Genomic DNA, 42,120 nt, shown 5'->3' with positions numbered 1-42,120 from the left:
TTTGCTCAGCTTTTACTTAGCCCACTAGGTTACAAACTTCGCGCCGCGATTAAATAGCCCCTAGTTTGAACAAACTTTAATCCGCAAAGTTCAACAGCCCCTAACTAAAGCGAATAGTTTGCTTTTCGTGATCTGAAAGTATGCGCTTCATGTAGGCGTCTATGTCATTTTTTTGTGCGGGTAAACTTACACTAAATTGTCGCTCGTTATTGCTATGAATAATAAGCTCATCGTTCTTACTTTCTATATGTTCAATGTTGCCAATAACAAGCCATTGCGGGCCAAATTTTTTATCAAAGAAACCTGCCAAGCTAAATAACATTAAGTGCTGTGCATCGCGCTGAATAAAATTATCAAGCGTATTGCGCTTTTTAAAGGCGGGTGTCAGCCTGTAACAACACGAACAAAACACAAATAACCATAATCCTATTACGGCAGAAAACCAAATATGATCAGTTAGCGATGTAAACAACACCAAAGCGCCTAAAATAATGCCAATACCAAGCACTACAATGGCAATTTTTTTATTAATGTTATCCATTTAGCTCCCTTTTATTTAGCGTTTTTATCATCTGCTTTTTCGGTAGGCTCTGGCCAATCGTTAAAAAACACCTGCAAATAACGACTCTTTGCCAAGTACCACATTACCCAAAACACAATCACCATTTGCACAGCTAAAAATAATGAAAACCTGTAATGACTATGTGCAGCTTGTATTGTTAACCAGCTTAAGTCGGTTATTGCACACACAAGTAACGGCCAGCGCATGTAGCGCCACACCATCGCTAAACGCGCACTTTGTTGATGAGAGTCGCGCGGTCGTCTTAAGCAAAATAAAAAAGTGGGCACTATCGCAATAGCGCCAATCGAAATTGCGATAAAAAAATCGTTTTTAGATTTAAAAAATAGCGACATTAAATCAAGCTCAGGGCGACGACTCAGCGCCGCTATAACCCAAATAAAATACGCACGTAGTAACACCAATAAACTTAGATGAAATGCAATCGGCGTACGGTAGCTTCCGTATTTATCCCAGTACTCGGGTCCATATCGGCTCATTTTACTACCCTAAGCATTGTACTTATCAAACAGTGCAATTAAGTCATCTTCGCTAAGTATGTCTATGCCTAAATCTTGTGCTTTAGTTAATTTAGAGCCGGCTTTTTCGCCCGCCACCAATGCATCTGTTTTAGCCGACACACTACCGGCTACTTTTGCACCTAACTGTTGTAAGCGTGCTTTAGCATCGCTTCGGTTTAAAGTATTAAGAGTGCCAGTTAATACATAGGTTAGCCCAGCTAAGGGTTGCTCATCCTCTGAAGGCGGCGTTAGCGCTGGCCAATTAATGCCTTGTTCAATTAAAGCATTAACTACATCTACATTATGTTGCCCATCAAAAAAGCCACGAACATGAGTTGCTACAATAACCCCTACATCGCTCACTTGTGTAAGGCTTTCAATACTGGCTTGGGTTACCTTTTCAAGTGTTAAAAAATGATTTGCTAAGTTTTGCGCTGTGGCCTCGCCAACCTCACGAATACCCAGCGAATATAAAAACTTTGCAAGCGTAGTTGTCTTTGCAGCTTCAAGCGCATCGACTAAGTTTTTAGCCGACTTAGGACCCATACGCTCAAGTGACTCAAAGTGACCTTGTTTTAATATAAATAAATCTGCGGGGGTTTTTACCAACTCTCTATCAACCAGCTGATCAACTATTTTGTCGCCTAAGCCATCTATATCAAGCGCTTTGCGTGATGCGAAATGCTTTATCGCTTGTTTACGCTGAGCTTGGCACACTAAGCCACCGGTACAACGAGCCACGGCCTCGCCTTCTACTTTTTCAACGTGTGAGTCACAAATGGGGCAACTGGCAGGAAATACAATGTCGCGTGCATCATCTGGGCGGCGCTCAAGTACTACTTGTGTAATTTGCGGAATAACATCGCCGGCGCGGCGTATAATTACTGTATCGCCTACCTTTACGCCTAAACGGGCTATTTCATCGCCATTGTGCAGCGTTGCGTTTGATACCGTAACACCGCCTACAAATACAGGCTCTAAACGCGCTACCGGCGTTATTGCGCCTGTGCGACCAACCTGAAATTCTACATCAAGTAACTGGGTTATTTCTTCTTGCGCAGGAAACTTATAAGCAATTGCCCAGCGCGGTGCACGTGCAACAAACCCTAAACGCTCTTGTAAGGCTTTTTGGTTTATTTTAATTACTACGCCATCAATTTCATATTTAAGCTCGCTTCTGCGCGTTAAAATATCACTGTAGTAATCTAAAGCCGCTTGCGTACCTTCAACTAACTTTGTTTCTGGGCACAGCGGTAAACCCCAATCGGTTAATTTTGCCAATTGTTGGTAGTGATCCTCAGGGATTGTGCCATCGGCCACCAGCCCAGTGCTATACGCATAAAACATTAGCGGGCGCTTAGCGGTGATTTTTGAATCAAGTTGGCGTAGGCTACCTGCGGCTGCATTTCGAGGATTTACAAATACTTTTTCGCCACGTTTTTCGGCTTCGCTGTTTAGTTTTTCAAACCCAGCGCTATCCATAAATACTTCGCCACGTACTTCAAGCTCTGCGGGGTAATCGCCACGCAGCTTAAGGGGCACGTTACGGATTGTTTTTACATTTTGTGTAATATTCTCGCCAGTAAAACCATCGCCACGAGTTGCGGCCTGCACAAGCACGCCGTCACGGTAAATAATCGACACAGCCAAGCCATCTAACTTAGGCTCACAACAAAAAGTGAGCTCATCTTGGCTCATTAAACGCTCTTTAATACGGCGGTTAAAGGCGCTAAATTCTTCTTCACTAAAGGCGTTATCAAGCGATAGCATAGGCACTTGGTGAGCAACTTGTTCAAATTTACTCAGCGCAGCGCCTCCTACCTTTTGAGTGGGTGAGTCTGGCGTTAAAAATTCTGGGTTTTCTCTTTCAAGGGCGCTTAACTCGCGCAATAGTCTATCGTATTCTGCATCAGGAATACTGGGTGTATCAAGGACATAATAATTGTAGTTGTGTTGCTCTAACGTACTACGAAGATGATTAATTTGCTCACTAATGCTGCTAGACATTTAAACCTCAAAAAACATAAAAAAAGCCACTTTTAGGTAAGTGGCTTAATAAAAATAATGTGTGCGTATAAATTACGCAGAAAATGCACGAACCTGCTCAACATATTGACGAACGCGCTCAACGGTCATTTCTTCACGCTCGGCATCTAAAATTTGTGCACCAAATTCATCGGCAATTTTCTTAGCTGCGCTATGTAACATATTAAAAGCAGCTAGCCCGTCGCCTTCACAAGGTAAAGTCATAAATAAGCTAACCCCTGCGGTGCTAAACTGTTCCATATTATCAATATCAAACGTACCTGGGTTATACATATTTACTAATCTAAATAACACTGGACCTTGCCCTGCAGGGTCTATGTGGCGATTAAAAAAGCCTTCTTCTGAATATTTAAATCCTAAGGTATTTACTGCAGGCAATAACTTACTGCCTTGCATGCTTAGTCCCTCAGGCATTTGAATATGCACAATAACAAAGTCAGACACATCTGCTGGCGCTTCTTTTTCGCTCTCTGGCTCTGGTTCTAGCTCTGGCTCTTGAACTACTTGCAGGTCGTCTTCAATGGGTGTTTGCGCCACGCTAGTATCTATTTGCGGCTCGTTTGCATCAAAGTTTAGCTCACCAAATTGCGGCTCATCTCGCTGGGCAACAACCGGCTCTTTAGGTTCAACTGGTGTATGCGAAGGTGTATCTTGCATTGGTTCAACCCGCTCTGAAGGCGCTACCTCTGGGCTGTCTTTTTTTCTAACTGACCATAAACCATGTACTAATAAGCCACCTATGACAAGTACACTGATCACAATTAAAACCAATCTTAGTTCTTCGGCCATCCCCTCACCTTTTATTATTTGTTATGCCTAAACCCGTGTATTAATTAACACTAATACGCTTAAATAAACTGTTATGTATGTGCAAGTTGCACTGCTTGTTCTATATCTACTGCTACCATGCGTGATACGCCTGGCTCTGCCATGGTAACGCCAGTTAAACGCCCTGCCATTTCCATCGCAATTTTATTATGACTAATATAAATAAACTGCACCGATTGTGACATTTCTTCAACCAAACGGCAAAAACGTACCACGTTAGCATCATCAAGCGGCGCATCTACTTCATCCAGCATACAGAATGGAGCTGGATTGAGCCTGAATATAGAAAACACCAATGATAATGCGCTCAGCGCTTTTTCTCCACCACTTAACAGATGAATTGTCGAATTTTTCTTACCTGGTGGCTGTGCCATTATACTAACACCACTTTCGAGTAAATCGTCACTGGTTAATTCTAAATACGCGCTACCACCACCAAATACTTTTGGAAATAGCTCGGCAAAGTCGTTGTTCACTTGATCGAAGGTAGCTTTAAAGCGTGTTTTGGTTTCGCTGTCAATTTTACGAATCGCCCCTTCAAGCGTATTTAGCGCTTTGGTTAAATCCTCAAGTTGATTATTCAGATAATCACTGCGCTCTTTAGCTTTTTCAAACTCATCTATTGCGGCTAAATTAACTGGACCTAGCTTATCTAATTGATGCACAAGCCCACTGATCTGATTTTGCGCTGCATTTAAACTCAGTGAATCAGGTAGTGTATCTAAAACACTTTTTAAACTTTGCTTTAATTCTTCAAGCGGCTCAAGTGCTGCCTGCGCTTTTATAATTAGGCTTTGCTCTTCAATGCTTAGCTTTTGATGTTGTTCTTGCAAACCTGTCAGCTCACCTTGAGAGTGCTTAAGGCTGGCTTGTTTACTTATAAGTGTTTGCTTTGCCTCGTTAAGCTTTTTTTGTAACGCAACCAAGCTAGCTTCGCCCTGCTGATGTTTTATTAAAAGCTGTGCTATTTGCTCAGTGAGCTCTTGCTCGGGTATTAGCAACGCTTCCATTTGCGCTTGCAGCTCTTGCGCTTCTTCTTGCGCACTCATGAGCTCTTGCTCAGCATGATTAAGCTTTGTTTGACTAAGCTGCCACTCACTGTGTGCTTTTTGCTCTTTTAACGTGGCCTGATGCGCTTGTGTTTTATATTGCTCAAGTGTAGCTGCAGCTTGGCTGTATGCAGTATTACTGCGTGTGCAAGCAGCGTCGGCGCTTGCCAGTTCGTCAGCTAAGTTATGTTGCTGTTGCTGTAACACTTCAAGCGCACTGTTGTGTTCATCGAGCGTTTTTAATAATTGTGATTGCTCAGTGGTTAATGCACGCTTTTGTTGCTGGTACTTTTCTAGTTGCTGTAAAAATTGTGCTACTTGCTCTTTTAACATGTCGCTGCGCGTAGTGGCCACGGCAATGTTTTGTGCTAATTGATGAATTGCATTTTTAAGTACTGCTAACTCATCACTCAGCTTTTGCTGCTGTGTTTTTAGCGCATTAAGATTCTCAAAATCCCGTGCGAGGGTATTTTCGGCCTCTACTAAGCTCGCTGTTTTTTGCTTTAACTGTGTGTGTTTTAAAAGTTGTGAGTTTTCGGCGTTTTTGTCTGCGCTACGGTGCCAGTTTCGAGCATGTAAAGCACCGCTTTTATCCATAACCGCAATATAAAACGTATCATTTAACGCAGCGAGTTCAGCGTTTTCGCTGTACGCAATACGGGTCAATAAATCGGGATAAACACCCTCAGTAATTAACGCCGCAACGCTATTGACTGGTATTTCACTTTTATGCGGCCACACACTATTGTTGCTTTGCACATCAGCTACGTTTAGGTGCTCAAGCGTTTGCAGTGCCTGTTCAACTATATGTTCAAACCCTGGTTTTACCTGTAATTGATTAAATAAAGTGTGCTGCTTATTGTCATCTTCAATCCCTAAACTGCTTTTAAGCCCAGCAATGCGAGCTTTTAGTTCATTAACGTGCTGTAAGCTTTGCTGATGCTGTTGCTCAGCGTCATTTACTAAATCGGTTTGCTCTTTAAGCGCTGCGGTGCAGTGTGTTTGCGCCGTTTGCTTACTGGCAAGCTCTTGAGTAAGGGTTTGTTTGTATTTTTGTTGCTCGGCTAGTTGCTGCTCTAATTGGCTACTTTTAATATCATCAATTTGGTTATTTAGTTGGCTTAGCTGTGTGTTTACATGGGTTACGGCTTGCTCTGTTTGCTTAACACTACTTTGCTGCGCCTGTACTTTATTATTAAGCGCGTGCTGTTGTTGATTAAGGCTTTGCCACACGGCTGTGTGCTTATTTTTTTCATCAGCTAAATCTGCAAGTGTAAGGGTAAGCTCTTCAACTTGTTCGCTGCACTCTAAACTGTACTCGCTTATCTCTTGGTGGCTCACTGCTAACTGCTCACACACATTTTGCTGCTGTGTTTTTAGCGCTTCACTTTGCAGCTTTCTCTGCTCAAGCTTAGCCACACTTTGTTTAAGTGTTTGCGTTTGCTGTTTAATATTAATGTGTTGTTGTTCGGCGCGGGTCAACTCTGTGTGGGTAACGTGTTGCTGATGCTGCGCATCGTTAAGCGCATCTTGCTCTGCATTTACTTGAGCCTCTAGGCTTGCAAGCACATCGTCGTGGCCTGAGTGGGCCGTTTTAAAAAAGGCGATTTGCTCATTAAGCTTTTTAATTTGCTCACTTTTTTCAAGCTGTTGTTGATGCAGCTTTTGCCATTTTAATACAGCCACTTGGCCTTTTAAGGTACGCTCTTGCGCTTTTAAATCTCGGTATTTTTTCGCATCAACCGACTGCACAGCCAGTTTATCTAGTTGCGCTTGTAACTCTTTGCGCACATCAAGTAAACGCTCAAGGTTTTCGCGGGTACTTTTAATTCGGGTTTGCGTTTCGCGGCGGCGTTCTTTGTATTTAGACACGCCCGCGGCTTCTTCTAAAAATACGCGCAGCTCTTGAGGTTTGCTCTCGATTAAACGCGAGATCATCCCTTGCTCTATAATTGCGTAACTACGCGGGCCAAGCCCGGTGCCTAAAAATATATCGGTAATATCGCGCTTACGACATTTGCTCCCATTTAAAAAGTACAGCGATTGGCCATCGCGTGTTACTAAACGCTTAATCGCTATTTGGTTTCTGTGGGCAAATGTATTAGGTAAATCACCTTGGGTATTATCAAAAATAAGCTCTACTGAGGCTTGCGAGATAGGTTTACGATTAGTTGAGCCATTAAAAATAACATCGGTCATGGCATCGCCACGTAAGTTTTTAGCTGAGCTTTCACCAAGCACCCATCGCACAGCGTCAATTACGTTTGATTTGCCGCAGCCGTTAGGCCCAACAACACACGTCATTTGATCAGGGAATGGAATTTTAGTGGGCTCTACAAACGATTTAAAGCCCGCTAATTTAATAGTGCTTAAGCGCATCTTATTGTTATTACCGATTATTATTGTTATTACTTACAAACAATTTAACTCATAAACAGTTAAAAAGTTAAGCTTGGCGTTTAAAGTTATCTAAAATAATACCTGTGGCCATTGCTACATTAAGTGACTCTGCCTCACCAAAAGCCGGTATGGTTATTTTGTCGCTTACTAATTTTGCACACTGCTCGCGTATGCCATGCGACTCACTGCCCATAAGCAATACACCCTTTGCGCTAAGGTCCGTTGTATGTACGCTTTGCCCATCTAAAAATGCCCCATAAATAGGCATATTTAATGTTTGTAAGTATTCAGGTAGCTCTACTTGGCTTACCGATACTCTGACAAACGAACCCATGGTAGCGCTAATTGTTTTAGGGTTGTAAGCATCGGCGCTGTCGGTACTTGTTACTATATGTTTAATGCCATACCAATCAGCAACTCTGATAATAGTGCCTAAATTCCCCGGATCAGAAACCCCATCAAGCGCCAATATTAAGCCGGTATTATTAGGTAAATCAGCCTTTGGCATATCAACCACTGCAATGGCCGCGTTATTACTCACTAAGGTACTGACTTTAGTCAGCGACTCTTCTTCTGCTGGCGTAAAATCTACATGTGGAAACTGGTTTTGGTGAGTATTTATAAACGCCTGTGTTGCAAATATATCAACCGCCTTTAATGGGCCGTTTAACAACTCAAGTACGTTTTTTTCACCTTGTACAAGGTATTGATTATATTGCTTTCGGTACTTTTTTTGGCCAAGTTGGCGAATAAGCTTGAGTTGGTTTTTTGAAATCATAACAGCCCCATAAAATTATCGCCCTAGTATACCAGAGATGATTTAAAGTGCAGCACCACATATATTAAAAGCAGCGCCATTATAGGCTGTAAGGCTTTTAAAGATTGAGCTTTGCACCAAATTTAGGTAAATTAACAAAAAAACAACATGGATATAATTTTAATGGAATCAATACACCCTACTCCCCCAGAAACCACCCCTGCAGTAAATGAACCTGCTGCCCCTATTTTTAGCGGTAAAGTACAGTTTAGCGGTAAAGGCGGTGAGTTTTTTGGTATTTGGATAGTCAATATTTTACTGAGCGTACTTACTTTAGGTATTTACTCGGCTTGGGCAAAAGTACGCACAATGCGATATTTTTATGGCCACACCCGCATTGACGGACACAGCTTTGACTACTTAGCCACCCCGATGCAAATTTTAAAAGGCCGTATTTTAGCGGTTATTGTATTTTTAATTTACTCCTTTGGTAGCAGCTTTTTTCCTCTTGTAGGCTTACTATTTGCGGTTGCTTTTATTTTTTTAATGCCGTGGATTATTAACCAAGGCCTGCGCTTTAATATGCGTATGACCCGTCATCGAAATGTACGCTTTGCATTTAAAGGCGATTACGGCGAAGCCTTCATTAACTTTATTCTTTTACCTATTGCCAGTATTTTTACCCTTTATTTATTAATGCCGTATGTTTTAAAACGTATCGACACGTACATACATAGCAATATTAGCTACGGTGACACGCCATTAACCGTAAACCTTAAAGGTGAAACCTACTACTTAACCGCCCTTATTTGCTTTGTGGTGAGCTCTATCACTATGGTGATATTTATGGCTGTATTAGGCTTATTTGGGCTTGATTTAATGAATGTAGAAAACCAACAAGCTGCACAAGATCCAGCCAAAATGGGCATTATGTTTGGTGGATTAATGATTGCTTACGTATTTATGATTGCGATAGTAACCGCTGTGTGGGCTGCGGCTATTCGTAACCATATTTTTGATAACAGTCAATTTGAAGACGTAGCATCATTTAAATCAGAGCTTAAGCCTATTCCTTTTGCCATATTACTATTAACCAATATGCTGGCCATTGTGTTTTCTTTAGGGCTTGCCTACCCGTGGACCAAAGTGCGTACATCGAGAATGCTTGCCGAGGTTACAACCGTTAATATTTACCCTAGTGCGCTAAATTTAGTGGATACCGCGCAACAAGAGCAGTCATCGTTTGCTGAAGAAGCAGCCAATGTATTTGATATTGACCTATCGCTAACCTAAGAGCTTATTATGCACGTACAGGGACATTACTTCCCCAAAGCATCAAGCAATTACCAGCAAGGTGTCGCTAACATTAGCGACACCTGTGTTGAGATTAGCTACGATGACCAGCTTATTTCAAGCCATGCAATAAGCGATATAACACTCACTTCTGGTCTAGCTGGGCTTGCTGATGAACTAAATTTTAATGATGGCAGCCGCTTTATTCCTACTGATGTAAATTATCGCTGGCCTTTTAAAGCAAATAAGCATGACCTACTAGAGCGCCTTGAAAAAAGTAAATGGGCTATTATCGCGGCCATTATTTTTACACCGCTTTTTATGTGGCTAATGCTTTATAAAGTTGTGCCCGCTATTGCTGTTTATAGTGTTGATACCCTGCCGCGCAGTGTAGTAGAGCAAATGGGTGAACAAAGCTTTACCCTAATTGAAAAGCTCGCGCTTGATGACAGTGAGCTGCCTAATGAGCAACAAACTAAAGTACAACAACATTTTAATACCATGCTTAATGCGCTCTCGCTTGAGCCATCGGTTTATAGGTTATCGTTTTATAAATCAGAGGCCTTTGGAGCGAATGCGTTTGCAATGCCCCACGGGCGTATTGTCGTAACCGATGAGTTAGCAAATTTATTAGCCGATAAACCCAACGCACTAAAAGCCGTATTACTTCACGAAATTGGCCACGTAGTCCACCAGCATAGCGTACGCATGACCGCGCAATCGGCAGCCAGTACCATTGTACTTGCGGTTATATTTGGTGATTTAGAAGGCATAGCAGAAGTGGTACTTGGTACGGGGGCATCTTTTGCACAGCAAGGGTTTTCTCGTGATATGGAGCGCGAGGCAGATAACTATGCGCTCATTCAACTTGAACATTTAGGGTATTCAAGCAACGACTTTGCCGACGCCATTGAAGCATTACAAGGTGCGCACACCAGCGAAAACGAACACCTTGAAAAGGTAAATAATTTACTCGAATATTTATCTAGCCACCCAAGTGCACAAGAGCGAATAGACAATGCGAGGAAATAACCCCGGTTATATACAAATTGCTCGCTATATTGTGGGGCTGAGTTGGATATACCACGGCTTTTTTCCAAAGCTTTATCATATTGCCCCGCTTGAAAAACTAATGACTGGTAGTGCGGGTTTTTCAGCAGAAGTGTCTGACTTAATTACACGTTCTGCGGGTATTGGCGAAATTATATTTGGAGTGTGCTTATTAGTGTTTTATAAAAATAAGCACATCGTTATTTTAAATATTTTAGCGCTTGTAGGGCTTTTGTTAGCGGTTGTAGTAATGCAGCCACCATTACTCATTGAAGCATTTAACCCAGTAACCACTAACCTGCCGCTTATTGGGTTAAGTTTTATTTGGTTAAAAGAAATTACTAAATAATCGGTATCTTTAAAATAAAAAAGGTATGCCTGCGCATACCTTTTTTGTAGTGCTTAACTTATAGCGTTAATACTTATTTTTATGTGTCCACAGGTGCAATAATTCACTGGCAATTGTTGCTGCAGCAATCGCGGTAAGCTCACTTTGGTCGTACGAAGGTGATACTTCTACCACATCCATACCCACCATATTTATGCCTTTTAGTGCGCGCAGTATTTTAAGCACTTTATCTGATGTTAAACCACCGCATACAGGTGTGCCTGTACCTGGCGCAAATGCTGGGTCTAAACAATCTATATCAAACGTTAAGTAAACGGGTAAGTCGCCTACTCGCTCACGTATTTGCGCTGCTATTTCATTAGCGTGCAAATCATTAGCTTGCATTGCATCAATCACTGCAAACTCATGCTTTGATTGGTCAAAGTCGGTGCGAATACCAATTTGGATACTGTGCTCTACATCAATCAGCCCTTCCATGGGTGCATGATAAAACATAGTGCCGTGATCAAAGCGCGAGCCATTGCTGTATGTATCAGTGTGCGCATCAAAATGAACCAGTGCCATTTTGCCATGTATCTTTGCATGCGCGCGCAATAGCGGAAGCGTTACAAAGTGATCGCCACCAAGGCCTAACAGCGTTGCCCCTTGGCGAAGTATTTGTTCTGCAGCCATTTCTAGCTGTGCCGTAAAATACTCAGGATCGCCTACCGGATAAGTAAAGTCCCCCGCATCAGCAACCGTTAAACGCTCAAACAAAGGAAATGTCCACGGGTATTTAGTGTCTTCCCAGGCTAAATGTACCGACGCACGGCGAATGGCATCGGGCCCTAAGCGTGCACCGGGGCGGCCCGATGTTGCTAAATCAAAGGGTAAGCCTAGTACAACGACATCTGCATCAATGGCATTAATGTTTTGCACCATAGGACGACGTAAAAACGTCATCCCGTTTGAATACAATGAGTGGTCAACATGACCAAACAAGCTAGACATTGCTTATAACTCTTCTAAATAAGTGTAGCCATTAAGGCCGCTTTGCAACTCGTCTAAAACGCTTTGCTGTTCATTTTTATCTATTTTTGCAGACACTAACTGCGCGTACGAGTGTTGAAAACTCTCAACATCTAAATGTACATAGCGCATCATATCGGCTACGGTATCGCCTTGGTTTATCTCACTAATACTGGCAACGCCTTGCTCATCCATATTGATAATAGCGCTGTGCGTATCGCCAAATAAATTGTGCATATCACCTAAAATTTCTTGGTACGCACCCACTAAGAAAAAGCCCATTAAGTAAGGTTTATCAGCACTGTACTCAGGCACGGGTAATGTGCTTTCAATGCCTTGGCCATCAACATAGTGCTCAAGTGCGCCGTCTGAATCACAGGTTATATCAAGTAATACAGCGCGTTTTTTTGGAGCTTCGGTTAAGCCACTTAATGGCAATACCGGAAACACTTGATCAATCCCCCACGCATCAGGAAGCGATTGAAAAAGCGAAAAGTTTACAAAAAACTTATCGGCTAAACGTGCGTTCAACTCGTCAATAATCGGGCGATGGAAACGGTTTTTGTTATCCATGTGTTTGTTAAGCTCATAACAAATACGTAAGTTAACTTGCTCTGCCCACGCACGCTGCGTTAAATCTAAAAGCCCAAGTGCAAACTGGTTATGCGCCTCTGCTAAATCCCCTTGGCTGTCGTGGTAAATTTCAATCAGTGCGCGGTCATCCGTTAAATCGGTTAACTGCACAAAAGATGCCCACATATTATTTAATAAAAGCGGTGCATCTGCTGCTGGCGCTTTTAGCTGTTCTGGTACGTAGCTTTCAGTGCCTATCACGTTTGATATAAGTACTGCATGGTGCGCCGTTAGTGCACGTCCCGACTCAGAAATAATCGTCGGCATGGGCTGCGCGTATTGCTTACATGTATCACCTATGGTGTACACAATATTATTTGCATACTCAGCTAAGCTGTAGTTCATTGAGTTATGCGATTGGCTGCGGGTACCATCGTAATCAATAGCTAAACCGCCCCCTACATCTAAGCACTCAATGCTTGCACCTAATTTGCGTAGTTCACAGTAAAAACGCGCGGCTTCGCTCACACCTAAACGCACATCACGAATGTTTGCCATTTGCGAGCCTAAGTGAAAATGCACAAGTTGCATTAAATCAAGTTGGCCAGCCTCTTTTAAACGATTCACTACATGCAGTACTTGCGACGCTGATAAACCAAATTTAGATTTTTCACCGCCACTTGCTTGCCACTTACCTTTGCCTTGCGATGCTAAACGAACGCGAATACCAATACGTGGTTTAACATTTAGCGCTTTTGCTTGGCTAAGTACCATGTCGAGCTCAGAGAGTTTTTCAAGCACTATGTAAACTTTGTGGCCTAGCTTTTCGCCAATCAGTGCTAAGCGCACATACTCTTTGTCTTTGTAGCCATTACATACAATTACTGCACTGGTTTTTTCTGCCATTGCCAAAACAGTTAATAGCTCTGGTTTGCTGCCCGCCTCAAGGCCTAATTGTTTTTTTTCTAATTCGGCTTGGCTTGCTACTATTTCTTCAACCACTTCGCGTTGTTGGTTTACTTTAATTGGGTAAACTAATAGGTAATCTTTTGGGTAACCATAGTTTTCAATCGCGGTATTAAACGCGCCACATAAACTGTGCACACGATGATGTAAAATTTGTGGAAAGCGCACTAAAGCCGGTAAGCTTAAGCCTTTTTCTTGAAGTTGTTTTGCAATATCTGTAAGTGCAATAGTTTGATCTGGGGCGTGAGCCTTTGGCGCAACATACACATCACCTTGATCATTAATACCAAAAAAACCTTGGCTCCAATGACGAACATTGTAACTCGTGCGAGCTTGTTCTAGTGATGTTGTCTCTTTCATTTATCTTTCTCTTGTATTTAATGAATGCCGGTTCGGCTAGTTGCGCGCATTAAAAGAAAAATAGACTTTTAAGTCCAACAAGTATTTTTACTCGTAACGAGTGATTTTTAGTGTTGAGAGAAAAAACCCCTACACCTTAGCTTTTACAGCTAACCGCCTTTAGTAAAGCAAGCTGGTTATGCGGCTAAAAAAATAAGTACAGCTGTTCTTTTTTAAGATAAAATAGAACAACTGTACTTATTTGGTATAAACATGAAACAAATTTATTTTAATCAAAACAAGCCACCTAAATTTTCTAAAATAACAAAGGCTGCCACTTTTGGTTTGACCAAAACATTTCCTAAACTCAGTGCCCGCCTTGCCATGAAGGTATTTTGTAATCCGCATAGCCGACGCCAATACGAATTTAGAACATGTATACAGCCAATTAATATTAAACTTACTACCGAGCTTGGCGCTGTAAACCTGTACTATTTTAGCCAAGCCGAAAACACTAAAACGGTATTTTTATCTCATGGCTGGGCCGATAGCACTAATCGGTTTACTGCTTTAATAGATGAATTGCTTGAAAAAGGCTTTAATGTTTACTCAATTGATCACATAGGCCATGGCTATTCGCACGGCAATACCTCGCACTTATACGGGTATATGCAGGGGCTAACAGCGGCTTTTGAGTACTTTAATGGGCAAAATATTACAATTAATAGAGTCGTTACACACTCTATGGGCGGTGTTGCTTTGTTAAACTTAGCGCCTCATTATTTAGAGAATAAAAAAATTGTGATGATCTCTGCCCCTGCACAAATATTTGAAGCCATGTTTGCTAAGGTCAGGCAAGTGGGTATTTCTGAGCTCATGCTAGAAAATATGCTTAATAAGGTGTCGGATAAATATGGTATTAGCTGGCAAAACCTTCACCCTGACCATTCTAAAAATAAAATTAACGAAAACATGCTGTTTATTCATGATAAAAATGACTCAGTGGCAAGCTTTGAGGCAATAAAATTATTAACTGAGAACACACCCGCAGCACTTGTGGCCACACAAGAGCTGGGGCACGTGCGCATTTTAAAAAGCCAATACGTGTACGACCAAATAACACGCTTTATGGATTAACGATGAAAAAAAGTGAGAGCACTAAACGCAATATTTTGCACAAAGGAATGGCCTATGCGGCTGCACATGGTTTATATAGCTTGTCGATAGGAAAAATAGCGGCAGTGACTAACATGTCGCGTACTGGGGTGATCTCACACTTTGCCAATAAAGAAGATATGCAAGTGGCTATTTTGGCCTACACCGAAGAAGAGTTTAGAAAACAGGTTGTTGATATATCTGTTGATGAAGATGCGTTAATTCATTTAAATAATTTTCAGCAACGCTGGCTTGAGTGGCTCAATTTTTTAGATACGGTATCGCCTGGTAAGCAGGCAAGTTGCCCGCTCATTAAAGCGTCGGTAGAGTTTAAAGCAAGCCCCAACTGTTTGGTAAGAAAGTTTATGCAAGACCAACACTTAAAAATGATTAACTACCTCACTAAACTTGCAGTTAACTGCCAAGCACAAGGCTACTTTTGCCAAGACAAAGAGCCGAGCATTTTTGCGTATGAGTTTTATGGCTTATATACTGGGCATGTTGTACAAACAAGCTTAATAGATAATCCAGCTTTAACGCTTACTTATAAAAAAGTAGTTGGCAATTTAATTGCGCGATATATGCGTTAACAGTGGCATGTAAGGCGTTTTTTACCTTTAATATGGCGTACTTTTTAAGCGCTTTTAGGTGCAAAAATAATAATAGCCATGCCCAGTAAGGCAACCGCCCCGCCCACTACATCCCACATTGTAAGCTTTACGCCATCAACAGCCCATAACCACAGTAAAGCCACGCATATGTACACACCGCCATACGCGGCATACACACGTCCAGCGGCTGCGGGGTGTAACGTTAGCAACCACGCGAATAGTGCTAAACTGATTGCTGCAGGTATTAAAAGGAATATGGATTTATCTTCTTTAAGCCAAAGATAAGGTAAGTAACAGCCAATAATTTCTGCCAGTGCGGTAATAATAAATAGCGCGATAGTTTTTACTTCAAACATAAAACCTGATGTGATTTAAATAACGAGAGCATAATAAAGCTAAGTAACTGCAAACTAGTTACTTAGCTAAAATAGTGCGAATTCTGGGTAAGAAATTTTTACCCATATTTAAGTAAAACAGATTACTCAGCTAGGGCCACGTCGGCCAGCTTCATTGTACTTTCGAACGATTTAGTACCGGCTATAAATAAACCATTGTGGCAAAATACAGCGTCGTCTAAGCCTGTTTCAGCTTGGAACTCTTCATCAGATAAACCAGCCCACGCTTTAGGCAGTGACTTTCTGTCTTCAAACGAGCCGGGCTCTACTGGTACAGTTTGAATAATCCATTGGCCGTTTTGCGAAGGGTAAACCATAAATAAAGCGTCGCTTGATAAATGGTGTACTGTTTTTTTCCATGGTGTGTATTTTTCTAAAATAATCACGCGGGGATCTTTTGCCTCTTTTATTGCTTTTGCAACAATATCTTTGGCGTTAATGCTTCCTTTTGCTGAGGCAATAAAACGGGTTAATAGACGCGCTGCAAACTCAACGGCTTCATCAAAGCATTCATCAAAGTTGCCTTCCTCTTCCCATGTTGGATTAAACATAGAAAGCGTTTGGCTAAGCGTTATGCCCTCAACCACACCTTTAACGTAGCCACAATCTATGGCATCAATTGTAGAGACTAAACCAGCGTCAACTCTATCAGCCACCGCTTGGTTATTATCACACAGCGCTAAACCATACTTTTTCCAAATTAAGCCAAATGACGAGTATGGCGTGCCATTTTCGCGCTCGCCTGCGCCGCCGCGTTGGTGGTGATCAAAGCGTCCTGTGTCAGGGTTGTATTCGCCACCTACATCAACAACAATATCGGCACTTTCTATTACTGCTTTATCGCGGGTTCGTACCAAGTTAAAGGCAGGCAATACATGCTTAAGTACCGCAATACTAAACACGTCATCGGCATGGAAATTACCACTGTGGGTTACTACTGTTAAATCGCTCATTGGTTTTGGGCTACTTTTAAAAAAGATAAAATTCTCACTTATGAAGTGCTAAATAAAGGTTTATACCCGTTTGCTTAATCAAGTAATTTATTTTGAAGCAAAAAAGCTTGTTTATAGCCAGGTTTTGCCTCTTAAAATCATTAAGTATTACTGTGCACAGGTATTAAATATACGTGGCGAATTTTATACGAAGATAGCAGTGAAAAACAGTGAAGTATTTTTTGCGCCTACAGAGTCAGCTATAGGCACACAGGAGTAAATAGCTTATTTATTCTGGCTCAGGGCTCAGGGCAAGCTCCATAAATACACTTTGTGGGTTATCTTGATACGAGCCAAAGCTTGCACAGCGCGCAAAACCTAAATCTTCATATAAACTAATTGATTCGGTTTGCTTTGGGCCTGTTTCTAATCGGATAAGTGGAATTTTTGTTTCGCCGGCGTAATGCAGTAGGTTTTGCATTATGCGTCTTGAAAAACCTCTACCACGGTAACTTGGTTTTACGTATAAACGCCTTATTTCGCCATATAGCGCGCCGTCATTTTGCTTAACAATAGCGCCACAGGCAATAATGCCATCTTCGTTTTTTAAACCAATTGCATAAACGTTGTCTTTGCTTAATTCTTCTAATTTGAGAGATTGGGCTGTAGCCACGGGGTATAAGGAGTTTATCAGTCTATCTATATCTGCAAACACATTAACTACATCAGGATCCTTAGGGGTTAATTCGACTAACTGCATCTCTTGTCGTCCATTTTATTATTTTGAATCGTTATAGTGACTTCATAATATATACTTAATACGCGTGTTCCTAGTGTTGTTTAAACAAAATGTTTTAATAAGGTAAAAATAGCTTTATTAAAACGTTAGCTTAATTTACAAAAACGACGCACAGCCTGCTAAGCACTTAGGCTTTGCTTTTTTAATTGATGGGCATGCCACTTAATATAATTACTGGCATTCATAGGTTTTGCGACTAAATAGCCTTGTATGCAATCTGCATTGAGCAAGTTTAGTAACTCAAATTGCGCCTCTTGCTCTACACCTTCAGCAACAACGGTAATGTCTAAACTTTTGCCTAGGCTTATAATCGTATTAACAATATTAAAGCCTTTGCCTTTATCTAAAATCTTATCGATAAAGCTTTTATCAATTTTTATTTCCTGTACGGGGAAAGCATTTAAATGAGCTAAACAGGAATACCCTGTACCAAAGTCGTCAATAGAAAACACAAAACCTTGTTCTTGTAGCTCCGTCATTTGCTTTATTGTGCTGTCAATATCGCCCGATAGCATGGTTTCGGTGATCTCAAGTTTAATATGCTGCGGTTTTATGTTGAACTCTTTAATTGTAGAGCAGAGCTCACGGGTAAGCTGCGCAGAATTAAACTGTATATGACTAATATTTATAGATACGCTAAAGTGCTCATCTATCATGTTTTTTTCATTAAGTTGATTAATAAGGCTGCATATATTGCGAAGCACTATGTTTTGCAGTTTTTGAATCAGCCCATATTGCTCTGCAATAGGAATAAACTGATTAGGCGCAATAACCCCTTTATTAGGGTGTATCCACCTTATCAGGGCTTCTGCACCTACTACCTTTCCTTGCATACTAATTTGCGGCTGAAAATACGCACAAAATTCGTTATTAGCGATTGCTCTTACAATATCCGTTTCTAATTCGGCTTGGTTTTCGAGTAAAGTTTGCAGTTTAGGGTCATAAAAGCTGCAGCTATTGCCACCTTTTGCCTTAGAGCGGTACATAGCTGTATCTGCAAATTTTAATATGTTATCGGTGGCTGTGTGCTCTTCGTTAATTAAGCAAATACCTATACTGCAGCTAACTTGAAATGCCAGCTCCCCTATTGCAAACTTATCATTAAACACGCCTTGTACTTTTTTAGCGACTATTTCAGATTCAATACAGGCTTGGTGATTATGCTCGCCAATGTATTCGAGTAAAATAATAAATTCATCACCGCCCACTCTAGCTAAAGTATCAGATGATCGTATTACGCCACCTAAGCGTTTTGCTAATTCTATTAATACTTGATCTCCGGCGCCGTGGCCTAATGAATCGTTTATTCTTTTAAAGTTATCAACATCTAAAAACAGCAATGCGCCCGTTTTTTTGGTGCGTTTAATACGCTCCACACACTTTGCTAGGCTGTCGCTGAGCATTCGTCTATTAGGGAGCCCTGTTAGTGGATCAAAAAACGCAAGCCGTTGAACTTCTTGCTCGGCTTTTTTGCGAAGGGTTACATCTCTTGCCATCCACACTACGTGCTTAAGTTCTGGTTTTTCTGGCTGGTAGTTAGTAAGTGCAGCCGCTCTTCCTTCAAAGGTTATGTGGCCTTTGGGCACGGCTAAATCGTACTCAAATATTTGCATTTCATTGGTGCGAATGGTTTTTTTAATAATCCCCATGATCATGTCGGCATCTTTTTCTGGGAACAAGTCTTGCACATTTTGACCAATTAAATCGGTGGGCGATTCAAGTAATAAGTCACTCGAGGTACCGTAAATATCGGTATAGACGCCCTCTTCGTTCAAAATCAAAATAAGATCGGGCATCACTTGCGTAAATGCTTTAAATTTTTCATTACTTTTTTGCAGATCTGCCACTAGCTGCCTAGCTTTGAGCGACTCTGCGTTTTTTTCTAGTGCTATGCTAGAAAAGTGTACAAAATAGTCAATGAGTTCTAAATCTTGCTGTGTAGGTGCTTTAGGGGTGCCGTGGTAAATAGCAAAAGTGCCTAATATTTCATTGGTGGTTGAAATAACCGGGGTTGACCAACAAGAATATAAACCGTACCTGTGCGCTAAATCTTTGTAATCTTCCCACAAGGGCGAAAGGTCAATATTTTGCGCAATAACTCGCTCATTTTTATAGGCTGCGGTGCCACAAGACCCTACATTAGGGCCTATAAACACACCATTAATGGCCTTTAAATATTCATCGTCAATATTTGGGGCAGCACGATGAAATAACTGATTACCTGTTAAAGACAGTATTGAGCATCTTGCAGAGCTGTCTTCAATAACTTGCTCTATAGCTAAACAAATATCTTGTAAAACATCGTCTAAGGCAATGCCTAACGCGATTTTAGATAATATATCCTGCTGGTGAGATAACAATTGTTTTAGTTTTGCAGTATTCATACTTCACCATGCATCTAGGTACTTTTATGTTGCTACGCACTTTAAAAAAGTGCAGTGCATCAACAAATTCCTGCTCTTAGTTCATATATTTAAAATGAGTATAGTTAATAAACTTACAGCGCGAGTTTTATTATTACGATTATGGAAATTGTTTTTTAATAAAATAGGTAAAAAACAACTTTAGTATGCGTTAAGCCTACATTATTTTGCAACAAAAAATAAACATCCATAACAAAAACAATCCAGCCAACACACTCTAAAACTTTTTAAAAATTTTGCAGGTTTAACACTTTGTTACTTAAAAAGGCTGTTCAAAATTATCAGTCTAATTATACTGCATGCAGATATGAGTCTTTTTTGAGGTTACTGTGCAGATCATACAAGGTATGGAATATTTTTTTTCAGGCTTTAAATTAATTAGCCAAAAAGGCCTTAAGCGCTTTGTGCTTATTCCACTTTTACTTAATATTTTATTGTTTGGTAGTTCATTATTCTTTTTATTTGGTTGGTTAAGCGACAGCTTTAATTATATAAACAACATGTTACCTGAGTGGCTAAGCTGGCTTGAATGGTTAATGTGGCCCATTGCCGTGCTTGTGGTGCTATTTAGCTACAGCATGCTATTTACGGTAATAACTAACTTTATTGCGGCCCCTTTTAACGGACTACTCAGCGAAAAAGTAGAGCTTTATTTAACGGGACAAAAAATAAATGACGACGGTTTTGCTGATTTAGTAAAAGACATTCCACGCATGGTAGGCAGAGAGTGGACAAAGCTTTGCTATTACTTACCCCGCGCTATTGGCTTTTTTATTTTGCTGTGGATTTTACCCGTTATTGGACAAGTGTTATGGGTTTTATTTACATGTTGGATGTATGCTGTGCAATACAAAGATTTTGCCTTCGATAACCATAAAGTAGGCTTTAAACAAATGAAAGACGATTTAAAGTCTAAACAAGGTTTATCTTATGGTTTTGGCTTTGCTGTTATGCTGCTCACTGCAATCCCATTTATTAACCTAATTGTTATGCCCGTTGCTGTGTGTGGCGCTACTCGTTTGTGGGTAGATAATTACCGCTCTAAATACCGAGCGGGCTAAATAACACTGCGGCAAATAATAAAAGCACCTTTTGGTGCTTTTATTTTATCTATCTCAACTTAAGTGCAGTGTAGTTTAGTCTTGCGCGCCTTGGCAGTGCTGCATTTTTTTCATCTTGTAAAGTAAACGCTGTGATCACTATCGAGAATAACTGCTTTTTAAAAGTAATGTTAATGACTTCGCCTATTTTAGTTTTATAAGTGTGTTGCTGATTAAACAGTTTAAGTTCACCGTTTGCTAATTGCTCAACATACAAATAGGGGGTGTGCAAAGGCAGTTTTAACCTTATAACATTTAAACTGCTTTGCTCCTGTACAGCAATCCACGCCCCATCTCTATAAAGCGTATTAAAACGCGTTATGCCCTCGGGCTGTAGTACAGAGTCGTTTTGTATTAAACACGTGCTGCACCCGTTTACACGCCTTTGCTGCCAATTTACTGGCTTGTTATTATAATAAAGCGCATCAGTTAGTAACCATTCACTACTATGGCTACTACTGGCTTTATTAATAGCGCCTTGGCTACAGGCAGCAACTAAAAAAATAATAGCTCCTTGTAAAAGTGCAGCTTTTATAAATCGGTAGCTCATTTAGCGCTCTTTAATTGCTTTAATTAGGTTAATTATAGCCTCGCTTGGCGCTGCTTCTTTTATATAGCTAGGCAATGAAGTAGAAACAGCTTGAGCACGCTGCTGTTGATACAGCTTATGGCTCATTGTATTTGCCACACCAAATCGGTTACCTGCACTTTGTGAGTAAAACTGTAAGTTAATCATGCTCCACTCATCGGTATCCGTTAATACAGTAATTTGCGAGTCTTGGTTTGCATCAAAGTTAGTTAATGTATCGCCTAAAATTGCATTACAATTATAATCGACCGCCTCAGAGCCAGGCCTATTTAATCCTGCGCTTTCATCAATAGCACTTTCATTTATATTTGCAGCGCTGCCGTTTGAATAATCAATGATAAAATCATCCGTTGATCCTGTTTGATTGTTGGTATTTGGCACAAGGTCGCAGTTAATGTTGTTGGTATAAAACCGGTCGTAATAACGATCACCTTCGTTATTACCTATGCTTGCAAGCCCCGTTAATTGATATAGATAATTCATAGAGCTTAAATGATTTGGCTTAAAGTTCACTTCTTCGTCGCCGCCATGATAAAGCCCTAAATTATGCCCCAACTCATGAAAAATAGTAGACGCTTGGTAATTGTTCGTCACATTTTGTGATGTTTGATCATCAACCGATAATCCCCATCCGCCCATAGTCAGCATTAGGTCATTACCATTTATTTCAGCAATACCTGAGCCACTAATGCTGCCATCTTCGTTACCACTGTTTGCCATTAATAAATAATGAAAAATTGGGCGGCGCGTTGTATCGGCATATTCCATTTTATAGGCAAATAAATTAGCGGTACCTTGGTCATATTCAAAGGGCGTGTAGCTGTTAAACGGTACGGTTGTACCGCCTCCTAAATCAAAGTTAGCGGTGGAAATACCCGTGCTTTGGTCAAACAAATCGCCTACATCAAAATGCACTGTGTAACCGTTACTTGCAAATACGCTCACTACTTTTTCTAATGCTGTACGCTGTGGCGTAATACCTATATCGGTACTGTCCATATAATCAATTTCTATAAATATATCTTTTTGATTTACCCGTGCGCCCCATTCATATAAAGGCAGCCCGCCAAACGTTGCGCCTTCTTGCTCACTGCAATCAGGGATCCCATCTAAATCTGTATCGGTATCACAGCTAATATCATTTTGACCTGCCGGCGTATTAAACACAGAGTAAACCCAATCACTTGCTTGATTAGTATCTGTTGCATTAAGCGCACGTTTTAAGCTTGACCCTTGTTCGGCCTGCATTTGTGGTGCGTTATCGCCTTGCCATTGAGTGGTACTAACCGGTTGCTGGGTAGAATTACCAAATTTAACAAAGTCGATTGTTTGTGTGGCGGCGCTATCTAATAACTCTGCAAAGCCATTTATATACCAGTATGGGCGTAGCGCATCGCTTTGGTTACCCACCAGCACAATTTTAGGGTTATTAAGTGCCGCACTTGCTAAAAACTCATCACCAAAACGACTTTGCAGTAAAATATAACTGCCGTTTTCTAATACTTTGTTGGGTAATGTAAATACTTGTTCTGCGCTCACTGAGCTATCAAGCATATTAATTGCGCGCGTTTTTAATGAATAGTTTTGTAAATTAACAGCCTCTCCAGTGCCGTTATAAATCTCTACCCAGGGCGTATCATTAGTAAATTGCACCGATATGAGTTCGGTTATTTTTAAATCTTGGGTTGAGGTGGTAAATTCACTCACTTGGCCTGCTGTCGCAGCAGTACCAGAAAAATTAACTAATTGATCATTTACACGCACTTTGTAAAGCGTGTTTTCTGAAAAATCAGCGCTTAAGTTAACGTTTTTAAAATAGTCACTCGTCTCATCAGGCGCACCAGATACGCTCTCTACATTAAGTGCAACGCAGCTTGCAAAATCATCACTTGATACCTGAACACTGCCTTCACAGCTCCCCGCGCTACTATTTACGGTTAACGAACTGCTCAGCATCACATCTGAAAACGTAATGCTAATGGGGGTGTCAACCAATACCGGTTCTTCTGCCCCATTAGGCGTTATTTCTGTCACCGTTGCAGCGCTGGTATCAATAATTGTCGTATTAAGTAAAAAGTTGGTGCTGTCTTCACCATCACTAGCAGTCAGTGTGTAGCTTTTTGCAGAAATACTATTTACAGGCGGTGTATAGCTAAAACGCAGCGCTTGGGCATCAATAACACTCACCTGCGCCCCTTCTAGGTCATTTGGAAAAGTAATTTGTACCGTATCGCCATCGGCATCATTTACCGTCAAATTAAATTCAGCACTTAAATTATATTGCACCTCAACGGTTACATCGTCTGCCACAGGCGGATTGTTAGGCGGCACCACAATCACCGTTTTTTGGGCGCTATTAGTTGCATCGTCGTTATCTCTAACGGTGGCTAAAAAGGTAATATTGGTATTTTGAGCAACCGTTGGAGCATTAAACGTAATGCTGGAGTCGGTTTGCGTAAATTCGACCACGGGGCCGTTTGTTTGCTGCCAGCTTAGCTCGCTAATGATGCCATCGCTGTCCTGCGCTGTAGCTGTTATTGTCACTGACTCATTTTGCATTGCCTCGTCAGGCCCAGCTAAGGTAACACTAGGTGCGCTATTTAATTGCGTAATAAGTACCGTCGCACTGCTTTGTACAGTGCCCCCAGCATTGTCGGTTACAGTAACACTAAAACCAAGCGTTTCACTTTCACTTACATTTGGGGCGGTAAAGCTTAATTCACCTTCAGTTTGGCTAAATTCGATGGAGGAGCCAGCAGATTGTACCCACACTATGGTGCTAATTGTGCCATCTATGTCTTGTGCATTAGCAATTAAACTCACTTGGGTATTAGCCAGTGCACTGCTTGGGCCTGTAATATTAACTGTGGGAGGGGTGTTTTGAACCGTGATAGTACCAGAAAACACTTGCTCTGTAGTTGCGCCGTCATTATCGGTTACTAGCACCGAAAAACTAAAATCAGTGTCGCTCTCTACACTGGGGGCCGTTGCTGTGAGTATGTTGCCATTGGCAGTAAAGGTAAATTCAGGCCCCGACAGCTGCTTCCATTGATAACTAGACACCTGCCCGTCACTATCGCTTGCCTGAGCCGTAATAGTAAAGGTTTGGTTAGCAACAATAACGCTGCTGCTTACATCAACACTCACAGTAGGGGCGGTATTGCCAGTTGAGCCACTATCGGTGGCGTCACTATCGCTGCCACCGCCGCCGCAACCGGCTATTAAAAGTGATAAAAAAAGTAATCCTAGCCATTTATAAACATTATTTAATACCACTTTTATGCCTCTATGATTTAGCTATACAAATTTTGGGGCACCTTAACAACGTTTAAATGAACGGTGATTTCCTCACGATCATGATACAAATGCTTAGCTTGCAACTCATAGGTTATACCGTACTTAGTAAGCTCTTCTTTGATCATCGTTAGGCATTCATAAACACTATCAAAGCGTTTTTTCATAGGCAGCTTTAAATTAAATATCAGCTCTTTGGCGTATGCGTTTACTGCCCAGTCAATCATTAGATTAGTCACTTTGGTTGGTTTTTCCACCATATCGCACACTAACCAGTTAATATTTCTTTTTTCTGGGCGGTATTTAAAACCATCGGCTCTAAAGTGTTTAACTTGGCCTGTTTCCATCAAACTATCGTTCATTGGGCCATTATCTATTGCGCTAACAAACATGCCTCTGCGTACTAATTGATAGGTCCAACCGCCTGGGCAAGCGCCTAAATCAACCCCTCGCATGCCTGGTTGTACTCGCGCTTCTCGCTCTTTTTCAGGGATAAAAACATTAAAGGCTTCGTCAAGTTTTAACGTTGAGCGGCTCGGTCCGTCACTGGGCATACGTAAACGTAAAATGCCCATAAAAAACGGCGAATTATTATAACTATACGAATACCCTACATATGCGGCATTGTTTGCTAAAAATAGTACATGCATTACCGGGCGGTTTGCCTTTGGCTCACGTAATACCGTGTTTTGTTTTTCGAGTGCTTTTTTTAACGGCGTTGATATTTTTTTACAAAAGGTAAGCAGCTCTTTGCCTTCGTTAGTATCGGGGGTTTCTACGCGCAACTCACTACACAAAGGAAAATCCTTTGCGGCTTCTTTTAATGCAGTGACCCTATCTTCTACCGGCATATTTTCGATTAACGTGCCAGCAAACCACTGGCGCGCAAATACCATATTTTTAAAGTCGACCTTTTTGATTATTTCGTCGCTGTGTTGCGCTTCAAAACATTCATAAATCACGTAGCCGGTATTTGGTTTGGCTTTTACATAGCCGGCAAAACCTTGCTCGGCAGCATGAAACGTTATTTCAGCAGCCGCATCGTTTTCAAAACCACTACGACAATAAATCACAACACTAGACATATTAACCCTTAAACTCTTTAAAACTTAAATCGTGCAACTTGCACTAAAATAACAACCCAACCAATTATAAAACATAACCCACCTAATGGGGTTATTGGGCCTAACCACTTCATGCCGCTTAGGGCTAGTAAATATAAACTGCCACTAAAAAGCAGTGTACCGGCAATAAAAAAACCTCCCGCCACGGTTAAATTAATACCCCACTTAATAAGAATCGCCACGGCTATAAGCGCTAAACCATGCACCATTTGATACTCAGCTGCGGTTTTAAATACCCCGAGTGAATACTCAGTTAAACGGCTTTTTAAGCCATGCGCTGCAAACGCCCCTAACATAACCGACAGCATGCAAAAAAAGCTGCCTGTGAGTAAAAATAATTTAATCATAATTGCTCCACTCTATTGGCTATAAACTTACTTGCTTCAAGCGCTGCAGTTTCACGATTTTGCAGCTCGCTCACACCACTTTTTTTGCGTGGTTTGAGTGAATGATCGCCATCGCTAAGCCACACATAACTTGGCTGTTTTGGCATAGAAAGTGTTTTAAGCTCTTCACGGGTGCCAAAGGTATCTCGCTCGCCTTGTAAGACTAAAAACGGGCAAGGTATGTCTGCAAAATGATCGGTGCGTAGCTTATCTAGCTTACCGGGCGGATGAAACGGATAGCCAAACGCTAATACACCTACAATCGGTTGTGTAGAGCTACAGGCAAGCATAGACGCCATACGCCCGCCCATCGACTTGCCGCCAATAAATAACGGTAAATTAGGTTGCGCATTTGTTAGTACTTGCTCGTAATAAGCTAACAGTTTAGGGGCTCGCTCTGGCGGTCTACGTTTTTGTGCTTGTTTAGCAATTTGCATGTATTCAAAATCAAATAAACCTACATCAATACCCTGCGCACTAATGAGTTTAGCCATATGCTGCATAAAATCAGAATCTGATCCAGCTCCGGCACCATGCGCAAATATAAACTGTGCAATAGCCGGCTGCGTTGCGCTTTTAAACCATTCAATCATTATTAATACTCTTGTTCTTGTTCAACTAAGCTCAGCATCCAATCTTTAAACGAGACTATTTTACCCAGCTCTGTTTGCGACTCTCTAATCACTAAGTAATACGCGTTTTTACTCTCTAAGCTGTGGCTAAATGGGATCACTAAACGGCCCGCGTCAATATCGGGTTTAGCAAGCACACTATTGCCTATTGCTACGCCTTGGCCGTGCACCGCGGCTTGGAGCACCATTGATGAGTGGCTAAATATAGGGCCTTGATTCACTTGTACATTACGTACACCCGCCGTTTTCATCCAGGTTTTCCAGTTACGGCGCGTGGTATCGTGCAACAAAGTGTGCTGAGCTAAGTCACTCGGTTGATTAAGCGGTTTATGCCCGCTTAATAACAGTGGGCTACATAAAGGCACTAAATACTCGGTGTGCAATTTGTAAGTTTGAACCCCACTCCAGTGCCCTCGGCCGTAGTAAATGGCAATATCTACATCATCGGTTAACGAGTTTTCGTCTTGGTCTTGCGCTTTTATACGCACATCTATTTCGGGGTGGAGTTCGTTAAATAAACTTAATCGAGGTACCAACCACTGAATTGCAAAACTCGGGGTCAAACTTACGGTAAGTGAGCCTTTTGCACCGCGAGCAAGTAGCTTTTCGGTGGCATCTATCAGCTGGGTAAAAATCTCTTTAATATCTAAAAAATAGCCTTGGCCTTCTTCGGTTAATAATAACGAGCGATTTTTACGTAAAAACAATTTTAAGCCTAAATGCTCTTCAAGGGTTTTAATTTGATGGCTCACTGCCGCTTGCGTTACATACAGCTCTTCTGCTGCTTTAGTAAAGCTTAAATGGCGTGCCGCGGCTTCAAAAGCTTTAAGTGCGTTTAATGGGGGGACTCGTCTTGACATAGTAACCAAGCTTAGAATTAGTTTTTCTTATGCGTAAGATTATATACAGCATCGTTGTGTGTGTATATTAATGGAATAAAAAAAGCGACCTAAGTCGCTTTTTAAACATTACCTAAATAGGTGTTAAATTATAAATCGCTTGCGCTTGTATCAAGTGGTGCAAAGCTTTTAATTAAGTCATCTACTGCTTTCATTTGCGATAAATACCCTTCAAGCTTGCTAAGTGCTAATGCACATGGGCCATCACACTTTGCTTCATTAGGGTTAGGGTGCGCTTCAATAAATAGGCCCGCAATGCCCAGTGCCATGCCGCTGCGAGCAAGCTCGGCAGCTTGTGCACGGCGTCCATCAGCAGAGTCAGCTCGCCCGCCTGGGCGCTGTAGTGCATGGGTGGCATCAAAAATAACCGGTGCCATGGCTTTCATGTCATCCATACCTAGCATATCAACAACTAAGTTGTTGTAGCCAAAGCTTGAGCCGCGCTCACACAGTGCAACATTATCATTACCTGCTTCATTAAATTTAGTAATGATATGACGCATTTCGTGCGGCGCTAAAAACTGTGGTTTTTTCACATTAATAATGGCACCCGTTTTAGCCATAGCTACCACTAAATCGGTTTGGCGTGCTAAAAATGCAGGTAACTGAATTACATCAACCACTTCAGCAACAGGCGCTGCTTGGTGTGGTTCGTGCACATCGGTTATAAGCGGAATATTAAAGGTATTTTTAATCTCTTCAAATATTTTTAAGCCTTCTTCCATACCTGGGCCGCGGTAAGAATTTATTGATGAGCGATTCGCTTTATCAAACGAGGCTTTAAATACATAAGGAATATTTAATTTAGACGTTACTTCTACATAGTGCTCTGCAATGCGCATTGCTAAATCGCGCGACTCTAAAACATTCATACCACCAAATAATACAAATGGTTTGTCGTTTGCCAGCTCAATATTATTAATATTAATTACTTGGTTGTTCATTTAAATTCCTTAAGGTGCAACTGCTTGCATCATTAATCCACAAATGTAGGCCATATATGTACCTACACCATACCCTAGTACAGCTAATAAAACGCCCACTGGCGCAAGCGAAGGGTGAAACGCAGAAGCCACCACAGGCGCCGACGCAGCGCCGCCAACGTTAGCTTGCGAGCCCACCGCCATATAAAATAACGGGGCTTTTATTACTTTGGCTACAATCAGCATTAAACTTGCGTGTGTTAGCATCCAAATAGCCCCAATTAAAAATAACCCAGGGTTACTAAATATAGCGGTAACGTTCATATGTAAGCCAATTGATGCCACTAAAATATATAAAAAGCTTGAAGCAACTTTTGATGCGCCAAACGCTTCTATTTGCCTTACTTTAGTAAATGATAAACTAATACCAATCGTGGTTGAAATAACAATTAGCCAAAAGAATTTACTGTTTAGGCTGTACTCTTTAGCCCACGCATAATTGTTTGCAAAAAACGGCCCTAAAAAGTCGGCACAAAAATGAGCAAGCCCCGTTATACCAAATGCTATGGCAATAATGGTCATGTAATCATTGAGTGTCGGCATGCGGGCATGCTCTGCATGGTATTGCTCAACACGGTTTTTTAAATCTTCTATGGCGGTTGTATCAGCCCCTGTTGCGGCATCAATTTTTTTATGGTTTGCAGCCATGAGTAATAAAACAGCCATCCAAATATTCGCCACAATTACATCAACGGTCACCATAACCGAGAATATATCGCCGCCCACTTCAAACATTTCTTTCATTGAAGCTTGGTTAGCGCCGCCGCCAATCCAGCTGCCGGCAACCGTTGTCATACCACGCCAAACAGCATCTGGGCCGTGGCCGCCTACTAAATCAGGGCTAAATACACTAACCACTAAAATAGATAAAGGCCCACCAATCACAATACCCAGCGTGCCCACTAAAAACATAATTAGCGCTTTGGGGCCTAAATTAATAATCGCTTTTAAATCAATACTAATAGTAAGTAAGATTAAACATGCTGGTAGCAAATAGCGCGAAGCAACATAGTAAACATTTGAACTATGTCCATCTACAATGCCAAACGTATTGAGTAAAGAAGGTAAAAAGTAACACAGCAATAATGCTGGTACATATTTATAAAATGCTTTTAGTTTGGGGTTTTCGCTGCTAGAGGTTTTAAAAATGAACCCTAAAATTACAGCAAGCAAACCCAGTACAACAGCATCATTAGTAATTAATGCAGTGTGAGTATCAGCCATATTTGTTCCTATTCTTAATGGTGTGTTTTATTATTATCTTCAAGTTCTTCTAGTTGATGCTGAATAATTTCAATTGCCGGATCGTCCGGGCACTCATCAATAAAAAACTGTAAATCATCGCGTGCCATTTTAGGACAATCTAACTGATTGAGTAAGTAACCTCTGTCGCGTCTCTCGTACGGATCATCGCCTAATAGCTCCATTAGCAACTCAACACATACCAGCGCGTGGCCAAATTTATTTTCGCTAATAAACGACCATTTTTGCTGCGCTAAAAACAATTTATAAACTTCATCGTTATAAATAAGCTCAAGTGGCTCTTGCTCTTGGCCATTTTCTTCATCCGCATTTTCAGGAATGATGTACCAGCTCTGTTGCCCACTGCTAGGCTCAATAATGTAGCCTTCTTCATCACTTATTGCGACATGCACGCTAATATCGCCCTGGTTAATACACACACTGGCATCTAATTGCGCTTGCTCAAGCAAATGGCTCAATAAAATACCTAATGTGGTTATAGAGCCGCTGCGCATAGTGAGTGTATAGCTTAAGCTATTTATTTTATGCTCTGGCACTTTTAGCCCAGAGGCGCTAAATAGCCATTTGCTATAAAAAATATCAAGAAGGGCTTCTAATCTATCGTGTGGGTCTTTTTGCTTTGCGCACATAGCAGTGATCTGCTGCTCAAAGTCAGTTAATACAGAAAAAGTTGGTGCTAAATCTATTTGAGGGTCCCATTTCGACTCTGCATTAATACACCGATAAAGTGGCGGTGGAGTAAATTCATCATATGCATCATCTAAATAAGATTCGTCGTGTTCGTCATACCCGAGGGTGGTCATCAATACTACAACATTTATTAAAAAACGAAGACGTAGTTTACCTAATTTTACGGATAGTTACCAATACAGCGAAGCTCCCACCCGTAATTATACCCCAGAGGTGTGCTTTATAGTAAAAGGAGTAGGCCAGCCTGGCTGAAAAATGGTGAAGGCTATAAAGCGTGCAGAGGTGTATTAACTGCGTTATCTGTTACCTAAGTTCCTTGGGGGTTTAAGTTCCTTACGTATAAGCCCCTTGCCTTTAAGTATCGTGCGTGTTTAAAAAGTATATACACGCACCGACACTTAACTTGCAACAAAGTAGGTATTATAAAAGTAGCGGCGATTTTGCCGTTGCCAAATACCCTATCGCTAAAATCACAATCGTGTTAACTACCACATACATAATCTTTGGCAGCGTATTAGTTTGTTTAGCACTAATAATACCTATCGCAATATAAATCACTACAAGCACTATTTTTTCTAATAACCATAGTTGCTCAAAGGGGTTTATTTTTGCCATGAACACCAATGTTATTGCAGAAATAAGTAATAAAGTGTCAATGCTGTGACTGCCAATAAAAACCAGTTTATTTTTGGCAAGCTTGCCACTGCCCATACGCGAAAAAGAGCGGATGTAAAATAAGATAACGCTTAGCATAGCAATTGCCATGTGTGAGTGTTTTACTGCTAAATAATCCATAAGCCTCAGTACTTTTTGTTTTGTTAAATTTAGTTAAGTGCGTTTAATACCAATCCGCTTAATTAAGTGATCTATTTTGAGGATGGAAAAACGTGTTGATAGCTAGGCAAAAAATTTGCTATTTAGTTGTTCTAAATGAGAATTTTTTAACGCTGATAGCAACACGTTTAGCCCCCTCAAAATGATTAAGTATTATTGCTGCTTGGTATAATACCAAGCCCTACGCACTGCTTTGGCTATTATGCCTCACAAACTAAAAAGCACATAGTCGCAAGGCTATGTGCTTTTTAAATTTATAGTAACGATTAACGTTGTTGTCGTTGCACGTTCTCAAATGCTAGTTGTACATTTTGCGAAAAAATCTCAATTAAATTACGTTGCGTATCGGTTATATTTTTAGGGATCCCCGATATAAATAACATCGAATTGTGATTGTACTCGCTGCTACAATAAGCAAATAAATAGTTATCTTTATAAATTATGCTTTTATCTTTAAGTGCTTGATGACACGCCTCTAGTTGCTCGTTTTGCAGCACCGCATCTAACTCTTTACCCTCGCTTTGCTCAAACTCACCGGTACCAGAGCGCACAATTAGCTTATCGTTACTATTTTCTTGCGTATTTTGCGCCACTAACGTAGTGGCATACACCGCTTGATCAGCAATGCCTAATAACGAGGTAAGTTGCTGCATCACCCCTTCAATAAACTGCTCTATTGAACGTGTGGCAAATATATCGCGCGAGGCAACAATAATTTTTTCAAGCCCTTCGCGAGATTGCTCTATAGAAATAATATCGCGATACGAGCGTAAGCTCGACATAATCACAGTAAACAGCTTTTGCGCTGTCAGCTCTGTTTTCGATTTATAGTCGTTAATATCGTAATTAATAATGACTTGGCGCTCAGGCGCCTGCCCAGGCTGACCGGTTCTTAAAATAATGCGAATATGATTATTATTAGCTTCTTCGCGAATAAATTTAGCAACCTGTAACCCAGCGTCATCTGTTTCCATTACCACATCTAGCAGTACAATAGCGGCATCTGGGTGCGCATTTATTAATTCTTTTGCTTCAGCGCCCGAGTATGCGCTTAAAAATTCTAAACGTTTGTTCTGAAATTCAAAATCACTCAACGCAAGCTTTGTAACAGCATGAACTTCAGGTTCGTCATCAACGATTAATACTTTCCAAGTGCCAAGCTCTACTTCACTTTCTAACTCATCTGGCTCATCTGAAAATAAAAAATCACCCATCATATTAAAGGTTCCTTAATGCATTTATAGAACACACAATCATGGCTGTTTATTATCAAATTAAGGCCACTGTGCGAGCGTTACACGATCGTTATTTCCCAAGTCTTTTACTGTTTTAATATTTATATACGCCATTTGCTTAAACAAATGCCGAACAGCTTCACCCTGTTCAAAACCATGTTCTATTAAAAGATAGCCACTAGGGAGCAAATAGTCACGTGATTGTGTAATTATTTGTTTTATATCAGCCATTCCTGCCTCATCGGCCACTAACGCAGAAAGAGGCTCAAAGCGCACATCCCCTTCTTTTAAATGTTTATCGTCGTGTTCAATGTACGGTGGGTTGGTCACAATTAAATTAAACTGCTCATTTTTCAGTGCGCTAAACCAGTTACTTTGCTTAACTTGCACATTATTAATGGCTAAACGCTGCTGATTACGAGTCGCTAAGGCCACCGCATCTGCTACTTTGTCGACTGCTGTAATTTGCCATGTTGGCATTTCACTGCCAAGTGCAAGTGCAATAGCGCCGGTGCCAGTGCCTAAATCAAGCACTTTTGCTTGCTCAGGCACGGTAAGTGCTAAAGCTTGCTCAACGAGTGTTTCAGTATCAGGCCTAGGAATAAGCGTTGTAGCATTCACCTCGAGCGCTAAGCTCCAAAATTCGCGCTGGCCAATAATATGCGCTACGGGTTCACCACTTAAACGCCGTTCACAAAATTCATCATATTGGCGCTGTTCGTCGCTGCTAAGTAGGTTATCTGGCCAGGTAAATAAGTAACTGCGGGGTTTTTGAAGAATATGTAATAGCAGTACTTGTGCGTCTAATTTAGCGCTGTCGCTAGTTGGTGCAAGTTTAGTTGCACCAACCGCTATTGCCTGCTCAAGCGTGTGGCTCACAATTACTCATCGCCCATTGCGGCAAGTAAATCAGCCTGATGCTCTTGCATTAATGGATCGATAATTGCGCCTAAATCACCAGTTACCACTTCGTTTAAGCGATAAAGCGTTAAATTAATACGGTGATCGGTAATACGCCCTTGCGGGTAGTTGTAAGTACGAATACGCTCAGAGCGATCGCCGCTGCCCACTAAGTTACGACGCTCAGAGGCCTCAGCCGCATGACGTTTTTCATCTTCGGCTTGCTGTAAACGCGCGGCAAGTACCGACATCGCTTTAGCACGGTTTTTATGTTGCGAACGCTCATCCTGACACTCAACCACAACACCCGTTGGAATATGAGTAATACGAATTGCAGAGTCGGTTTTATTTACGTGCTGACCACCGGCGCCCGAGGCTCTGAAGGTATCTACTTTTATATCGGCGGTGTTTATTTCAATGGCTTCAGCTTCTGGAATTTCGGCCATTACTGCGACCGTACAGGCAGAGGTATGTACACGCCCTTGCGACTCAGTCTCTGGTACACGTTGAACACGGTGAGCGCCCGATTCAAACTTAAGCTTACCGTACACACCTTCACCGCTAATATTTGCGATAACTTCTTTGTAGCCGCCGTGTTCACCTTCGTTGGTGCTCACTACTTCAACTTTCCATTTTTGTGTTTCGGCGTAACGGCTGTACATTCTAAATAAATCGCCTGCAAAAATAGCCGCTTCGTCACCACCCGTACCCGCACGTACTTCTAAAAATACATTGTTGTTATCTTTAGGATCTTTAGGAAGCATAAGCACTTGTAGCTCATCTTCTAATGATAAAATTTGCGCTTTAGCTTCTTTATATTCTTCTTGCGCCATTTCACGCATATCTGGGTCTGAATCTTTTAACATTTCTTCAGCAGTCGCTACATCGTCTTGCGCTTGTTGGTATGCTAAAAATGTTTTTACAATTTCTTCAAGCTCAGAGTATTCTTTTGAAAGAGCACGAAAGCGGTTTTGATCACTAATGACCGACGGATCGCTCAGTAGCGCTTGTACTTCTTCGTAGCGCTCTACTAAGGTTTCTAATTTACGATATACAGACTCTTTCATTTAACTGTTATTCCTGATCAATACCTAACATTTTTTTCAACTGAGTTAGTTGTGCCACTTCACCTTTTTTAGCCGCATCTTGAATTGCACGGGTAGGCGCGTGCATTAAGCGGTTGGTTAATTTATTGGCCAACTCTAATATAATTTTTTCTGCGTCTTTACCTGTATTTAGCTGGCTAACCGCCCGCTCAACAAGTTCTGACTTAATGGTTTGTACGTCGTTTCGGTAGTGGCGAATTAAATCAACCGAATCGAGAGAGCGAACCCACATTTCAAATTCTTTTACGCGCTCGCTTATTATTAATTGTGCTTGTTCTGCCGCCTGTTCACGCGCGGCCATATTCTCGCTTACAATGGCTTGTAAGTCATCAACGGAATATAAATAGGCTGCGTCAAGCTCGCCTACTTGGCTTTCTATATCGCGCGGTACGGCAATATCAATAAACAGCATAGGTTTATGGCGGCGCTGTTTTAATGCTTGCTCGACCACCCCTTTACCTATTATTGGTAACGTACTGGCGGTTGAGCTAATAACAATATCGGCTTTGTGTAAACGCTCAGGTAGTTGTGCCAGCGCAATCACATCGGCCGACACTTCCTGCGCTAAACCGCGTGCACGCTCAATGGTTCTATTGGCAACCGTAATTTGTTGCGGCTCATTTTGATATAAATGTTTAGCTACAAGCTCTATTGTTTCGCCGGCACCAATTAATAACACATTGGTTTTATCAAGCTTGCCATAAATATGTTTTGCTAAATTAACCGCTGCAAACGCCACCGACACAGCACTGGCACCAATATCAGTGTCGGTACGGACCTGCTTAGCTACCGAAAAGGTTTTTTGAAACAACCTATCAAACTTAACGCCTACAGCATCGTGTGTTTTGGCGCTATGATAAGCTTGCTTAATTTGCCCTAAAATTTGCGGCTCGCCCAATACCAACGAATCTAAGCCGCACGCAACACGCATTAAATGATTAATGGCTGCATCACCTTGGTGGCAATATATATTTTTGCTCAGTTCGTGTTCATCCAATCCATGGAAACTGGCAAGCCAGGCTAGCAGTGCTTGGGAATTTGACTGCTCAAGGCTACAATAGATTTCGGTACGGTTACAGGTAGATACAATAACGGCTTCGTTAAAGTCGGCATGACCGCTTAATTGCTGGAGCGCCTCAGACATTTGCTCAGGCGAAAAAGCCACTTTTTCACGTAATTCTACGGATGCGGTTTTGTGATTTATACCAAGTGCTATGATGGTCATATTTGCCAAATATTGCTGCGCCCTACTTTAAAGGCGGCAATTTTACCAAAAATCAGCGGAATATGGAAAGTAAGGAACAACATTTGATTAGACATTATTTAATTTTATTCACTCTTTTTTTGTTTTTAGCGGGCTGCGCCCACCAAATTGATACAAAAACAACGCTTTACGATGATTGGAAACCACGCTTAGCAGCGCAAAAAACCTGGCAAGCACAAGGTAAATTAGCGTTTATAAGCCCTGATGAGCGCCAATCTGCAAACTTAAATTGGCAACAAGACGAAAAACAAAACAACTTAGTGCTCACTACGTTTATTGGTACTCGTATATTGTCGCTTAAACAAACCCGCACAGGTGCGGTACTTGATTACGACGATAAAACATACACAGACACTAACGCCGCGTTATTATTAAAACGCTTAACCGGTTTTGACCTGCCAGTTGATAACGCCGATAACTGGTTAAAAGGCACGTTAACGTCGCAAACATTAAAAGTAGACGAACTTGGCCGTGCACAACAAGTTATTTGGTACGATAACAGCAATAAAAAGTGGCAAATAACGTATTCAAACTATAAACAGCAAGGTGGCTTTTGGGTTCCTGGCAATGTCACGCTAAAACATCAGCAAATTAAAATCAAAATTCAACTCTACAATTGGCAATTTAATTAAGTATGAATACTAAAACAGCTTTTTCGGTCATTGCACCGGCAAAACTTAACTTATTTTTACACATCAATGCGCGCCGTGATGACGGTTATCACGAACTAGAAACCTTATTTACCTTTTTAAATTTTGGCGACACACTCGACTTTTCAGTTAACGAAGCGCCCACTATTTTAATAACGGGTGATACGAAAGGCATAGCAGATTGCGATAATCTCATCTATAAAGCCGCGTTATTGCTTAAAAATCACTGTGGCATTTCATCAGGTGTAAAAATAAATCTCACTAAACGTTTACCTATGGGTGGCGGCGTGGGAGGCGGTTCATCTGATGCAGCCACCACGTTACTTGCACTTAATAAAATGTGGAATACACAACTAAATATTGATGAATTAGCAAACTTAGGCTTGCAATTAGGCGCCGACGTGCCGGTATTTATTCGTGGTAAAAGCGCCATAGCACACGGTATTGGCGAACAATTGGTTGACGTAGAGCTTGAACAAAAATGGTATTGCGTTGTGCACCCTAATCAGCATGTCAGTACCGCTAAAATATTCACTCACCCAGATTTAAAACGCGATACACCAAAAATTTCAGGTGATTGGCGAACCCATAAATTAACCAACGATTGTGAGCCTTTAGTTAAAAAGCTCTGCCCCGAGGTTGAAAAAACCCTGCAGTGGTTGCTAAAATACGCCCCGTCGAAGATGACCGGAACAGGTTCATGTTGTTTTGTCGAATTTGCTAGCCAAGTTCAAGCACAAGATGTACTTGATAACCTCCCCCATACTTGGCAGGGTTTTGTTGCTTCTAGCGCAAATGTCTCACCTGCTCATACGGAGCTTGCCGCCATATTCGATCAATGAAGTAACGTACAAGTAATCATAAGTTAACGCGTAGTGGGTTTTACCTATTTACCCGTTAGTCCAAAAATTCAGTGCCTGAGGAACCCTACCGTGCCTGACATGAAGCTCTTCGCTGGTAACGCAACACCTGAGTTAGCTCAAAAAGTTGCAAAACGTTTGTATATTGAATTAGGCGATGCTGTTGTTGGCCGTTTTAGCGACGGTGAGATCAGTGTTCAAATAAATGAAAATGTTCGTGGCTCGGATGTTTTTATCTTGCAATCAACCTGTGCCCCTACTAACGATAACCTAATGGAACTTATCGTTATGGTTGATGCTCTACGTCGTGCATCAGCAGGTCGTATTACTGCCGTCATTCCTTATTTTGGTTATGCACGTCAAGACCGTCGAGTACGTTCTGCGCGCGTTCCAATTACCGCTAAAGTTGTTGCCGATTTCTTATCAAGTGTAGGTGTTGACCGCGTTCTTACGGTTGATTTACACGCTGAGCAAATACAAGGTTTCTTTGACGTACCAGTAGATAACGTATTTGGTAGCCCTGTATTACTTGAAGATATGGAAGAGCGTGAGTTTGAAGACGTTGTTGTAGTATCACCAGATATTGGTGGTGTAGTACGTGCCCGTGCTATTGCAAAACTACTTCACGACACAGACCTTGCTATTATTGATAAACGTCGCCCTCAAGCTAACGTTTCTCAAGTAATGCATATTATTGGTGATGTTGAAGGCCGCGACTGTATTATCGTAGATGATATGATTGATACCGGTGGTACTTTATGTAAAGCCGCAGAAGCACTTAAAGAACACGGTGCTAAACGCGTATTTGCCTATGCAACGCACCCTATTTTATCTGGCAAAGCTGCAGAGAACATTCGTAACTCAGTAATTGATGAAGTAATTGTAACTGACTCAATTCCGTTATCTGATGAATTAAAAGCGCTTGATAAAGTAAAAGTACTGACTCTTGCTGACATGTTAGCCGAAACAATTCGTCGCATCAGCAATGAAGAATCTATTTCTGCGATGTTTGAACACTAAAGTCACACATTCGTTGGAACATATAAGCGCCTTTTGGCGCTTTTTTTGTATGTGTTGTTTATTTTATCGGGGGGTGGTGTTATGATAGCGCGCCTTTTGGGTAGGGACCTTGGTCGCAAAGGCCCTAACACTTTTAATTATTGGAGACATTATGTCTAACGAAACTTATACTTACAACGCTGAACTTCGCGTAGAAACTGGTACTGGTGCGAGCCGCCGCCTACGTCGCGAAGACAAAGTACCTGCTATCCTTTACGGTGCAGATAAAGAAGCGGTATCGCTTACTCTTGCTCATAAAGACATGATCAAAGCACAAGAAAGCGAAGGTTTTTACACGCACATTCTTACGCTAAATGTTGGCGGCGAGTCTGTTGAAGCTATCTTAAAAGATATTCAACGTCACCCATTCAAGCCAAAAATCACTCACCTTGATTTCCAACGTGTAGATGCAACTCACAAATTAGTAACTAAAGTTCCTCTTCACTTCATCGGTGAAGAAGCAGTTACTAAAGCTGGTGCAACTGTTGTTCACCAGTTAACTGAAGTTGAGATTTCTTGTCTTCCTAAAGCACTTCCAGAATTCGTTGAAGTTAACGTTTCTAATTTAGTAGTTGGTGATTCAGTTCACATTTCTGACCTTGAACTTCCTTCAGGTGTTCAGTCTGTTGAACTAGGTAAAGGCGAAGGCCACGACCTGTCAGTAGTTACAATCAAAGCTAACAAAGCAGCTCCTACTGAAGAAGAAGCTTCAGACGCTGCTGAATAATATTTAAGGTCTTGCACCTTGAATTCTATTCAAATGCTTGTGGGCCTGGCTAATCCAGGCCCCGAATACGCAAACACACGCCACAATGCAGGTGCTTGGTTCATTGAAGAACTCGCAGCACGCTACAACTGCACGCTCAAACACGATCCTAAATATCACGGCCTAACTGGCAAAGTGATCATCCAAGGCCAAGAATTCAAATTATTGATCCCCACCACCTACATGAACTTAAGTGGTAAAGCGGTCGGTAGTTTAGCCAATTTTTTCAAAATCCCCGTGGAAAACATACTTGTTGCCCATGACGAAATGGATTTAGACCCAGGCGTTGCCAAACTTAAAAAAGGTGGCGGTCATGGCGGTCATAATGGCTTAAAAGACATTATTGCAAAAATGGCAAACCAAAAAGATTTTATGCGTTTACGCATAGGTATCGGTCATCCAGGGCATCGTGAAATGGTTACCGGTTGGGTGCTTGGAAAAGCAGCCAAAGAAGACCAAGAAAAAATGGATGCAGCGGTTGATGAAGCAGTTCGTTGTATGGAAATACTTGCAAAAGATGGTGTGTTAAAAGCACAAAACAGACTACATTCTTTTAAACCATAATCGTTTAAACGAATCTTAACAAGGTATCTTACTATGGGTTTTAAATGTGGCATCGTTGGCTTGCCTAATGTTGGTAAATCAACGCTTTTTAATGCACTAACTAAAGCGGGTATTGAAGCCGCTAACTTTCCTTTTTGTACCATCGAACCTAACACAGGTGTAGTACCGGTACCCGATCCTCGCTTAGACGAGCTAGCAAAAATTGTAAATCCTCAACGTATTCTACCTACCAGTATGGAATTTGTTGATATTGCTGGTTTAGTAAAAGGCGCATCAAAAGGTGAAGGTTTAGGAAACCAATTTTTAGCAAACATTCGTGAAACGGATGCAATTGGCCATGTAGTTCGCTGTTTTGAAGACGAAAACGTAATTCACGTTGCAGGTACTATTGACCCTGCTGACGATATTGACGTTATCAATACCGAATTAGTACTTGCCGATATGGACAGCGCTGATAAAGCAATTTTCCGTAACGCTAAAAAAGCGAAAGGCGGCGATAAAGACGCTAAAGAGCAAAATGCAGTACTTGAAAAAGTAAAAGTACACTTAGACGAAGGGTTAACACTTCGCTCTTTAGAGCTTACTAAAGAAGAAAAAGCAGCAATTAGCTCAATTAACTTCTTAACTATTAAGCCTACTATGTACATTGCTAACGTAGCTGAAGATGGCTTTGAAAATAACCCACACCTTGACCGTGTACGTGCTATTGCAGAGTCTGAAGATGCTGTAGTAATTCCGGTGTGTGCTGCAATCGAATCTGAGCTTTCTGAACTAGATGAAGAAGACAAGCTTGAATTTATGGCAGACCTAGGTTTAGAAGAACCAGGCCTAAACCGTGTTATTCGCGGTGGTTACGAGCTATTACATTTACAAACCTACTTCACTGCAGGTGTAAAAGAAGTACGCGCGTGGACTATTCCAGTAGGTGCAACTGCGCCGCAAGCGGCTGGTAAAATTCACACCGACTTTGAACGTGGCTTTATTCGCGCACAAACCATTGCTTATGACGACTACATTGCCTTTAATGGCGAAGGTGGCGCTAAAGAAGCCGGTAAAATGCGTCAAGAAGGTAAAGAGTACATTGTTAAAGATGGCGATGTAATGAACTTCTTGTTCAACGTATAATTACGCCTAAACAATCTGTTTATAAAAGCCCGCTTAATGCGGGTTTTTTTATGCCTTTATCTAAATAAGTTTTATCCAAAAGACAAATGGCCTTAATTACTTTTGGCTTTTTATAGCAATTAGCATAATTAAGCGATCTATTTTGTTGATGGAAAAACCAGATGATAGCTAGGAAAATTCGCTATTTAGTTGTTCTGAATGAGAATTTTTTAACACAGATAGCGACACGTTTAGTCCCACAAAATGATATAAGTATTATTACGGATTGGTATGATACTAACGAGCTAAGCTAAATACTTTATTTAACGTAAGAAATACGCATCAGTAGTAAGCAAATTACCCTACCAACTACCCCCACGCGGTGATTAATATGTAATTTTTAACGCACCTAGCGCACGTTATGGCGACTTAAAATGATTGCATAACCTGGTTATTAAGTATCATAACTTCATTCAATAGCTAAAATACTCAATAAACTCGGTTTTAATACAACTTGATCACAAAGCGACTGCATAAATACTCAGCAGTTTTTATATTAACGGTTTTAAGTTGTTATTACTTAGTGTACTTTGACAGTTGATTTACAGTTAAAAAAACAGCAAATTTATTAAAATTTAGCCTCTTAGCTTAATTTTCCTGCAAACAAACCCTGTTAAGTGTTTTTTTGCAAAAAAGGTGTTGACGGATTTGGGTCATATCAGCATAATACGCCCCGCACTCAGCGATGAAGTGATAACAAAAGAG

Annotated in this window: 37 protein-coding genes and 1 pseudogene; 12 read left to right on the top strand and 26 right to left on the bottom strand. The window is 41.2% G+C overall.

Annotation, left to right across the window (positions count from 1 at the left end; translation table 11 throughout):
- Positions 1 to 100 precede the first annotated feature (100 nt).
- The 6 genes from PAT01_RS14310 to PAT01_RS14285 all read right to left on the bottom strand — a co-directional run bounded on the left by PAT01_RS14310 (position 101) and on the right by PAT01_RS14285 (position 8,181).
- The gene (locus PAT01_RS14310) at positions 101 to 541 is read right to left on the bottom strand and encodes a hypothetical protein (protein ID WP_024034163.1); all 441 of its coding nucleotides are present in this window, start codon (positions 539 to 541) and stop codon (positions 101 to 103) included.
- A gap of 11 nt (positions 542 to 552) precedes the next feature.
- Positions 553 to 1,059, bottom strand: coding sequence for a DUF2919 domain-containing protein (locus tag PAT01_RS14305; protein WP_004588866.1), 507 nt, complete (start codon positions 1,057 to 1,059; stop codon positions 553 to 555).
- A gap of 9 nt (positions 1,060 to 1,068) precedes the next feature.
- Positions 1,069 to 3,087, bottom strand: a complete 2,019-nt coding sequence (gene ligA, locus PAT01_RS14300; protein ID WP_154945678.1) for an NAD-dependent DNA ligase LigA — start codon at positions 3,085 to 3,087, stop codon at positions 1,069 to 1,071.
- A gap of 72 nt (positions 3,088 to 3,159) precedes the next feature.
- Complete coding sequence (gene zipA, locus PAT01_RS14295; RefSeq protein WP_004588864.1) at positions 3,160 to 3,915, bottom strand: cell division protein ZipA; 756 nt, start codon at positions 3,913 to 3,915, stop codon at positions 3,160 to 3,162.
- 71 nt (positions 3,916 to 3,986) lie between these two features.
- Complete coding sequence (locus PAT01_RS14290; RefSeq protein WP_138579179.1) at positions 3,987 to 7,382, bottom strand: chromosome segregation SMC family protein; 3,396 nt, start codon at positions 7,380 to 7,382, stop codon at positions 3,987 to 3,989.
- A 67-nt stretch (positions 7,383 to 7,449) separates the two neighbouring features.
- Positions 7,450 to 8,181 (bottom strand): RNA methyltransferase, encoded by a 732-nt coding sequence (locus tag PAT01_RS14285; protein ID WP_138579181.1) that lies wholly within the window; start codon positions 8,179 to 8,181, stop codon positions 7,450 to 7,452.
- 162 nt (positions 8,182 to 8,343) lie between these two features.
- Here PAT01_RS14285 and PAT01_RS14280 point away from each other — a divergent pair, with 162 nt between their 5' ends.
- The 3 genes from PAT01_RS14280 to PAT01_RS14270 are packed head-to-tail and all read left to right on the top strand — an operon-like array spanning position 8,344 to position 10,852.
- Complete coding sequence (locus tag PAT01_RS14280; protein ID WP_024034168.1) at positions 8,344 to 9,453, top strand: YjgN family protein; 1,110 nt, start codon at positions 8,344 to 8,346, stop codon at positions 9,451 to 9,453.
- A gap of 9 nt (positions 9,454 to 9,462) precedes the next feature.
- Entirely contained in the window at positions 9,463 to 10,485 is a 1,023-nt protein-coding gene (locus PAT01_RS14275; protein WP_064384876.1) for a M48 family metallopeptidase, read from the top strand.
- Positions 10,472 to 10,852 carry a DoxX-like family protein gene (locus tag PAT01_RS14270; RefSeq protein WP_318299757.1) on the top strand — a complete coding sequence of 127 codons (381 nt, stop codon included), beginning with the start codon at positions 10,472 to 10,474 and terminating at the stop codon, positions 10,850 to 10,852. The genes PAT01_RS14275 and PAT01_RS14270 overlap by 14 nt, the downstream gene beginning before the upstream one ends.
- A gap of 66 nt (positions 10,853 to 10,918) precedes the next feature.
- Here the strand turns inward: PAT01_RS14270 and speB are convergent, their stop codons facing one another.
- Positions 10,919 to 11,842 (bottom strand): agmatinase, encoded by a 924-nt coding sequence (gene speB, locus PAT01_RS14265; RefSeq protein ID WP_029772730.1) that lies wholly within the window; start codon positions 11,840 to 11,842, stop codon positions 10,919 to 10,921.
- Positions 11,843 to 11,845: 3 nt separating this feature from the next.
- A complete protein-coding gene (gene speA, locus PAT01_RS14260) occupies positions 11,846 to 13,759 on the bottom strand; it encodes a biosynthetic arginine decarboxylase (RefSeq protein WP_154945677.1) in 1,914 nt (637 codons plus the stop codon).
- Positions 13,760 to 14,011: 252 nt separating this feature from the next.
- Here speA and PAT01_RS14255 point away from each other — a divergent pair, with 252 nt between their 5' ends.
- Positions 14,012 to 14,875, top strand: a complete 864-nt coding sequence (locus PAT01_RS14255; protein ID WP_154945676.1) for an alpha/beta hydrolase — start codon at positions 14,012 to 14,014, stop codon at positions 14,873 to 14,875.
- A 2-nt stretch (positions 14,876 to 14,877) separates the two neighbouring features.
- The gene (locus PAT01_RS14250) at positions 14,878 to 15,483 is read left to right on the top strand and encodes a TetR/AcrR family transcriptional regulator (protein ID WP_154945675.1); all 606 of its coding nucleotides are present in this window, start codon (positions 14,878 to 14,880) and stop codon (positions 15,481 to 15,483) included.
- A gap of 44 nt (positions 15,484 to 15,527) precedes the next feature.
- Here the strand turns inward: PAT01_RS14250 and PAT01_RS14245 are convergent, their stop codons facing one another.
- The 4 genes from PAT01_RS14245 to PAT01_RS14230 form a co-directional block, all read right to left on the bottom strand.
- The gene (locus PAT01_RS14245; protein ID WP_029772735.1) at positions 15,528 to 15,860 is read right to left on the bottom strand and encodes a YnfA family protein; all 333 of its coding nucleotides are present in this window, start codon (positions 15,858 to 15,860) and stop codon (positions 15,528 to 15,530) included.
- Between the two features lie 122 nt (positions 15,861 to 15,982).
- A complete protein-coding gene (locus PAT01_RS14240) occupies positions 15,983 to 16,852 on the bottom strand; it encodes an MYG1 family protein (protein WP_138579189.1) in 870 nt (289 codons plus the stop codon).
- Positions 16,853 to 17,120: 268 nt separating this feature from the next.
- Complete coding sequence (locus PAT01_RS14235) at positions 17,121 to 17,591, bottom strand: GNAT family N-acetyltransferase (RefSeq protein WP_004588851.1); 471 nt, start codon at positions 17,589 to 17,591, stop codon at positions 17,121 to 17,123.
- A 158-nt stretch (positions 17,592 to 17,749) separates the two neighbouring features.
- Positions 17,750 to 20,014 carry a sensor domain-containing phosphodiesterase gene (locus tag PAT01_RS14230; RefSeq protein WP_154945674.1) on the bottom strand — a complete coding sequence of 755 codons (2,265 nt, stop codon included), beginning with the start codon at positions 20,012 to 20,014 and terminating at the stop codon, positions 17,750 to 17,752.
- 386 nt (positions 20,015 to 20,400) lie between these two features.
- Between PAT01_RS14230 and cysZ the strand changes: the two genes are divergently transcribed.
- Positions 20,401 to 21,114 carry a sulfate transporter CysZ gene (gene cysZ, locus PAT01_RS14225; RefSeq protein ID WP_004588849.1) on the top strand — a complete coding sequence of 238 codons (714 nt, stop codon included), beginning with the start codon at positions 20,401 to 20,403 and terminating at the stop codon, positions 21,112 to 21,114.
- Positions 21,115 to 21,163: 49 nt separating this feature from the next.
- Here the strand turns inward: cysZ and PAT01_RS14220 are convergent, their stop codons facing one another.
- From PAT01_RS14220 to hemA, 14 genes and pseudogenes are all read right to left on the bottom strand, one after another.
- Positions 21,164 to 21,703 (bottom strand): hypothetical protein, encoded by a 540-nt coding sequence (locus PAT01_RS14220; RefSeq protein ID WP_154945673.1) that lies wholly within the window; start codon positions 21,701 to 21,703, stop codon positions 21,164 to 21,166.
- Positions 21,704 to 25,018, bottom strand: a complete 3,315-nt coding sequence (locus PAT01_RS14215; RefSeq protein WP_154945672.1) for a PKD domain-containing protein — start codon at positions 25,016 to 25,018, stop codon at positions 21,704 to 21,706. It abuts the gene before it with no gap.
- Positions 25,019 to 25,035: 17 nt separating this feature from the next.
- Entirely contained in the window at positions 25,036 to 26,121 is a 1,086-nt protein-coding gene (rlmM, locus tag PAT01_RS14210; RefSeq protein WP_004588846.1) for a 23S rRNA (cytidine(2498)-2'-O)-methyltransferase RlmM, read from the bottom strand.
- 17 nt (positions 26,122 to 26,138) lie between these two features.
- Complete coding sequence (locus PAT01_RS14205; protein ID WP_024034182.1) at positions 26,139 to 26,507, bottom strand: DUF423 domain-containing protein; 369 nt, start codon at positions 26,505 to 26,507, stop codon at positions 26,139 to 26,141.
- On the bottom strand, positions 26,504 to 27,139 hold the full coding sequence (locus PAT01_RS14200) for an alpha/beta family hydrolase (protein ID WP_154945671.1): 636 nt from the start codon (positions 27,137 to 27,139) through the stop codon (positions 26,504 to 26,506). The genes PAT01_RS14205 and PAT01_RS14200 overlap by 4 nt, the downstream gene beginning before the upstream one ends.
- Before the next feature lie 2 nt (positions 27,140 to 27,141).
- Positions 27,142 to 28,038, bottom strand: a complete 897-nt coding sequence (locus PAT01_RS14195; RefSeq protein WP_004588843.1) for a transcriptional regulator GcvA — start codon at positions 28,036 to 28,038, stop codon at positions 27,142 to 27,144.
- A 128-nt stretch (positions 28,039 to 28,166) separates the two neighbouring features.
- Positions 28,167 to 29,021, bottom strand: a complete 855-nt coding sequence (kdsA, locus tag PAT01_RS14190) for a 3-deoxy-8-phosphooctulonate synthase (protein ID WP_054983446.1) — start codon at positions 29,019 to 29,021, stop codon at positions 28,167 to 28,169.
- 9 nt (positions 29,022 to 29,030) lie between these two features.
- On the bottom strand, positions 29,031 to 30,284 hold the full coding sequence (locus PAT01_RS14185; protein ID WP_004588841.1) for a DUF819 family protein: 1,254 nt from the start codon (positions 30,282 to 30,284) through the stop codon (positions 29,031 to 29,033).
- Between the two features lie 14 nt (positions 30,285 to 30,298).
- Entirely contained in the window at positions 30,299 to 31,126 is an 828-nt protein-coding gene (locus tag PAT01_RS14180; protein ID WP_004588840.1) for a tetratricopeptide repeat protein, read from the bottom strand.
- A 307-nt stretch (positions 31,127 to 31,433) separates the two neighbouring features.
- Positions 31,434 to 31,808, bottom strand: a complete 375-nt coding sequence (locus PAT01_RS14175; protein ID WP_024034187.1) for a SirB2 family protein — start codon at positions 31,806 to 31,808, stop codon at positions 31,434 to 31,436.
- Positions 31,809 to 32,122: 314 nt separating this feature from the next.
- Positions 32,123 to 33,064 (bottom strand): annotated as a pseudogene (locus PAT01_RS14170) (DUF3369 domain-containing protein); the annotation flags it as partial.
- A 57-nt stretch (positions 33,065 to 33,121) separates the two neighbouring features.
- Entirely contained in the window at positions 33,122 to 33,961 is an 840-nt protein-coding gene (gene prmC / locus PAT01_RS14165; RefSeq protein ID WP_154945670.1) for a peptide chain release factor N(5)-glutamine methyltransferase, read from the bottom strand.
- A 2-nt stretch (positions 33,962 to 33,963) separates the two neighbouring features.
- Positions 33,964 to 35,049: a peptide chain release factor 1 gene (gene prfA, locus PAT01_RS14160; protein WP_004588836.1), complete on the bottom strand. Its 1,086-nt coding sequence runs from the start codon at positions 35,047 to 35,049 to the stop codon at positions 33,964 to 33,966.
- A gap of 7 nt (positions 35,050 to 35,056) precedes the next feature.
- Positions 35,057 to 36,313 carry a glutamyl-tRNA reductase gene (hemA, locus tag PAT01_RS14155; protein WP_004588835.1) on the bottom strand — a complete coding sequence of 419 codons (1,257 nt, stop codon included), beginning with the start codon at positions 36,311 to 36,313 and terminating at the stop codon, positions 35,057 to 35,059.
- An 83-nt stretch (positions 36,314 to 36,396) separates the two neighbouring features.
- On the opposite strand from hemA, the gene lolB reads away from it, so the two are divergent.
- From lolB to ychF, 6 genes are all read left to right on the top strand, one after another.
- Positions 36,397 to 36,984, top strand: a complete 588-nt coding sequence (gene lolB / locus PAT01_RS14150) for a lipoprotein insertase outer membrane protein LolB (RefSeq protein ID WP_004588834.1) — start codon at positions 36,397 to 36,399, stop codon at positions 36,982 to 36,984.
- A gap of 2 nt (positions 36,985 to 36,986) precedes the next feature.
- A complete protein-coding gene (ispE, locus tag PAT01_RS14145) occupies positions 36,987 to 37,844 on the top strand; it encodes a 4-(cytidine 5'-diphospho)-2-C-methyl-D-erythritol kinase (RefSeq protein WP_004588833.1) in 858 nt (285 codons plus the stop codon).
- Between the two features lie 90 nt (positions 37,845 to 37,934).
- Positions 37,935 to 38,882, top strand: coding sequence for a ribose-phosphate pyrophosphokinase (locus PAT01_RS14140; protein WP_004588832.1), 948 nt, complete (start codon positions 37,935 to 37,937; stop codon positions 38,880 to 38,882).
- A 151-nt stretch (positions 38,883 to 39,033) separates the two neighbouring features.
- A complete protein-coding gene (locus tag PAT01_RS14135; protein ID WP_004588831.1) occupies positions 39,034 to 39,648 on the top strand; it encodes a 50S ribosomal protein L25/general stress protein Ctc in 615 nt (204 codons plus the stop codon).
- An 18-nt stretch (positions 39,649 to 39,666) separates the two neighbouring features.
- Positions 39,667 to 40,251, top strand: coding sequence for an aminoacyl-tRNA hydrolase (pth, locus tag PAT01_RS14130; protein ID WP_024033868.1), 585 nt, complete (start codon positions 39,667 to 39,669; stop codon positions 40,249 to 40,251).
- A 33-nt stretch (positions 40,252 to 40,284) separates the two neighbouring features.
- Entirely contained in the window at positions 40,285 to 41,376 is a 1,092-nt protein-coding gene (ychF, locus tag PAT01_RS14125) for a redox-regulated ATPase YchF (RefSeq protein ID WP_004588829.1), read from the top strand.
- Positions 41,377 to 42,120: the final 744 nt, after the last annotated feature.

It is taken from the genome of Pseudoalteromonas atlantica (assembly GCA_007988745.1).
Classification (GTDB): domain Bacteria; phylum Pseudomonadota; class Gammaproteobacteria; order Enterobacterales; family Alteromonadaceae; genus Pseudoalteromonas; species Pseudoalteromonas atlantica.
The sequence above is the reverse complement of the archived record's forward strand: the minus strand, read 5'-3'. Positions and strand labels throughout refer to the sequence as shown.

Coding starts and splice junctions, on each gene's coding strand:
- PAT01_RS14310 (WP_024034163.1), bottom strand. CDS start 541: ATGGATAACATTAATAAAAAAATTGCCATTGTAGTGCTTGGTATTGGC.
- PAT01_RS14305 (WP_004588866.1), bottom strand. CDS start 1,059: ATGAGCCGATATGGACCCGAGTACTGGGATAAATACGGAAGCTACCGT.
- ligA (WP_154945678.1), bottom strand. CDS start 3,087: ATGTCTAGCAGCATTAGTGAGCAAATTAATCATCTTCGTAGTACGTTA.
- zipA (WP_004588864.1), bottom strand. CDS start 3,915: ATGGCCGAAGAACTAAGATTGGTTTTAATTGTGATCAGTGTACTTGTC.
- PAT01_RS14290 (WP_138579179.1), bottom strand. CDS start 7,382: ATGCGCTTAAGCACTATTAAATTAGCGGGCTTTAAATCGTTTGTAGAG.
- PAT01_RS14285 (WP_138579181.1), bottom strand. CDS start 8,181: ATGATTTCAAAAAACCAACTCAAGCTTATTCGCCAACTTGGCCAAAAA.
- PAT01_RS14280 (WP_024034168.1), top strand. CDS start 8,344: ATGGAATCAATACACCCTACTCCCCCAGAAACCACCCCTGCAGTAAAT.
- PAT01_RS14275 (WP_064384876.1), top strand. CDS start 9,463: ATGCACGTACAGGGACATTACTTCCCCAAAGCATCAAGCAATTACCAG.
- PAT01_RS14270 (WP_318299757.1), top strand. CDS start 10,472: ATGCGAGGAAATAACCCCGGTTATATACAAATTGCTCGCTATATTGTG.
- speB (WP_029772730.1), bottom strand. CDS start 11,842: ATGTCTAGCTTGTTTGGTCATGTTGACCACTCATTGTATTCAAACGGG.
- speA (WP_154945677.1), bottom strand. CDS start 13,759: ATGAAAGAGACAACATCACTAGAACAAGCTCGCACGAGTTACAATGTT.
- PAT01_RS14255 (WP_154945676.1), top strand. CDS start 14,012: ATGAAACAAATTTATTTTAATCAAAACAAGCCACCTAAATTTTCTAAA.
- PAT01_RS14250 (WP_154945675.1), top strand. CDS start 14,878: ATGAAAAAAAGTGAGAGCACTAAACGCAATATTTTGCACAAAGGAATG.
- PAT01_RS14245 (WP_029772735.1), bottom strand. CDS start 15,860: ATGTTTGAAGTAAAAACTATCGCGCTATTTATTATTACCGCACTGGCA.
- PAT01_RS14240 (WP_138579189.1), bottom strand. CDS start 16,852: ATGAGCGATTTAACAGTAGTAACCCACAGTGGTAATTTCCATGCCGAT.
- PAT01_RS14235 (WP_004588851.1), bottom strand. CDS start 17,591: ATGCAGTTAGTCGAATTAACCCCTAAGGATCCTGATGTAGTTAATGTG.
- PAT01_RS14230 (WP_154945674.1), bottom strand. CDS start 20,014: ATGAATACTGCAAAACTAAAACAATTGTTATCTCACCAGCAGGATATA.
- cysZ (WP_004588849.1), top strand. CDS start 20,401: ATGGAATATTTTTTTTCAGGCTTTAAATTAATTAGCCAAAAAGGCCTT.
- PAT01_RS14220 (WP_154945673.1), bottom strand. CDS start 21,703: ATGAGCTACCGATTTATAAAAGCTGCACTTTTACAAGGAGCTATTATT.
- rlmM (WP_004588846.1), bottom strand. CDS start 26,121: ATGTCTAGTGTTGTGATTTATTGTCGTAGTGGTTTTGAAAACGATGCG.
- PAT01_RS14205 (WP_024034182.1), bottom strand. CDS start 26,507: ATGATTAAATTATTTTTACTCACAGGCAGCTTTTTTTGCATGCTGTCG.
- PAT01_RS14200 (WP_154945671.1), bottom strand. CDS start 27,139: ATGATTGAATGGTTTAAAAGCGCAACGCAGCCGGCTATTGCACAGTTT.
- PAT01_RS14195 (WP_004588843.1), bottom strand. CDS start 28,038: ATGTCAAGACGAGTCCCCCCATTAAACGCACTTAAAGCTTTTGAAGCC.
- kdsA (WP_054983446.1), bottom strand. CDS start 29,021: ATGAACAACCAAGTAATTAATATTAATAATATTGAGCTGGCAAACGAC.
- PAT01_RS14185 (WP_004588841.1), bottom strand. CDS start 30,284: ATGGCTGATACTCACACTGCATTAATTACTAATGATGCTGTTGTACTG.
- PAT01_RS14180 (WP_004588840.1), bottom strand. CDS start 31,126: ATGACCACCCTCGGGTATGACGAACACGACGAATCTTATTTAGATGAT.
- PAT01_RS14175 (WP_024034187.1), bottom strand. CDS start 31,808: ATGGATTATTTAGCAGTAAAACACTCACACATGGCAATTGCTATGCTA.
- prfA (WP_004588836.1), bottom strand. CDS start 35,049: ATGAAAGAGTCTGTATATCGTAAATTAGAAACCTTAGTAGAGCGCTAC.
- hemA (WP_004588835.1), bottom strand. CDS start 36,313: ATGACCATCATAGCACTTGGTATAAATCACAAAACCGCATCCGTAGAA.
- ispE (WP_004588833.1), top strand. CDS start 36,987: ATGAATACTAAAACAGCTTTTTCGGTCATTGCACCGGCAAAACTTAAC.
- PAT01_RS14135 (WP_004588831.1), top strand. CDS start 39,034: ATGTCTAACGAAACTTATACTTACAACGCTGAACTTCGCGTAGAAACT.
- ychF (WP_004588829.1), top strand. CDS start 40,285: ATGGGTTTTAAATGTGGCATCGTTGGCTTGCCTAATGTTGGTAAATCA.